The organism is Actinoplanes italicus (assembly GCF_003001815.1).
GTDB lineage: Bacteria > Actinomycetota > Actinomycetes > Mycobacteriales > Micromonosporaceae > Actinoplanes > Actinoplanes italicus.
Genome location: NZ_PVMZ01000004.1, coordinates 280904 through 335348, shown reverse-complemented (window position 1 = coordinate 335348; position 54445 = coordinate 280904). Strand labels below are relative to the sequence as shown.

General features: G+C 71.3%; 62 protein-coding genes and 1 riboswitch (2 of these 63 cut by a window edge). Of the genes, 30 read left to right on the top strand and 32 right to left on the bottom strand.

Annotated features, from left to right (window positions below; genetic code table 11):
• A protein-coding gene (locus CLV67_RS12865) for a hypothetical protein (RefSeq protein WP_106317795.1) crosses the window boundary here: on the top strand, positions 1-128 show its end. Its footprint begins 949 nt before the window's first position; only the last 128 of its 1077 coding nucleotides appear in the window; its start codon lies beyond the left edge, outside the window; its stop codon occupies positions 126-128.
• On the opposite strand, the gene CLV67_RS12860 is transcribed toward CLV67_RS12865, so the two are convergent.
• A complete protein-coding gene (locus CLV67_RS12860) occupies positions 117-896 on the bottom strand; it encodes an ABC transporter permease (protein WP_106317793.1) in 780 nt (259 codons plus the stop codon). The genes CLV67_RS12865 and CLV67_RS12860 overlap by 12 nt on opposite strands.
• A complete protein-coding gene (locus tag CLV67_RS12855) occupies positions 893-1801 on the bottom strand; it encodes an ATP-binding cassette domain-containing protein (RefSeq protein ID WP_106317791.1) in 909 nt (302 codons plus the stop codon). The genes CLV67_RS12860 and CLV67_RS12855 overlap by 4 nt, the downstream gene beginning before the upstream one ends.
• A gap of 80 nt (positions 1802-1881) precedes the next feature.
• Here CLV67_RS12855 and CLV67_RS12850 point away from each other — a divergent pair, with 80 nt between their 5' ends.
• The 6 genes from CLV67_RS12850 to CLV67_RS12825 all read left to right on the top strand — a co-directional run bounded on the left by CLV67_RS12850 (position 1882) and on the right by CLV67_RS12825 (position 5838).
• Positions 1882-2625: a TetR/AcrR family transcriptional regulator C-terminal domain-containing protein gene (locus CLV67_RS12850; RefSeq protein WP_106317789.1), complete on the top strand. Its 744-nt coding sequence runs from the start codon at positions 1882-1884 to the stop codon at positions 2623-2625.
• A gap of 36 nt (positions 2626-2661) precedes the next feature.
• On the top strand, positions 2662-2946 hold the full coding sequence (locus CLV67_RS12845) for a putative quinol monooxygenase (protein ID WP_106317787.1): 285 nt from the start codon (positions 2662-2664) through the stop codon (positions 2944-2946).
• Positions 2943-3500 carry a class I SAM-dependent methyltransferase gene (locus CLV67_RS12840; RefSeq protein ID WP_275414875.1) on the top strand — a complete coding sequence of 186 codons (558 nt, stop codon included), beginning with the start codon at positions 2943-2945 and terminating at the stop codon, positions 3498-3500. Before CLV67_RS12845 ends, CLV67_RS12840 begins: the two co-directional genes overlap by 4 nt.
• A 44-nt stretch (positions 3501-3544) precedes the next feature.
• On the top strand, positions 3545-4648 hold the full coding sequence (locus CLV67_RS12835; RefSeq protein ID WP_106317785.1) for a hypothetical protein: 1104 nt from the start codon (positions 3545-3547) through the stop codon (positions 4646-4648).
• Complete coding sequence (locus CLV67_RS12830; RefSeq protein WP_106317783.1) at positions 4645-5181, top strand: SigE family RNA polymerase sigma factor; 537 nt, start codon at positions 4645-4647, stop codon at positions 5179-5181. Before CLV67_RS12835 ends, CLV67_RS12830 begins: the two co-directional genes overlap by 4 nt.
• A 126-nt stretch (positions 5182-5307) precedes the next feature.
• Complete coding sequence (locus tag CLV67_RS12825) at positions 5308-5838, top strand: hypothetical protein (RefSeq protein ID WP_146169077.1); 531 nt, start codon at positions 5308-5310, stop codon at positions 5836-5838.
• A 2-nt stretch (positions 5839-5840) separates the two neighbouring features.
• Here CLV67_RS12825 and lexA read toward each other — a convergent pair whose 3' ends face one another.
• Entirely contained in the window at positions 5841-6482 is a 642-nt protein-coding gene (gene lexA, locus CLV67_RS12820) for a transcriptional repressor LexA (RefSeq protein WP_106317780.1), read from the bottom strand.
• Between the two features lie 148 nt (positions 6483-6630).
• Between lexA and CLV67_RS12815 the strand changes: the two genes are divergently transcribed.
• From CLV67_RS12815 to CLV67_RS12800, 4 genes are all read left to right on the top strand, one after another.
• Positions 6631-7428: a hypothetical protein gene (locus CLV67_RS12815; protein ID WP_106317778.1), complete on the top strand. Its 798-nt coding sequence runs from the start codon at positions 6631-6633 to the stop codon at positions 7426-7428.
• Positions 7429-7471: 43 nt separating this feature from the next.
• Positions 7472-8530 (top strand): DUF6461 domain-containing protein, encoded by a 1059-nt coding sequence (locus tag CLV67_RS12810; protein WP_106317776.1) that lies wholly within the window; start codon positions 7472-7474, stop codon positions 8528-8530.
• A 154-nt stretch (positions 8531-8684) separates the two neighbouring features.
• Positions 8685-9212 carry an RNA polymerase sigma factor gene (locus tag CLV67_RS12805; protein ID WP_106317774.1) on the top strand — a complete coding sequence of 176 codons (528 nt, stop codon included), beginning with the start codon at positions 8685-8687 and terminating at the stop codon, positions 9210-9212.
• The gene (locus tag CLV67_RS12800) at positions 9209-9655 is read left to right on the top strand and encodes a transmembrane transport protein (RefSeq protein ID WP_106317772.1); all 447 of its coding nucleotides are present in this window, start codon (positions 9209-9211) and stop codon (positions 9653-9655) included. Before CLV67_RS12805 ends, CLV67_RS12800 begins: the two co-directional genes overlap by 4 nt.
• Here CLV67_RS12800 and CLV67_RS12795 read toward each other — a convergent pair.
• The 11 genes from CLV67_RS12795 to CLV67_RS12745 form a co-directional block, all read right to left on the bottom strand.
• Positions 9608-10450: an ABC transporter permease gene (locus tag CLV67_RS12795; RefSeq protein ID WP_106317770.1), complete on the bottom strand. Its 843-nt coding sequence runs from the start codon at positions 10448-10450 to the stop codon at positions 9608-9610. The genes CLV67_RS12800 and CLV67_RS12795 overlap by 48 nt on opposite strands.
• Entirely contained in the window at positions 10447-11343 is an 897-nt protein-coding gene (locus CLV67_RS12790; RefSeq protein WP_106317768.1) for an ABC transporter ATP-binding protein, read from the bottom strand. Before CLV67_RS12790 ends, CLV67_RS12795 begins: the two co-directional genes overlap by 4 nt.
• Entirely contained in the window at positions 11331-12395 is a 1065-nt protein-coding gene (locus CLV67_RS12785; protein WP_106317766.1) for a hypothetical protein, read from the bottom strand. Before CLV67_RS12785 ends, CLV67_RS12790 begins: the two co-directional genes overlap by 13 nt.
• Positions 12379-12915 (bottom strand): sigma-70 family RNA polymerase sigma factor, encoded by a 537-nt coding sequence (locus CLV67_RS12780; RefSeq protein ID WP_106317764.1) that lies wholly within the window; start codon positions 12913-12915, stop codon positions 12379-12381. The genes CLV67_RS12785 and CLV67_RS12780 overlap by 17 nt, the downstream gene beginning before the upstream one ends.
• 18 nt (positions 12916-12933) lie before the next feature.
• Positions 12934-13611, bottom strand: coding sequence for an alpha/beta fold hydrolase (locus CLV67_RS12775; protein ID WP_106317761.1), 678 nt, complete (start codon positions 13609-13611; stop codon positions 12934-12936).
• Positions 13612-14129: 518 nt separating this feature from the next.
• Positions 14130-14534, bottom strand: a complete 405-nt coding sequence (locus CLV67_RS12770; protein ID WP_106317759.1) for a DUF6924 domain-containing protein — start codon at positions 14532-14534, stop codon at positions 14130-14132.
• A gap of 60 nt (positions 14535-14594) precedes the next feature.
• A complete protein-coding gene (locus tag CLV67_RS12765; protein WP_106317757.1) occupies positions 14595-17720 on the bottom strand; it encodes a DUF4132 domain-containing protein in 3126 nt (1041 codons plus the stop codon).
• Between the two features lie 295 nt (positions 17721-18015).
• A complete protein-coding gene (locus CLV67_RS12760; RefSeq protein WP_106317755.1) occupies positions 18016-18228 on the bottom strand; it encodes a helix-hairpin-helix domain-containing protein in 213 nt (70 codons plus the stop codon).
• A 61-nt stretch (positions 18229-18289) separates the two neighbouring features.
• A complete protein-coding gene (locus CLV67_RS12755) occupies positions 18290-18748 on the bottom strand; it encodes a DUF1036 domain-containing protein (protein ID WP_106317753.1) in 459 nt (152 codons plus the stop codon).
• Between the two features lie 125 nt (positions 18749-18873).
• A complete protein-coding gene (locus CLV67_RS12750) occupies positions 18874-19539 on the bottom strand; it encodes a DUF6882 domain-containing protein (RefSeq protein ID WP_239166083.1) in 666 nt (221 codons plus the stop codon).
• Positions 19540-19632: 93 nt separating this feature from the next.
• Positions 19633-21162: an alpha/beta hydrolase gene (locus CLV67_RS12745; RefSeq protein ID WP_106317749.1), complete on the bottom strand. Its 1530-nt coding sequence runs from the start codon at positions 21160-21162 to the stop codon at positions 19633-19635.
• Positions 21163-21432: 270 nt separating this feature from the next.
• Between CLV67_RS12745 and CLV67_RS12740 the strand changes: the two genes are divergently transcribed.
• The gene (locus CLV67_RS12740) at positions 21433-21984 is read left to right on the top strand and encodes a P-loop nucleotide/nucleoside kinase family protein (protein WP_106317747.1); all 552 of its coding nucleotides are present in this window, start codon (positions 21433-21435) and stop codon (positions 21982-21984) included.
• 70 nt (positions 21985-22054) lie between these two features.
• On the top strand, positions 22055-23980 hold the full coding sequence (locus tag CLV67_RS12735; protein ID WP_106317745.1) for a hypothetical protein: 1926 nt from the start codon (positions 22055-22057) through the stop codon (positions 23978-23980).
• Here the strand turns inward: CLV67_RS12735 and CLV67_RS12730 are convergent.
• The 3 genes from CLV67_RS12730 to CLV67_RS12720 are packed head-to-tail and all read right to left on the bottom strand — an operon-like array spanning position 23926 to position 26887.
• On the bottom strand, positions 23926-25122 hold the full coding sequence (locus CLV67_RS12730; protein WP_203736905.1) for an ABC transporter permease: 1197 nt from the start codon (positions 25120-25122) through the stop codon (positions 23926-23928). The genes CLV67_RS12735 and CLV67_RS12730 overlap by 55 nt on opposite strands.
• Positions 25122-25805 carry an ABC transporter ATP-binding protein gene (locus CLV67_RS12725; RefSeq protein ID WP_106317742.1) on the bottom strand — a complete coding sequence of 228 codons (684 nt, stop codon included), beginning with the start codon at positions 25803-25805 and terminating at the stop codon, positions 25122-25124. Before CLV67_RS12725 ends, CLV67_RS12730 begins: the two co-directional genes overlap by 1 nt.
• The gene (locus CLV67_RS12720; protein ID WP_106317740.1) at positions 25802-26887 is read right to left on the bottom strand and encodes a peptidoglycan-binding protein; all 1086 of its coding nucleotides are present in this window, start codon (positions 26885-26887) and stop codon (positions 25802-25804) included. The genes CLV67_RS12725 and CLV67_RS12720 overlap by 4 nt, the downstream gene beginning before the upstream one ends.
• Positions 26888-26961: 74 nt before the next feature.
• Here CLV67_RS12720 and CLV67_RS12715 point away from each other — a divergent pair, with 74 nt between their 5' ends.
• On the top strand, positions 26962-27615 hold the full coding sequence (locus tag CLV67_RS12715) for a response regulator transcription factor (RefSeq protein ID WP_106317738.1): 654 nt from the start codon (positions 26962-26964) through the stop codon (positions 27613-27615).
• Positions 27616-27635: 20 nt separating this feature from the next.
• A complete protein-coding gene (locus CLV67_RS12710) occupies positions 27636-28721 on the top strand; it encodes a sensor histidine kinase (RefSeq protein ID WP_106318194.1) in 1086 nt (361 codons plus the stop codon).
• On the opposite strand, the gene CLV67_RS12705 is transcribed toward CLV67_RS12710, so the two are convergent.
• Both CLV67_RS12705 and CLV67_RS12700 read right to left on the bottom strand, forming a co-directional pair.
• Positions 28691-29137 (bottom strand): hypothetical protein, encoded by a 447-nt coding sequence (locus tag CLV67_RS12705; protein ID WP_106317736.1) that lies wholly within the window; start codon positions 29135-29137, stop codon positions 28691-28693. The two genes, CLV67_RS12710 and CLV67_RS12705, sit on opposite strands and share 31 nt — an antisense overlap.
• Before the next feature lie 96 nt (positions 29138-29233).
• A complete protein-coding gene (locus CLV67_RS12700) occupies positions 29234-30112 on the bottom strand; it encodes a LysR family transcriptional regulator (protein ID WP_106317734.1) in 879 nt (292 codons plus the stop codon).
• Between the two features lie 69 nt (positions 30113-30181).
• Here CLV67_RS12700 and CLV67_RS12695 point away from each other — a divergent pair, with 69 nt between their 5' ends.
• Genes CLV67_RS12695 through CLV67_RS12685 form a run of 3 tightly spaced genes read left to right on the top strand, consistent with a single transcriptional unit; the run spans position 30182 to position 32808 of the window.
• Positions 30182-31060: an EamA family transporter gene (locus CLV67_RS12695; protein ID WP_106318192.1), complete on the top strand. Its 879-nt coding sequence runs from the start codon at positions 30182-30184 to the stop codon at positions 31058-31060.
• Positions 31053-32039, top strand: a complete 987-nt coding sequence (locus CLV67_RS12690; protein WP_239166082.1) for a phosphotransferase family protein — start codon at positions 31053-31055, stop codon at positions 32037-32039. Before CLV67_RS12695 ends, CLV67_RS12690 begins: the two co-directional genes overlap by 8 nt.
• Before the next feature lie 46 nt (positions 32040-32085).
• On the top strand, positions 32086-32808 hold the full coding sequence (locus tag CLV67_RS12685; RefSeq protein ID WP_106317730.1) for an HAD family hydrolase: 723 nt from the start codon (positions 32086-32088) through the stop codon (positions 32806-32808).
• Here CLV67_RS12685 and CLV67_RS12680 read toward each other — a convergent pair.
• From CLV67_RS12680 to CLV67_RS12670, 4 genes are all read right to left on the bottom strand, one after another.
• Positions 32791-33198: a hypothetical protein gene (locus CLV67_RS12680; RefSeq protein ID WP_106317728.1), complete on the bottom strand. Its 408-nt coding sequence runs from the start codon at positions 33196-33198 to the stop codon at positions 32791-32793. The genes CLV67_RS12685 and CLV67_RS12680 overlap by 18 nt on opposite strands.
• A complete protein-coding gene (locus CLV67_RS51845) occupies positions 33195-33365 on the bottom strand; it encodes a hypothetical protein (RefSeq protein ID WP_170153826.1) in 171 nt (56 codons plus the stop codon). Before CLV67_RS51845 ends, CLV67_RS12680 begins: the two co-directional genes overlap by 4 nt.
• A gap of 171 nt (positions 33366-33536) precedes the next feature.
• Positions 33537-34127 (bottom strand): TetR/AcrR family transcriptional regulator, encoded by a 591-nt coding sequence (locus CLV67_RS12675; RefSeq protein ID WP_106318190.1) that lies wholly within the window; start codon positions 34125-34127, stop codon positions 33537-33539.
• Positions 34128-34141: 14 nt separating this feature from the next.
• The gene (locus tag CLV67_RS12670; RefSeq protein ID WP_106317726.1) at positions 34142-35656 is read right to left on the bottom strand and encodes an MFS transporter; all 1515 of its coding nucleotides are present in this window, start codon (positions 35654-35656) and stop codon (positions 34142-34144) included.
• 250 nt (positions 35657-35906) lie between these two features.
• On the opposite strand from CLV67_RS12670, the gene CLV67_RS12665 reads away from it, so the two are divergent.
• The 3 genes from CLV67_RS12665 to CLV67_RS12650 all read left to right on the top strand — a co-directional run bounded on the left by CLV67_RS12665 (position 35907) and on the right by CLV67_RS12650 (position 38164).
• Positions 35907-36206, top strand: a complete 300-nt coding sequence (locus CLV67_RS12665; protein WP_106317724.1) for a hypothetical protein — start codon at positions 35907-35909, stop codon at positions 36204-36206.
• A 290-nt stretch (positions 36207-36496) separates the two neighbouring features.
• Positions 36497-37249, top strand: a complete 753-nt coding sequence (locus CLV67_RS12655) for a sensor histidine kinase (protein ID WP_203736901.1) — start codon at positions 36497-36499, stop codon at positions 37247-37249.
• Between the two features lie 144 nt (positions 37250-37393).
• Complete coding sequence (locus tag CLV67_RS12650) at positions 37394-38164, top strand: SDR family oxidoreductase (protein WP_106317720.1); 771 nt, start codon at positions 37394-37396, stop codon at positions 38162-38164.
• Between the two features lie 226 nt (positions 38165-38390).
• Here CLV67_RS12650 and CLV67_RS12645 read toward each other — a convergent pair whose 3' ends face one another.
• Complete coding sequence (locus tag CLV67_RS12645) at positions 38391-40982, bottom strand: tetratricopeptide repeat protein (RefSeq protein ID WP_106317718.1); 2592 nt, start codon at positions 40980-40982, stop codon at positions 38391-38393.
• 152 nt (positions 40983-41134) lie between these two features.
• Between CLV67_RS12645 and CLV67_RS12640 the strand changes: the two genes are divergently transcribed.
• Positions 41135-41533 carry a hypothetical protein gene (locus CLV67_RS12640; protein WP_146169076.1) on the top strand — a complete coding sequence of 133 codons (399 nt, stop codon included), beginning with the start codon at positions 41135-41137 and terminating at the stop codon, positions 41531-41533.
• A 57-nt stretch (positions 41534-41590) separates the two neighbouring features.
• Here CLV67_RS12640 and CLV67_RS12635 read toward each other — a convergent pair whose 3' ends face one another.
• Entirely contained in the window at positions 41591-42067 is a 477-nt protein-coding gene (locus CLV67_RS12635; protein ID WP_106317714.1) for a hypothetical protein, read from the bottom strand.
• 50 nt (positions 42068-42117) lie between these two features.
• On the opposite strand from CLV67_RS12635, the gene CLV67_RS12630 reads away from it, so the two are divergent.
• Positions 42118-43134 carry a helix-turn-helix transcriptional regulator gene (locus tag CLV67_RS12630; protein ID WP_239166081.1) on the top strand — a complete coding sequence of 339 codons (1017 nt, stop codon included), beginning with the start codon at positions 42118-42120 and terminating at the stop codon, positions 43132-43134.
• Here CLV67_RS12630 and CLV67_RS12625 read toward each other — a convergent pair.
• Both CLV67_RS12625 and CLV67_RS12620 read right to left on the bottom strand, forming a co-directional pair.
• On the bottom strand, positions 43102-44604 hold the full coding sequence (locus CLV67_RS12625; RefSeq protein WP_106317712.1) for an FAD-dependent monooxygenase: 1503 nt from the start codon (positions 44602-44604) through the stop codon (positions 43102-43104). The genes CLV67_RS12630 and CLV67_RS12625 overlap by 33 nt on opposite strands.
• A 67-nt stretch (positions 44605-44671) precedes the next feature.
• Positions 44672-45289: a TetR/AcrR family transcriptional regulator gene (locus CLV67_RS12620; protein WP_106317710.1), complete on the bottom strand. Its 618-nt coding sequence runs from the start codon at positions 45287-45289 to the stop codon at positions 44672-44674.
• A 672-nt stretch (positions 45290-45961) separates the two neighbouring features.
• Here CLV67_RS12620 and CLV67_RS12615 point away from each other — a divergent pair.
• The 5 genes from CLV67_RS12615 (at position 45962) to CLV67_RS12590 (ending at position 50242) form a co-directional block, all read left to right on the top strand.
• Complete coding sequence (locus CLV67_RS12615; protein ID WP_146169074.1) at positions 45962-46357, top strand: hypothetical protein; 396 nt, start codon at positions 45962-45964, stop codon at positions 46355-46357.
• Positions 46358-46740: 383 nt separating this feature from the next.
• Positions 46741-47088, top strand: coding sequence for a hypothetical protein (locus CLV67_RS12605; RefSeq protein ID WP_146169072.1), 348 nt, complete (start codon positions 46741-46743; stop codon positions 47086-47088).
• 145 nt (positions 47089-47233) lie between these two features.
• A complete protein-coding gene (locus CLV67_RS12600; RefSeq protein WP_106318184.1) occupies positions 47234-47794 on the top strand; it encodes a GNAT family N-acetyltransferase in 561 nt (186 codons plus the stop codon).
• Positions 47795-48358: 564 nt separating this feature from the next.
• Complete coding sequence (locus CLV67_RS12595) at positions 48359-49198, top strand: nitroreductase/quinone reductase family protein (protein WP_106317704.1); 840 nt, start codon at positions 48359-48361, stop codon at positions 49196-49198.
• A gap of 723 nt (positions 49199-49921) precedes the next feature.
• Entirely contained in the window at positions 49922-50242 is a 321-nt protein-coding gene (locus CLV67_RS12590) for a helix-turn-helix domain-containing protein (protein ID WP_106317702.1), read from the top strand.
• A 140-nt stretch (positions 50243-50382) separates the two neighbouring features.
• Here CLV67_RS12590 and CLV67_RS12585 read toward each other — a convergent pair whose 3' ends face one another.
• The gene (locus CLV67_RS12585; RefSeq protein ID WP_106317700.1) at positions 50383-50829 is read right to left on the bottom strand and encodes a GNAT family N-acetyltransferase; all 447 of its coding nucleotides are present in this window, start codon (positions 50827-50829) and stop codon (positions 50383-50385) included.
• A complete protein-coding gene (locus tag CLV67_RS12580) occupies positions 50826-51290 on the bottom strand; it encodes a GNAT family N-acetyltransferase (protein ID WP_203736896.1) in 465 nt (154 codons plus the stop codon). Before CLV67_RS12580 ends, CLV67_RS12585 begins: the two co-directional genes overlap by 4 nt.
• Before the next feature lie 23 nt (positions 51291-51313).
• On the opposite strand from CLV67_RS12580, the gene CLV67_RS12575 reads away from it, so the two are divergent.
• A complete protein-coding gene (locus CLV67_RS12575; protein WP_170153825.1) occupies positions 51314-51919 on the top strand; it encodes a chloramphenicol phosphotransferase CPT family protein in 606 nt (201 codons plus the stop codon).
• On the opposite strand, the gene CLV67_RS12570 is transcribed toward CLV67_RS12575, so the two are convergent.
• The 3 genes from CLV67_RS12570 to CLV67_RS12560 are packed head-to-tail and all read right to left on the bottom strand — an operon-like array spanning position 51854 to position 53342.
• The gene (locus CLV67_RS12570) at positions 51854-52405 is read right to left on the bottom strand and encodes a histidine phosphatase family protein (RefSeq protein WP_170153824.1); all 552 of its coding nucleotides are present in this window, start codon (positions 52403-52405) and stop codon (positions 51854-51856) included. The two genes, CLV67_RS12575 and CLV67_RS12570, sit on opposite strands and share 66 nt — an antisense overlap.
• On the bottom strand, positions 52402-53157 hold the full coding sequence (locus tag CLV67_RS12565) for a CbtA family protein (RefSeq protein WP_106317694.1): 756 nt from the start codon (positions 53155-53157) through the stop codon (positions 52402-52404). Before CLV67_RS12565 ends, CLV67_RS12570 begins: the two co-directional genes overlap by 4 nt.
• Positions 53148-53342 (bottom strand): CbtB domain-containing protein, encoded by a 195-nt coding sequence (locus tag CLV67_RS12560; protein WP_106317692.1) that lies wholly within the window; start codon positions 53340-53342, stop codon positions 53148-53150. Before CLV67_RS12560 ends, CLV67_RS12565 begins: the two co-directional genes overlap by 10 nt.
• Positions 53343-53350: 8 nt before the next feature.
• Positions 53351-53504: riboswitch (adenosylcobalamin (AdoCbl) riboswitch) on the bottom strand.
• A 74-nt stretch (positions 53505-53578) separates the two neighbouring features.
• Between CLV67_RS12560 and CLV67_RS54215 the strand changes: the two genes are divergently transcribed.
• Positions 53579-54445, top strand: the 5' portion of a protein-coding gene (locus tag CLV67_RS54215; protein WP_106317690.1) for a S8 family serine peptidase. 315 nt of this gene lie beyond the right edge of the window; only the first 867 of its 1182 coding nucleotides appear in the window; it begins with the start codon at positions 53579-53581; its stop codon lies off the right edge, out of view.

The window sequence follows — 54445 nt, the reverse complement described above, 5'->3', positions numbered from 1 at the left end:
CGGCGATCGAGACGATCGTCGGGATGCTCGGCCACGCTGACTCCCTGCATCAGGAGTTGAAGGCCAGGGAGCCCGCGGGGATGCTGAACCGGGTCAAGCGCGGCCTGCGGCGCCGCCTAGTCTCGTAGCCTCCGGTAGGCACGGGCCGACAGCGGCACGAACACCGCGGCGAGCACCAGCGGCCAGGCGAGCGCCAGCCACACCGCGTGGCCGGCCAGCACGCCGTCCGTGAGCCCCGTCGGGTTGCCGAACAGCTCCCGTGCCGCGGTGGCGGTCGCCGACAGCGGATTCCAGGCCGCGACCGCGCCGAGCCAGCCGGGCATGGTCTCGGCCGACACGATCGCGGTCGACAGGAAGCCGATCGGCCACACCAGCACCTGCACGGCCGAGGTCGCGCCGCCCCCGCGGAAGGCCAGGCCCACGAAGATCCCGATCCACAACATCGAGAACCTCAACCACAGCAGGAGGAGTACGGCCAGAGCAGCCGAAGCCGGATCGGAGGTGATCCGCCAGCCGATAGCCAGTCCACCCAGGATCAGCACCAGCAACTCGGCGGCCGAGTTGGTCATGTCCGCGCCGACCCGCCCGAGCGCCACCGACGCGCTGCCGATCGGCATGGAGCGGAACCGGTCGGTGATGCCCTTCCCGGCGTCGGCCGCCATCTTCGTGGCGGTCGTCTCGACGCCGAACATCATGCTCAGGGCCATCATGCCGGGCAGCAGGAAGGCGATGTAGTCGCCACCGCCCGGCACGGTGATCGCCCCGCCGAACAGGAATCCGAAGACCAGCAGCAGCATGATCGAGAACAGCAGGCCGAAGATCGGCCCCCACGGCTCGCGGACCCAGTGGGCCAGCTCCCGCTGCGTGATGATCCAGCCGGCGCGCAGGGTCGTCATCGTGCGGCCTCCTTCTCGGTGATCGCGAGGAACGCCTCGTCCAGGGTGGGATGCCGCAGCCGCAGGTCGTCGGGCACGATGCCGAGGTCGTCGAGGGTGCGCACGAGGGCGGCCAGGCCCGAGGTGACCTCGATGGTGATGGTGTGGTCGTCCTCGTCGGCGACGCCGCCGAGCCGGGCGGCCAGATCGGTGACCGGGCCGCGCAGCGTGATCGTGACCCGGTCACCGCCCACCCGCCGTTTCAGCTGCTCGGGCGTGCCCTCGGCGATGACCCTGCCGTGGTCGACGACGGTGATCGCCGAGGCCAGCTGGTCGGCCTCGTCCAGGTACTGGGTGGTGAGCAGGACCGTCGTGCCGCGCCCGGCGACCTCCCGCACGCTGGTCCACACCTCGTTGCGGCCGCGCGGGTCGAGCCCGGTGGTCGGCTCGTCGAGGAACAGCACGGCCGGGGTCAGGATCAGCCCGGCCGCGATGTCGAGCCGCCTGCGCATGCCGCCCGAGTAGGTCTTCGCCGGCCGGTGCGCGGCCTCGGCCAGGCCGAAGACCTCCAGCAGCTCGGCGGCGCGCGTCTGCGCGCCGGACTTGGCCAGTCCGTAGAGGCGTCCGAACATCACCAGGTTCTGGTGGCCGCTGAGGATCTCGTCGACGGCCGCGTTCTGGCCGACCAGGCCGATGCTGCGGCGCACCCGGGCGGCCTGGGTGCGCACGTCGAACCCGGCGACGCTCGCCGTGCCCTCGTCGACGTCGATCAGGGTGGCCAGGGCTTTGACGGCGGTGGTCTTGCCGGCTCCGTTCGGCCCGAGCAGGCCGTGGATGACGCCGGCGGGCACGTGCAGGTCGAACCCGTCCAGGGCGAACAGGTCGCCGTATCGCTTGCGCAGTCCTTCAGCGATCAGGGTGTGCACGAACGCTCCTTAAAACTCCGTATGCCTTACGGAAAATTGCGGCGGCCAACACCGTACACCCCACGGGGTAGATTTCGCACATGGAAAAACAGGACGTCGACCGCACGCTGACCCTGCTCTGGCGCCGCACCCTCGGAACACCGCAGGGACGCCGGGGCCCGAAACAGCGGGTCAGCGTCGACGAGGTCATCCAGGCGGGGATCGCCGTCGCCGACGCCGAAGGGCTCCCGGCCTTCTCGATGCGAAAGGTCGCCGACCGGCTCGAACTCAAACTGATGTCGATCTACACGTACGTCCCGGGTCGTTCGGAATTGATCGGTCTCATGGTCGACGAGGTCGCCGGGGAGGTGCCGCACCCGCCGCACGCCGGGACGTGGCGCGACCGCCTCACCGGCGTCGCGCGGCACATGTGGGACGAGTACCACCGCCACCCCTGGCTGCTGCAGGTCGAGAACAGCCGCCCCTGGATCGGACCCAACGGCAGCGAGCGGTACGAGTGGCAGCTCGCCGCCGTCGAAGGCGCCGGACTCACCGACCTGGAGATGGACCAGGTCGTCACGGTGATCAGCGCCTTCACCGCGGGCGCGGCCCGGATGTCGGTCACCTCCCGCAGCACCGCCGAGGAGAGCGGCATCACCGACCTCGAATGGTGGGAGGTCAACGCCCCCATCCTCGAGCGGGTGATGCCGCCCGGCGCGTACCCGCTGTCCGGGCGGGTCGGCACCGCCGCTGGCGAGGAGTACAACGCGGTCGCCGATCCGGCCCGCTCGTTCCTCTTCGGACTGGAACGCATGCTCGACGGCGTGCAGGTCCTGATCCGGTGAGACAGAATCGGCGGAACCACCGACGGGGGAGAAGTAATGATCATCATCGCTGGTGAACTGCGTGTGGAACCGTCCGACCGCGACCGGTACCTGACCGGCGTCGCCGACGTGACCCGCCTGGCCCGCGAGGCCGACGGCTGCCTCGACTTCGTGCAGGCACCCGACCCGCTCGACCCGGCACGCATCACCGTCTACGAACGCTGGGAGTCCGACGAGCACCTCGGCCGCTTCCGCAACACGCCCGGCCCGGACCCGGACGTGCCGCCAGTGCGCTCCGCCGACGTGCACAAATACCGGATCAGCGGGGTCGAACAGCCGTGAACGACTACGACGCGATGTACCGCGACGGCACCGCACCCTGGGAGATCGGCCGCCCGCAGTCCGCCTTCGACCTCGACGTCGACGGGCCGCGCGTCCTCGACCTCGGCTGCGGCACCGGCGAACTCGCCCTGGAACTCGCCCGCCGCGGCCACGAGGTGACCGGCGTGGACATCTCCGCCGTCGCCATCGAACGGGCCCGCGCCAAGGCCGCCACCGAGGAACTCGCCGTCGATTTCGTGACCGGCGACGCCACCCGCCTCGACCTCGGTGAGTTCGACGCCCTGTTCGACTCCGGCCTGCTGCACAACCTGCACCGCCACGGCGGCGCCGACGACTACCTCGCCCTGCTGCCACGGCTCGCCGCGCCCGGCGCGATCCTGCAGATCGTGGCCATCTCGGCGTCGTCCGGGGAGGGCTGGGGCCTCACCGAGGACTACCTGAGGGCCGCCTTCACCGAACCACTCTGGACCGATACCAGCGTCGGCGGCATCACGGTGACCGCCACCGTCGGTGACCTTCCGGGCCTGCTGATGCGGACGATCCGGAAACCGTAGGGATCGATGGAACCGATCGGCGCGCCGCTGCCTTTCGAAAGGGTATGACAGAGCGGATCAGCGAACTGCTGAACGAGGCGGTGGCCGGCGTGGAGCCGGCGCACCCCGACCCGGTGGGGGCGGTGTTACGCCGCAGGCGGGTGGCGCGACGGACGTCGGTGCTGACGGCCGCCGTGGTCTGCGCCGGACTGACGCTGGGCGGGGCGGTGGCCGCCCGGCAACTGGACGGCGACCCGGAACCGGGTGTCGTCGCGGACGCGCCGCCACCCTACATCGACGGCAACGACGTGGTGCTGGGCTCGGTGCGGCTCCCGATCCCGGACGGCTGGCGGGCCGCCACCTCGGACCAGCCCTGCGAGGACCCGGGACGGACCATCCTGATCCGGCTCCCGAGCAACGAACAGTGCCGTGACTCCGCTGTGGAGGTCTTCCACGATCGGGGAACCCAGCCCGGCGGCCGGGTCATCCACATCGAGAACGGGAGACTCGAGGACGGCGTCATCCTCCCGCCGGTCCAGATCACGCTTCCCGGTGGTGAGCCGGGCTGGCTGGACCGCTCCCGGGATTTCGATCGGGCCAACGGCATCCCGGAGAGGGCGCAGCCGGGGACGCCGGGGTACCACCGGACCACCGACCTGAAACTTCCCTGGTCGCAGGCCGGCATCATGTTCCGTCTCAACCACGCCGGTGTCGACCGGATGATCGGCTCCCTGCGCAGTGAGCCGGTCCGCGCCGGAACCCTCGCCCTTCCACGGACCGCAGTCGAAGCCGACCTCATCATCGCGGACTCCGTCCGCGGGATCCTGGACGGGGGCATCGGCCGGACACGGGACAGCACGACGATCGCCCGGGTGCTGGAGATTCTGCGCGACCAGGACACCGCGGTGCCCGGTGGGCAAGCGTGCGCCGGGAGCGGCCAGACCGTTGCACAGATCATCATGACGCCCTCCGACGGCACCCCGTGGGGCGGCATGCCGTCACCCATTCCGGCACCGTCACCGACGATCGACCCCGGTGACGTCACCGTCGTGATGATCAGCCTCGGCGGTGACTGCCAGGAGGCGGTGTCCGCCCACGGCGGGCGGGTACGCATCAGCGACGAAGCCGTCACCGAGTTGAAGAGGATCTTCGGGATCGGTGCCCGATGAACGAACAGGACAACGCCGCGCCGGACTTCGCCCAGTTCGTCGCGGCCCGCTACCCGGCGCTGGTCCGCTACGGCACGCTGCTGACCGGCGACCGCGGCCACGGCGAGGACCTCACCCAGGAGTCGTTGGTCAAGTCCCATAAGGCGTGGCGCCGCCTGCACCCGCACGGCGACCCCGAGGCGTACACCCGGCAGGTGATGGCCCGCGCTGCCTGGCGCGCGGGCCGCCGGCTGTGGCGCCGCGAGATCCCGGCGGCCGTACCTCCCGACCGGGCCGCCGCCGGGGACGCCTACGACAGCCGGGACACCGCCGCGGCGGTCCTCGAAGCCTTGCGTGCCCTGCCCGCCGGCCAGCGGGTCGTACTGGTCCTGCGCTACTGGGCCGGACTCACCGAGTCCGAGATCGCCGCCCAGCTGGGCTGCTCGACCGGCACCGTGAAGAGCCGCGCGAGCCGGGCCATCACCGCGCTGCGCCGCGCCGACGGACCGTTGGCCGAGGCGTTCGCCCACGCCGAAACAGGCGCCGCCGGCTGACTCATCCTTGTCCGGCCGCTTATCTGACGGGGGTGGGCGGCCGGACAGGGATTGCCTACAGCCGTTGCGGCCGCGCCGCGATCATCAAGGAACCTGAATGTGACATCGCGGCGGCAGGATGCGACCGTGCGCAGACTGCTGATCGTCCTGCTCCTGGTACCCGCCGGCGGACTCGCCGCCTGCAGCCCGGCGGACGAGCCGATCGCCGCGCTGGCCGTCCGCGACGGGGAACCCATCGGGCTGCTCTACGCGTGCGAGGCGGTGTTCTCCCAGTTCAGCGTCTACGAGAACAGCGACTCCAACGATCCCGGCGTGCACATCTCCTGGAGCGTCCACGGTGACGCCACGGCCGACACCGTCGTGGAGGTACCGCTGCTCGGCGACGATCTCCCGGACGGCTGGGAGGTGAGCGAACCCCGCGACCTGACCGCCGAGGAGGCAGGGCTGGCCGTCGACATCGAACCACTGACACGCCTGGAACCCGGCATGCGGTACGGCCTGGGCGGCGACAACCGCCGCGGCTCGCTGCCGATCAACTTCACGGTCGAGGACTTCCCCCGCCTGTCCGAGGACACCGTCCTGGTCTACGCCGGCCGCGACAGGACGACGACGGTCTCCCGCGACAAGTTCGTCGAACGCGCCCGCGACACCTGCTGACGTCAGACGCGGCGCAGCACGGAGACGACCTTGCCCAGGATGACGGCGTCGTCGCCGGGGATCGGCTCGTACGCCGGGTTGCGGGGCTCCAGGAAGACGTGACCGCCACGGCGGCGGAACACCTTCACGGTCGCCTCCTCGTCGATCATCGCGGCCACGATGTCACCGTTCCACGCCTCCGACTGCTGGCGCACCACGACGATGTCGCCGTCGCAGATCGCGGCGTCGATCATCGAGTCGCCCTGCACACGCAGGCTGAACAGGGTGCCGCGGCCGACCAGGTCGCGGGGCAGGTTCAGCAGCTCCTCGGCGTGCTCGTCGGCAAGGATCGGGGTGCCGGCCGCGATCGTGCCGACCAGCGGCACACCCACGGTGTCATCGGAACGCTCGGCGGCGCCGGCCGGCTCGAGGAACATCCGGATGTCGACCGGCCGGGCCACCGTACGGCCGCGACGCAGGAAACCGTGCTCCTCGAGGGTCCGCAGATGACGGCTGACAGTCGACGCCGACATGCCGAGGGCGTCGGCGATCTCACGGGTGGACGGCGCGTACCCGTACTTCACCGCCGCGTCGCGGATCACGGTGAGGATCCGGCGGAGACGCTCGGGCAGGACGGACGTGTCGAACTCTTCCTCGGGTAGCACCTACGGATCTTGCCTGATGACGAACGTGAACCCAAACCGCCGCGCCGCGCAGCCTCCAGTGTTTGACAACCGGAGGCAGGATGCCGGGACGCTCGTCCGCCGTGCGCTGGTCACGCGCGGCGCGAGAGACTTTGCGAGGGGTGAGAGTGTGTTCCGGAAGAAGGATGAGGACCACCGCGAGCGGATCCTCCGCGCACTTCAGCGACCGCCCGAGCCCGTCGAGGTCCGGGCGGCACTGAAGTGGCGGCATCTCGCCGACCCGTGGCGGCTGTGGCTGCGACGCTCGGCCGCGGGAGTGGACCTGTTCAACCGTTGGACCGAATCCAGCGAACACGTCGAGATGCTCGGCGAGGACGCCTATCGGGAGCAGCTGGTGCGGTTGCTGTCCCGAGCGGTTCCGCGTGACTGTGCGGCCTCCGGGTTCGGGTGCACCCGCCGGATCGACCGGTCCTGCCGGGAGCCGGAGATCTGCTCGCAAAATCCCCCTGCCACAGCCGGTGAGGCCGTCCATCGGGAAGGCCCGTTGCCGGGCGGGTGCGACCGCTATTTCGGCTGGTGGGGTGGCTCGTCCGTGCTGCGGGTCGCCTTCAGCGCCGGCGATCGGCATCGCGCGGTGCACTGGGACGGACGGCTGTGGATCGACGGGCTGCCCATTGCCGACGATCAAACCCTCGATGAGTACGGGCGATGGCTCGACGACCGATTCTTCGTGATCCTGGCGGAGGGGCCGCCCGATCATCCGGCCCAGACTTTCACCTGGGACACACCGGTATCGACGATCAGGTCGGTGGTCGTGCACGACGCCGACCAGGGGTCGACGACCGTTCTCACACCCACAGCCGAAGAGACATGGACGAACCCGACGGTGGTACGAAACGGCGCCGTGCTGCTGATCCACCCGGATCAGGCCGGCAGCGCACCCGACCGTACCCTGCCGGTTCCCTGACCAACGGCCGTCGCCGCCGTCCGAGGGCGCCTATGGTGAGGCGATGGGTGAGGAAGCCGTCTCCCACTACATCGCTCTCCTGAACGGGCACGCCTGGCTTCGTGAGTCGATGAGTGTGACATGGGCGCATGGCCTCGGCGAGGAGGCCGTGTTCCGAGCGTTCGGCGCTGACCCGGCAACCGCGCAGGTGATGACGGGCCTGGAAGTCGAATCGGCGTTGATGGATACGCCGCGTGACAGGGGCTGGCCCAAGTTCCTGAGAGTCGGTCGCGCGACGGAGGCATGGGCGTTCGGCGTCGAGGCCTTTGGTTTCCAGGGATCCCGTCCGGAGGTGATCCGGCCGCTCTCGCGATACGGCCGGGCTCTGTCGGTCTTCTGGAACGTCAACGCGGCGAACCAGTTCATGTACGCGGAGAATGGCCGCACCATGACGTGGTTCGAGATGTCGGACCCGGACGATCGTGGGGGTGGTGACCCCTCTGCTCTCGAGGATGAGATCGCCGGTCTGCCGTTCGGCCGGGACGGCGACTACCAAGCCGCGGGTCTGGCCTTGGCCGAGCGAATCACGGGGTGGCGGTTGAGGTTCGAGGCGCTCGCGGCTGCGCTGCCGGCAGCGCAGCTGAAGCCCGTACCCGAAGATCTCATACCCGAAGCGCTGGTTGATGATCCCGTGCTCGCCGGCCCTTTCCTCGCGGATCTGATCGCCGATCCCCGAGCCGGGGCATTGCCGGCGATCGCCTACCGCATGGCCGAGATGATCGCCGAGGACGCCGGCATCATGGGCGATCAGGCGGTCCGGGAAGCCCTGTCGTGCCTGGCCACCTCTGCTCCCGTCCCTGACACGGTCCGGGAACGGCTGCTCGCCCGCTACCGGGACCACGCCGATGTCGCGGCCAAGATCTGGGAGACCGGAGAGAGGCGCGCGGCTGCCTTCGTTGCCATGAGCGCCATCGGCGGATTCGCCGCGCAACTCGGCCGGGACCCCGATCCGGCGCGCCGCAGCCGGATGGGCAACGACACCTACGTCCCGAGACGGCCGGATTACGCGACCGAGTTCTTCATGCTCAAGCGGATACAGAGACACATCAGAAGCATCAGGTGAACTCCCTGACGCGGGTCGTCAGCATCGGAGTCCTGGATGACGGTGGATCCGGCGCGGGCGCTCGGGCAGGACGAAGGTGTCGAAGGGCTGCACCGCTGGATCTTGCCCATGACAAACGTGAACCCAGATCGCCGCGCCGCGCACTGTTGTAGGTGTGACGGATGCGGAACGGGACGCGCTGCTGGTGCTGCGGGCCCAACTCGGGGACCGGGCGGCGCTCGGTGAGCTGGTCGGGCACTGGCACCTGCCGGTGTGGCGCTACGTGCGGGCGATGCTCGGCGACCGGGCACGCGCCGACGACGTGAGCCAGGAGGTGTGGGCGCGGGCGTTACGGGCGCTGCCCCGGCTGCGGCAGCCGGACCGCTTCGCGCCATGGCTGCTCACGATCGCCCGCCGGACGGTCCAGATCAACTTCCGGCAGCCGTACGACGAAGGCCCGCTCCCCGAGCCGGTGGCCACCGACGAGACGACCGGTGTCCTCGACCGCACCCAGATCAGTGAGGGCCTGGTCGGGCTGCCGCCGCGCGAGCGCGAGGTGCTGATCCTGTTCTACCTGCACGATCTGGCCCTGGACGACTGCGCGGACATCCTCGGCATTCCGCCGGGAACCGTGAAGTCCCGCCTGAACCGGGCCCGGCGCCTGCTGCGCGACCAGCTGACCGAGAAGGGCTACACGGCATGAACGACGAACCGGGTTACACCCCCGAGCAGGTCATCCGCCGGGTGCCGCGCGCGCTGCTCGCCGCCGGGATCGCGGGACTGGCCGGCGCCACGGCGATCGCGACCCTGTGGGCGACCGAACCCGGCCGCCTGCCCACCCGTACCGCAGCGGCTTTTGCGGGTTTGATCGTCATCGGACTCTCCTGGGCCGTCCTCGCCGGCTGGACGCTGCTGAAGCGCCCGCTCTTCGCCTCCGAACGGGTGGCCGCCGGGACCCTCGCGGTCGTCTTCACCACCGCGACCACCCTGGTCACGGCCGTGATCGGCGGCCCGCTGGCGGCCGGGCCCGGACTGCTGCTGATCGCCGTCGCGGTGATCGTGCTGGTCCGGGCCCGTGCCTACCGTGATCGGCTCCGGTCACAGATCGCGGCGCTGGAAGGACAGCGCCGCGAGCCCCAGGACTAGCGCCGTCCACACCGCCGCCCACACCAGATACACCCAGGTCAGCGGCTGCATGCTCAGGAACGGTGACTCCTCGACACCCGAGCCGACCTGCGCGAGCAGCGCCGGGTCCTGGAACGAGTTCATGGCGCCGCGCCACAGGCCGTCGGTCGGCAGCAGCATCCGCGAGACGGTGCCGACCATGGCGACGCTCGGATTGCCGAGGGCGTCGCCGACCGACCCGACGACCCCGGCGATCCAGGTCGCGCCGAACAGGCCGACCGCCACGATCCCCGACGCCATCGGCGAGATCGCCGTCGAGAACAGCAGACCGAGCGTCAGCAGCGCCGCCGTCTGCCCGGCCAGCAGCAGCAGGCCGGTGACCGGGTGCGGCGGCCAGTAGTCGACGGTCACGCGCACGATCACGAACTGGGCGACCCCGGCGACCGTCACGAACCCGGCCCCGAACGCCACCAGGCCCAGCCACTTGCCGGCCAGCACCTGCACGCGCCGGATCGGACGGGTCATCATGGCCAGCGCCACGCCCGACTCCACCTCCCCGGACAGGGTCGGCCCGGCCAGGAACGCGGTGCCCAGCGCGGCGATCAGGCTGAACCCGAACATCACCAGGTTCAGCACCGTCGACCCGGCCACCTTGGCCTCGCCGCTGGTCAGGCCACCGTAGTCGGCGGCGATCTCGGAGAAGCCCCACGCGCTCAACCCCAGCAGCACCGCGGTCAGCACGGCCAGCGAACGCAGCACCCTGCGCCGCGACCCTTCCTGCAGGGTCAGCGCGGCGATCGTCAGTACGGTCCTCACGGGTGCTCCCTCAGAATGTCCAGCAGCCGTTCCTCGAGGCTGACCCGGGCCGGTTCGACGGCGTGCACCCCGACGCCGAGCTTGACGAGGCCGGCGACGAGCGCCGGCACGTCGTCGGGCAGGGCGATCGTGTACCGGTCACCCTCACGCTCGCACGGCTCCAGCAGGGCCGCGGCCTCCGGCGTGACGTGTGTCAGGTGCAGCCGCAGCGAGCGGCGCCCGAGCAGTTCGGCCAGCGTGCCGGAGGCGGCCACCCGCCCGTGGTCGAGGATCATCACCCGGTCGCAGACCCGCTCCACCTCGCCGATCAGGTGCGAGTTCAGCAGCACCGCCACGCCGCGGTCCTTCAGCGACAGCAGCAGGTCACGCACGTCGGCACGCCCGAGCGGGTCGAGAGCGCTGGTCGGCTCGTCGAGCACGACGAGATCGGGCCCGGCGACCAGGGCCACGGCCAGCCCGAGCCGCTGCTGCATGCCCTTGGAGAAGCCGCCGACCCGGTCACCGGCCCGATCGGCCAGCCCGACCAGCGCCAGGGTCTCCCGCCGATCTTCGCCGGAGACCTTCACACCCGCCAGCCGTACGTGCAGCCGCAGCACCTCGTCCGCGCTGAGCCACGGCTGATAGCGGAACAGCTCGGGAAGGTACCCGACCCGCTGCCGCGACCGCGGGTCGGTGTTCGGACGCCCGAGCAGCATCACCTCCCCGGCGTCCGGGCGGACCAGGCCGAGCATCATCTTGATGACGCTGGTCTTGCCCGCCCCGTTCGGCCCGAGCAGCCCGAGCACCTCCCCACGGCCGACGGTGAACGAGACACCGTCGACCGCGGTACGCCGCTTGTAGCGTTTGCGCAGGTTCGACGCCCACACGGCGGGGGAGTCGATCACTTGGCCCACCGGGTCTCCTTCGCGACCCGCAGAACCTCGTCGGTGCTGAGGGAGCCACCGGCCACGTTGACGAACCCGTCCTCGACCCAGAACACCACCGACAACGCCCCGCCCTCGGTCGACAGCACGGTCGCCGGCGCCTTGCCGACCTTCGTGGTGAAGCTGGACTCGCTGCCCTCCTTCACGATCAGCGGCAGCGTCCCGCCGTCCTTCGAGAACGCCCGCAGCTGACCGGCCAGCGACTCCGGCAGCCCCGGCAGCGACAGCAGGTAGTCGCGGGCCGTCTCGAACGGCACCCCGTTGGAGAACGCCCTGGGCGCCACCACCCGGCCCACCATCAGCGCCGGCATCCCGCTGTTGCCCGGCCACACCGCGGCCAGCCCCGGCCCGGCGGTCAGCCGGAACTCGGTGGTCGCCAGGCCCGCGGGCGGTTCCGGAATCGGCTGCCCGAGCGCCTTCTCGGCCTTCGCCCGGTCGAACTGGAACACCCCCAGCACCCGATCACCGACCAGGTATCGCGGCTGCCCGGTCACCCCGACCGGCAGGTTCGTGATCCGCGGACTGGCCAGGCCGGTCGCCTCCCGTGCCTCCCGGGCGTCGTCGACGTTGCGGATCTTCGGGCGGCTCTCAGCCCGCATCGTGCCGAACTCCTCCAGCTCCGGCAGCTGCACCAGGTCGGCCTGCGGCACCGTGATCGGAGCGACCTGCTCGGTCCGGAAGATCTGGAACCAGTTCCCGGCCGCGGCCGCCGACGCGCCACCGAGCAGCGCCGCCACGCCGACCACGGCGATGATCGGGGTGCGGACGGGCTTGCGTCGTGGCCGCGCGGGCCGGGGCGCCTCGGCCGTGGCGAGCGAACCGGACAGCCGCTGCCAGGCGGCATCCACGTCCACCTCCGCGTCGAAGTCGAGCGCGGAGTCGATCAGCAGGGCGTCAGCGGCGGACGACGCCATCCGGGAGCCGCATTCCGTGCAGTCCTCGACATGCAGACGGTCGACGTCGGCCACACCGTCCGGCTCGTCGAGCAGGCGGCGCAGCACGCCCTCACCGGGATGACGCATGACGGTTCAACTCCTCACGAAGAGCGGATTCGGCGCGCCGCACGGTCGTGCCCACGCTGCCGGGGGAGAGATCGAGAGCGGCGGCCACCTCGGCGTAGCTCAGGCCGCTGTGCCGCAGCACCAGCGCCACGGCCTGCTTACGTGGCAGGCGGGACAGCCCTGCGCGTACCCGCCGATGTTCTTCCTTCTGAACGACGGCGTCGGCGACGTCCGGCGCCACGGTGACCCGGTCGGACGCCGCCTCCTCCCGGGAGACCCGCCGCCGCCCGGACCGCAGATGGTTCAACGCGGTGTGCGCGGCGGCCACACAGAGCCAGCCGAGCGCCTCACCGGCCGGAACACTGGTCCGCCCGAACGCCATGAACGTCTCCTGCGCCACGTCCTCGGCCTCGTCACGTGAGCCGAGGACCCGCGCGGCCACCCCGACCACCTTCGGGTAGGCCGCCCGGAATATGTGCTCCAGGTCGGATCGCACGGAGGCCGGCACGGCGCCCTCCCGCTCCTTCAACAGTTGCTTCACACCAGGTAAGCACCGCCGCTACGCGGGATGTGACAACTTCCGGATCGCCTCGGCGACGGCGTCCGGATCGACGAGCTGATGCAGGTGGTGACCCGGGACGTGCTGCACCGGCCAGCCGCTGTCGCGCGCGATCCGTTCATAGGGCGGCGCGAACAGGACATACCCGCACGGCCGCTCGTCCCACCCGGCGGGCGCCGGGATCCGCTGCTCGTAGTACGACAGCGGCAGGCGCGGCTGTTCGGCCTCGAGGATCCGCCGGGTCTGCGGGTCGGGGAACATCGGCGACACGTCCGCCTCGTCGAACCAGCGCGTCCACTGCGGCAACCGGCCGTCGGCCTCGACCAGGCCTTCGAGAAACGCGAGGTTGTCCGGGGAGACCACTGCGGTCGACCCACGGCGAGCCGGGACGGCGGCGTCGACGAAAACCAACGCCCTTATCGTACGTTCTACGTGTTCCGCCACGGTCGGTGTGAAAAGCCCCGCATTGCTGTGCGCGACCAGAACCACCTCGTCACCGTCCGGCAGCCCGTCGATCACCCCGGCGACGGTCTCGGCCACCGCCGGCCAGAACGGCGGCCCCGCGTCGGCCACGTGCAGCAGCGACGGCACGACCGAGCCGGGCAGCCGCCGCGCCACCGGCGCCCAGGTCGCGGGCCCGACCGACGGGCTGTGCATCAGAACGTGGGTGATCGCCATCGCCCCACCCTGGCCCACGCCCCCGGACCGCGGCGAGCCCGTTCTGCCGAGGGCCTACCGTCGGAAGTTCATCGTGTGCGCCGTCGACAGGTCCGCTCGGCGGAAACCTCGGTGCCGGTGACCGCGGAGGGGAGCTGAAGCGTGCCGTCGACCTGCGGATCGAGCATGGCGGCCGGCTACGACCGCGGGCGCGGTCTCCGATCTCGGGACGTCGAGAGGTGGATGGCCGGATTCTCGACCTAGGTGCCGGAACCGGAAGGTTCAGCGACGCCCTCGCCAGAGCCGGCGGAGCGGGCGTTGTCGCTGGTGAACCGTCGGCAGCGATGCGGGCGGCGCTTCACTCCAACTGCTGATCCGTGGCGGTTTCAGCTCAGGGGGCCGATCATCGACCGGCTGGATCTCGTGGTGTTCCGTAGCCACGGTGGTGCCTCAGCGGGCGAGTAGGCCCGTTTCACGCCGCCCGGCGAAGCGGCTCGATGCCGGGCTCGGGTGAGGGGCGGCGTCCAGGAGAGACCGGTTCACTTCATGCCGCGGTAGGTGCCGTCCGCGTCGGTGACCTCGGCGAACTCCTCGAAGTCGAGGTTGCCGAGCGCCAGGTTGGCGGAGATGTCCTCGAACCAGGGCGGCGGCACCCGGAAGGTACGCCCCGGCTCGTCGCACAGATCGACCACGAGCAGCGGACGTTCGGGGTCGGTCATCGTGGTGGCGTCGGCGACGAAGACGTACGTCAGCTTGTCGTCGTCCTCCGCCGCCGCGTCCGCCTCGACCAGGGCCTGCACGGTCGTCCCCGCCCACTGCGGATCGTCGACCCAGGTCGCGTCGTCGCCGATCGCCTCCTCGAGCCCGGCCCACGCGGCGTCGTCGCTGAAGTCGACCCGCAGCACGAGCGAGGTCAGGTCGTCGGGTTGCGGTAGCGAGAGCACACCGGATCCTAAGTCGCGGCCGTCCGGCCAGGAACCCCGGTGCTCCGGTGACGGCGTTGATCACGCTGTCAGCGTCGTCAGGTCTCGCAGGATCTCCGAGGCGGTCACCGGGTCGAGCCGTCCCAGCACGACGCCTCCCAAGCCTGCCGAGCCGAGCGTCTGCTCGGGGAAGAGGTCCACCGCACCCACCGCGATTCCCGGCGACAGAGCCAGCGAGAAGACCCTGCCATCGCCCACCGGGACCTGGATCTCGCCCTGCACCCCGCCGTCCATCGCCGACGCCCGCCGCCAGCCACGCCGTTCCAGCCCCAGCACCCTGCCGGTGGGCACCGTGCGGCCCCGGAAGCGCACCAGCTCCGCGCCTGCCGCCTCGTCCGCGCCGAGCTCGAAGACCTCCCGCGCCAGCTGCGCAAACGGCTGCACGATCCGGTAGTCGGCGAACACCTCGGCCCAGCCCGGCACCGCCGCACCGAGATGCAGCGGATGCGCCACGCCCATCGTCGTCCCGGCCGCCGGCTCGGCCTCCTCGTCGTGCACATCGGCGAGGGTGCGATCCTCGGCGACCCGAACCGCGCCGGCCAGGGCCCCGTCACCGTCGTAGACGCCCCACACCAGACGTTTCGCCACGTGCCCGAGCAACGGGTGACACACGAGGAACCGCTGGAAGTCGGCAACGCTCCAGCGCCGTCCGGCCACCATCGCCCGCTCCAGCCGGCTCACCTGATCGGCGGCGACGGTGCGTACGTCCTTCTTCAGCGCGGCATACCGCTGGAACGTCCCCGGGGCCAGCGAGGGATCGTCACGCACTCCCGGCTTGGGCAACGCCCTGAGCCGCTTGCCGGCGGCATCCCGCACGTACGGCGTCAGGTGCTCGTCGAAGCCTACGGTGAACCGGCGGGGACCGTAGTCGAGGACCATGCTCCCGTCAGCGGCCAGGCCGAAGTCCGGGATCACCCGGTCGGCAAGTTCCTCCGAGCTCAGGCCCAGCCGGGCGGCAACCCGGGTCATCGTCTGCTCGGCGGCGGCCTTGAGCCCCTTGTAGCGGCTGCGCTGAGCGATGGCGGACAGATGCAGCAACGCCACCTCGGTGCCGAGCTGGGCCAGGATCTCCAGCCCCGTGACGGCACGAGCGTGCCCGCTCTCGCCGGGCCAGCTCAGGATGCGCGGGGTCAGCCGGCGAACCGTCTCGTCGTCACCGATCAGGCCGAGCGCCTCCAGCACCCACACCTGCTTGGCGTCGGCCCCGTTCGCCTGCCACAACGTGAACAACGCCCAGCCGAACTCGGCGAGGTCGGCCGGCTCCAGCATCTCGGCGGTCGGCGCCAGCCCCGGATAGTGATCGGTGACGCCGAGGGCGAGAACCATCGCCAGGTCGGTGAGCACTCCGGCCGGCAGCACGCCCGAACCGTCGCGCAGCCGGACCGGCGGGAGCAGCGCCGGTTCCACCCACGCGGGTACGGACGGCAGCTTCGCCGGTAGCCACTGCAGCGGGTCGGTGGCCAGCATGGTCTCCAGCGCGGCGGCCGCCTCCGGGCCGTGCGAGCGGGCGACGCCGCGTACCGTGTCGCCGTGCCCGCCGGCCACCAGCGCGCGCACCCCCAGTTCGGCGCGGCGCCGGTCGGCGTGACTCGACCCGAGTGAACGCGGCACGAGATCACCGGCGGCCGCATGTGGGTGCCGGTCGAGCCAGGCCCAGGCCCCCGCCCGATGCTCCGGCCGGTGGACGAACCAGTAGTTCATCAGCCACGGCAACACCGGCGCCTCGAACGGCTGCAACAACCCGATCACCGCGGCGGGCGCCTGTTTGGCCCGCTCCAGCAGCGCGGGCAGCGCCGCCACCCCGGCACCGAGCCGGTGGAACGGCGACGCGAGGAAGTTCTCCCGCTCACCCGGCCGCCACTCGACGGACTCCGCCGGCCGGGCGATCTCGACGCTCAGCCGGACCGGTTTCACCCGGCCGCGATCCCGCCACGGCGGGGCGGTCAGCAACGGAGGCAACGCCTCGGCGGGAGCCGCAGCGGCGGCGACTCCGGCGGCCACCGCATCCCGGATCCGGCCGGCCGGTGCCTCCGCGAGCCCGGCCGCGACGGTTGCGGCCAGGCCGGGATCCGCCAGCACGAGGGCGCGCAGCAGGTCGCCGACGCCGGCCCGGACCGGCGTGAGGGCGAGCAGCCGGAGAGCACGTTCCGGGAACAGGCGCGCCATGTCCAGCAGTGCGGGGCGCACATGCGGCTGGTTGACCCGGTCTATCAGGCCCTGCATCGCCTCCTCGGCCGGTAGGTGCGAGAGCAGCGACAGCAGGCCGCGGCCACCGGCCGAGTCCTTGGCCGGGATCCCGTCCAGCCAGCGCAGCAGCGGCCCGGCGGCGCCGTCCGGCCCTACGCCGTCGACCAGGGTGGCGCCCAGGTCGCGGCGCTGGTAGAAGATCCGGCTGGTGCCGGCCGCCAGCCGGTCGGCCTGTTCGGCGGTGCCGGCCGCAAAGAGAAGCGCGGTCATCCGGACGCCGTCACCATCGGCGAGCGCCTCCGCGCAGTCCTGTGCCACCCAACCGGTCTCGGTGGGCGCCAGCACCGACGTGGCACATCGCTGATAGGCGCCGAGCCCGCGGCGGGCCGCCAGCGCCGCAACCGTCTCCGCATGGATCTGGTCGGGCGCCGCGGCCAGGGCAGCGCGCACCCGCAGCAGGATCTCGATCTGCGGACCGGCGACGTAGGCGGACATGATCTGCTCGCCGGGCGCCAGCCGACGTACGCCGGCGGTCTCCGTACCATCGCGTCGCATCGACCGGAACGTGCGGCGGTCCGGCTCCAGGGCCAGCTCCATGCCGAACAGCTCGGTGGCAGCCTCGGCCGCGAACCGTACCCCCCTCTCGGCCAGCCAGAGGTCGGCGAACCACGGGTGCTTCAGGTTCGCCGGGAACCGCACGGCGATGCCCGTGGTGGCGATCACCGCCGCGCCGACCGGGTCCGTCGGCGCCGGGGTGTCCCCGCCGGCCCGTGCCGCGGCGGACAGGGCCGGCTCGGTCAAGGAGCTGAGGATCACGCCGGCCACGAATCCCGGAATCTCCCGCAGCATGTCGTCGACCGTCGCGCGCGCCTGCGGGTCCGGCCGCACAGTGCGGGTCAGGACACCGCCCCGGCGGGGATGAATCTCGGAACGCCAGGGCTCGGGCAGTGCGAACGACATCCCGGCAACCTACTCCGCCCACCCGCACGGAGATCAACCAGAAGGGCCCCTGGTACGGCAGCTGCCGTTCGTGATCACGGTTGAGGCCGGAGGCCAAGCCCTTCGGTGGGCGCGTGACGTCGTGGGCGGCGACCGCAGGAGCACACGCTGCGGATTCATGGACGCGCATTGTCGTCCTGGCGACGGTCGAAGCACTCGGTGCCGCTGCAGGCGCGCCGATCGCTGCTCAATCCCAGCACCCGCACCAGCCCGGGGTGATCGGACCAGGAACCGAGCTCAGATCACGAACTGCGGCCTAGGGTGCGAAGGAGAGCCCGCGTTCGGCGAGAGCGGCCTCGAGAAGCCGCACGGCCTTCGGGCCGACCCCGTGCATGGCGAGCAGCTCCTGCCGGCGAAGGGCCGCCACCTGCTGCAGGGTGCTGATGCCGACGTGCAGCAGGGCGCTGTTCGCGGGCCGGCCGATCGGTGGCAGATCCCCGATCTGGGCGGGAACGTCGCGGGTGCTCATCCCGCCACCCTAAGGTGCCCGACGGCAGGTTCTCCCGGTGGAACAAGATCGCCGCCGGGTCTCAGCTGCGCCCCAGTGGAAGCACGATTTCGCTCCGGAGCGCGCTGTAGTTGTACCGGCGCATCGTGATCGGGTTCAGCGTGGACCCGGGGCGGCGCAGGGACTTCTCGCAACTGGAGAACTTGTTGTCCGGAACGTTGACGCTGAGGGCCCGTCCGCCCCATGTCGCATCGTCGCCAAGGGATTCCGCGTAATACAGGAATGAGCCGCCTTGCGCGATCGCTACGAGTTGCTTCTCGCCGGATTCGATTGTCCACCACCCCTCCACCAGCCAGCCGCCGCACGCGCTGTCGTAGGTCGCGGTAGCGACATTGACCTCATGAGGATAAAGATTCCTGATGTAGACGTCGGTGCTCGAGAGGGCATTCTCGGCAGGCTCGGCAGCCTGCACGGGAACGGCAGGAATCGCTCCGAGAAAAAGACCGGCGACAGCGGCCGCGGTCCAGCGTCGACTTATCATTGCGACTCCCTGAAGACGCGATATCGATCGGGAACAAATGGATACGTGGCGAGCGTACCCGCACCCCGATCAGCCAGAACCGGTTTCTTTAACAGACCGATGATTCCCATCATCGGACGATTACGTCAGCGGGGCTGGACGCCGCCGGTCAGTTCGCTGATGCGGCCCAGCTGGTCGAACGACACCCGCATGTGGGAGCCGTCCGGATGCCTGCCCACCACGCCGGCCTTGCCGTCGTCGACCCGCCAGCCCTGCTGCCGCAGGAAGTTGACCACGACCGTGCGGTGGTCGACGGCGAACGCCTGAATGACCTGGCCCAGCACCGTGAACGCCCGCTCCGGCGTGACCGCGCCCTGCACCCGTGACGGCAGGTTCTCCAGGTGGAAGAAGATCGCCCCGCCGTTGTAGGTGCCCCGGTAGTAGGGGCGCCCGGTCAGCCCCGACGCGACCAGCGACAGACGGTGACCGTCGATGCGGTCCAGGCGCAGCGACGGCTCGTACAGCTCGCGGACGCCCTCACCCCGTCCGTGTTCGCGCAGCCAGCCGGCCAGTTGCAGCAGGGACGGGTCGAGGTTGCTGGCGCTGTTGGCCCACGCCCACAGCCACGTCCGGTCCGCGTGACTCTCCGTGCCCAGCAACTGGACGGGGTAGCGCAGATCGTTGCCGAACGTGACCGTTCCGGCGTTCAGATCGAGCTGCCAGCCACGGTCACCGAGCAGGTCGGCGAGCGCCAGCTGGCGAGCCATGCCGGTGGCGACGTGCTGGGCGAACAGTTCTTCGAACGAGGACACGGACCGGGCCTTTCGATCAAGGGAGCCGGTGCAGTGTGACATGCCTTTACCGCCGGTGCCGACCCCGTGGGCCGGCACCGGCGGCGCCGGACCCTAGACAGCGGGGAACGGAGCGCGGTCCTGCGTGCAGCGGGTGCCCTTCGGCGGGACCTCGCCGTTGAGCAGATAACGCGTATACCAGCTGGTAACACACGCGCTGTAGTTGCTGGTGTGACCGAAACCGTCCAACGTCAGCAACCGAGCGTTACCGAGTTGCCGGGTCATCCGGACGCCGAAGTCGTACCGGGTCGCCGGGTCGTACGTCGGGTTGACGACGAGCACGGTCTGGGCGGTGCGGCGGTTCCACGGCCCGTCGTAGGCCTCCCTGATGATCGGCCAGTTGGCGCAGCCGACCTCACTGAACGCCTCCGAACGCCCGAACGTGGGATGCGCCTTCTCGAACACGGTCGCGAAGGCCGGGTAGAGCTTCGGATTGCGGGGCAGAGGAGCGTCCGCGCAGTTCACGGCGAAGAAGGAGTCATTACCGGTGTACGAGTACGCGTCCGTCAGCCAGCCGCGTGCCGGCGGCGCCTTCGGCAGCTCCACGGCGGCCGTCCGCAGCGCCGACGGGTCACCGAAGATGCCCTCGTGCAGCACTTCCAGGGTCTCCGCCGCGGCCGGGAAGTTCGCCACGTTGTAGAGGATCTGCCCGATGTAGCCGGTCAGGTCGTCGATGGTGACCGTGCCCAGTCCGGGGACTTCGGCCGGTCCCTGCCGCAGCCGGTCGCGGAGCCGGTCGAACTTGCCGCGGGCGCCACCTGAGAACGCGCACGCCGGACCGGCCTTGTCACATTCGGCCAGGAAGCCCGACAGGGCGATCTCGAACCCGCCGGCCCGGTCGAACTTGTTCGCGAGCCGGTGGTTGGTCCGCTGATCCGGGTCGACGTTGCCGTCGATGATCACGGCCCGCACCTTGTCCGGGAACAGGTTGGCGTACGTGGCGCCGATCAGCGTCCCGTACGAGTAGCCGATGAAGTTGAGCCGGGAGTCGCCGGCGCCCTGCCGCAGCAGGTCGAGGTCCTTGACCACGTTGAGCGTGCTCATGTGGGTCAGCAGCGGACCCATGTTCTTCTTGCAGGCCTCGGTGTACTCCCAGTTCGCCTTCAGCGTCTCGCTGATCTCCGCCTTGGTGAGTGGCACGCCCTTCATGCGGGCGAACAGCGCCTCGGCCTCCTCATCGGTGGCGAAGCATTGCACGGGGTCACTGGCCCCGATGCCGCGCGGGTCGAAGCCGACCAGGTCGAACCGGGCCAGCACCTCGGGTGAGGCGATCCGGGCCGCCGAGCGGACCATCCCGCGACCGGCACCGCCGGGGCCGCCGGGATTCACGAAGATCGTCCCGATCTTCGCGGCCGGGTTGTCGGCCGGCCGGCGCGACAGGGCGATGGTGGTGGTCGCGCCGCGTGGCTTGTCGTGGTCGAGCGGCACTTCGTAGGTCGCGCACTGGAAGCCCGCCAGGGTGGGCTCGGTGCAGGCGGACCAGGCGATCGCCGGCGCCGCCGTGGCGGCGGCGGCGCCGGGCACGGCGATCGCGGCGGTGACGAGGGTGAGAGCGGCGGCCGCCTGTACGGCGAGTCGGCGCATGAGCACTCCTTCCGGGTGGGAAGCAGGAACCCGCGCATGCTCTCACGTATTCGAATGTATCGCTGTCATCTCCGGTCATCCCCGCGTCCATCAACTGCTGACCCCTCGGATAGGGTCGGGTGCATGGGTTGCAACGCCAGCATGCAGATCCGGACCGCTGACCAGCGGCGGTAACGCGATCGGCGTACCGCCGGATCAGTGTCCGCCGGCAGCCGGGACCCCTTCGCGTCGCTGTGCTGCCGGATCGTCGCGTGTTCCGGAGCAGATCTCATGTCCCAGCATCCCGACCATCCCGTACCCGCCAGGCTCTTCCTGATGGTGGGCCTTCCCGGCGCCGGGAAGACCCACCGGGCCGGGCAGCTCGCCGCGGCGCACGGCGCACTGCGGCTCACCCCCGACGAGTGGATGATCTCCCTGTTCGACGGCACGCAGCCCGGCGGCAAGCGTGACCTGCTGGAGGGGCGGCTCATCACGCTGGCCCTGCAGGCGCTGCGGCTGGGCGTCGGCGTCGTGCTCGACTTCGGGCTCTGGTCCCGTGACGAACGCTCGGCACTGCGCTGGCTCGCGGCTGCGGCCGGGGCGGTCGCCGAGGTCGTCTACCTGCCCGTGGAGGAACAGGTCCAGCGTGCCCGGATCGCGCACCGGCAGGCCACCGCGCCGCACACCACGTTCCCGATGAGCCCGGCGGACATCGCGGCGTGGCGGCGGCAGTTCCAGGCGCCGGACGCCACCGAGCTGCGCGGCGGCATCCCCGCACCACCGCCGGGGTGGCCGGGCTGGCCGGAGTGGGCCGCGGACCGGTGGCCGTCCCTGGCCGGGTAGCGGGCGGCCGGACGGCCTGACACCCTGTTGCGGGGCCGCCGGGCGACGCGGCCCGGGAACGGGGAGAGAGTTGCCGCAACGTACGACCGGACCGTTCGTCAAGGACGTCGACCTCGGCGGGCTGGCTCCCGGCGGGGACGGGCAGAGCGTGGTCCGCGCGCTGGGCGGGTTGCTGTGGCTCGGCCCGCGGACCGTGCCGGACGGGCCGCGGGTGGTGGCCGGGCTGATCGAGCTGGCGGCCCTGCCGGGTAACACCAACCGGGTACGCATCCTGCGGCTGCTCGGCCAGGCGGCCCGGAACAACCGGTACGAGTGGCGATCGGACGGGCTGCCCGTGAAGCGGGCCCTGCGCGCGGGCCTGCCGGTGCTGCTCGGGTTCCTCGAGGATCCCGACCCGGAGGTCCGGCGTGTGGTCCCGTACCTCATGTGTGAATTCCTCGACGAGGATGCGGGCGTGACCGCCCTGCTGCACGCCCGCACCGCCGTCGAGACCGACGACTTCGCACTCGTCTCCCAGCTGCGGGCGCTCGACGAACTGACCGAGGCCTACGGTGACCCGGGCCGGGTGGCACCGGCCGCGTGGTTCCGGTCGTGGCTGGACCATCGCAGCCCCGCGGTGCGGATGGCCGCCGCCGGTGCCGTCGCCCGCCGTGACACCGACGGCGCCGGGCTCGCCGCAGTGGCGTTGGGCTGCCTCGACGCCGAACCGGAGAGCCTGTGGCGGGACTCGCCGTGGCGCCACGGCATGGCCTGGCTCGCCGGGCGGCTCAGCGAGCATCCTGACGTGGGCGAGCGGGTCGCGCTCGCCATGTTCGGGAGGAACATGCACGGGTCGGCTCCGAAGGTCCTGGACCGGTGGCGCCGGCCGATGCCGGAGCTGTGGGAGGCGGCCGCCGCCGGGCTCACCGATGACGACGACCGGGTGCGCAAGGAGTGCGCGCTGCTGTTCGCGGCCGCAGACCCGACCGTGACCAGCGCATACGCTGACGCGCTGTGGGAAGCCGCGGCCGGCGGTGTCGAGTCCGCGATCGTGCCGCTGACCCTGATCGGCGACGAACGAGCGTTGCCGGCGCTGCAGCAGCGGCTCGTCGCCCGGCGAATCGCGTCGTACACCATCGTGACCGCGTTCCGGCAGATCCTGATCAGCGACCTGCTCGCACCGATGGCCGGGCACGCCGAGCGGCTGCTGCCCGCGATCCGGGCCCTGCTCGCGGGTGAGCCGGTCACGGACCTGGCCGACCTGCTCGGCGGCCTGGCACTCTGGGGCCCGGCGAGCGCCGCCGCGGTGCCGGAGCTCGGCCGGCTGCTGACGACCGGGCACGCCGAGCAGGCCTGTCGGGTTCTCGGCGCGATCGGCCCGCCGGCCGCGTCGCTCGCCGGCGAACTGCGGGAACTGGCTCTCGGACGGCGGCGGCCGGAGCCGGTCCGCGCGCCGGTGTGGCACGGCACGCAGCGGGCCGCCTGGGCACACTGGCGGGTCACCGGGGATCCCTCGGTCGCGCTGCCGGTGATCGGTGGCGCCACGCGTCGCGGGCCGGGGCATGCGCTGCTGCGATGCCTGGCGGAGCTCGGGCCTGTCGCGGCCGGACACGCCGGGGATGTCCGCGTGCTCCTGAGCCTGCCCGGCGACTGGAACCGCGTCGAGGCGGCACACGCGTACTGGCGGATCACCGGCGACGCCGGACCCGTGGTCCCGGTGCTGCTCGACCTGATGGCGCCGCTGCGCACCGGCCGCAACAGCCCCGTGCTGCGGCGGGCGGTCCACTGCGCCGGCGCGGTCGGCTCCGCCGGTGCGCCGGTCCTGCCGCTGCTCGACGAGGTGCTCGCGGCGCCGCGCCGGTCCACCGATCCGCTGAGCCGCCGCCCGATCCTCGACGACTTGGCGCTGCTCGAGCAGGCCCGCACCGCCAGCGGGCTGATCCGGTCGCTCCACCCTGACGATCATGCGGCCAGGGCCTCGGTGGGGCTGAGACGAGCGGCCCGGCGAGCCGGATAGAGGCCGGCCACGGCGCCGATCAGAACCGCGGCGCCGGTCCCCGAGACGACCGGTCCGACGGGCAGGATCAAAGGCCAACCCATCACCACGGCGTACGCCGACGCGGCCGCCAGCCCGAGCGCCGCGCCGGCCGCCGCGCCCAGCGTGGTCAGGGCCACCGCCTCGGTCAGGAACTGGAGCCGGATCTGGCAGCGGGTGGCACCCAGAGCGCGGCGCAGCCCGATCTCCCGGCGGCGTTCCAGCACCGAGATCACCATGACGTTGGCGACGCCGACACCGCCGGCGAGCAGCGCGACCGCGCCCACCCCGGCGAGCAGGGCGTCGAACGCGTCGCCGGCCGCGATCTCGGCCTCCAGTTCCCGGGCGGGGGAGCTGACCTCGACCCGGCCGGGATGCTCCGGGTCGATCGTCCGGGCGAGAACCTCGTGCACGGATGTCACGGTGTCCGCGGTGGAACGCTCGTACAGCAGGCTCGCGTGGCCGCGGAAGCCCAGGGCGGCGGCGTGGTCCCAGCCGACCAGCGCGGACCGGTCGATCTCCGGTGCCAGGACGAGCCGGTCGAGGACGCCGACGACGAGATGCCACCGCCCGGCGATGTACACGTGTGCCCCGGCCCGGTCGATGCCGAGCCGGTCGGCGGCCAGGGCGCCGAGCACCACGACCGGGTAGCGGCCGGTGGCGTCGTTGAGGAACGTCCCGGACCTCACGGTGCCCCGCAGGGTGCCCAGGAGGTCGGCGCGGACCGCCCGTACCGCCAGGCCATTGGTCTCCGCGGGGTTGATCTTGTCGGTGCGTCGCACCGTCGCGTCCTCGACGAGGCCGATCGCGGACACGTCGGTGACGCCGGGGATCCGGGCGACCATCCGCTGCGCGCTCTCGGGAAAGGTCGCCTCCTGCCCGGTCACGGTCCGGCCGGGGGAGGCGGTGAGCAGGGTGGAGCCGAGCGCACGGATGTCCGCGATCAGCCCGGCCCGGCTGATCGTGCTGATCCCGGCGAGTCCCACCATGGCGGCGACCCCGATGGCGATGCCGAGCGCGGACAGCACGGCGCGCAACGGCCGGCCGCGCAGCCCGTCGAGTCCGGTCCGGATCAGATCGGTGGCGCGCGGGCGTGCGGGTTCGGGCAGTGGGGGAGCGGAGATCATGGGCGGGCTCCGGTGTCGAGGTGGATACGGCCGTCGCGAAGTTCCACGCGGCGGGGCAGGGCTGCGGCGATCTCCTGGTCGTGGGTGACCACCACGACGGCGGTGCCGTCCCGGTGCAGGTCGCGCAGCAGCCTCAGTACCTCGCCGCCGGAGACTGAGTCGAGGTTGCCGGTCGGTTCGTCGGCCAGCAACAGCGGCGGCCGGCCGACGACGGCGCGGGCGATGGCGACGCGCTGCTTCTCGCCGCCGGACAGCTGGTGCGGGCGGTGGTCGAGGCGGTGGCCGAGGCCGACGCGGTCCAGTGCCTCCCGCGCGAGCCGCCGCCGGCCCGGGCGGGGAACACCGTGGTAGAGCAGGCCGGTGGCCACGTCGTCGACGGCGGACAGGTGCGGGGTGAGGAAGAACTGCTGGAACACGAATCCGATCCAGCGGGCCCGGATCGCCGCCAGCCGCCGGTCGGGCAGCCGGGCCACGTCGTGTCCGTGGAGGTCCACGCGTCCGCTGGTCGGCCGGTCGAGGGTGCCCATCAGCTGCAGGAGCGTGGACTTGCCGGACCCGGACGGGCCGATGATCGCGACGGACTCGCCGGGGTGTACGGCCAGCGTCGCCCGGTGCAGTGCCGTCACCCCGCCCGGGTACGCCCTGGTGACGTCGTGGACCGCGACGACCGGCCCGTTCACGAGATCGGCACCTGCACCCTCGTGCCCTCGGTGAGGTCGCCCCGGACCTCGACCCGGTCACCGTCGAAGATGCCGAGCTCGACCCGCACCGCGGTGACCGTCCCGTCGTCGCCGACCACGCTGACCGCATACGATCCGTCGGCCGCGGCCAGCAGGGCGTGCACCGGCACAGCCAGGACGCCCGGGTGCGCGGCGCTGGTGAACGCGACGGTGACCGGGGCGCTGTCGAGGGTTCCGGCGTCGGCGGCCCGGTCCAGGGTGATCGTGACGGTGATGGTGGCGGACTCGGTGCCGAGCCCCGTCTGTGACCGTGCGTCGGCCGGGTCGGCGACCGCGACCGTGCCCACCGAGGCGATCCGGCCGGTTACGGTCCGCCCGGCGGGCAGTTCGATGCGGACCGCGGCTCCGGGCGCGGCGATGTGCTGGGAGGCGACCGGCAGACCGGCCGTCACCTGGCGGGTCGTGCCGGAGGCGGTGAGCACCGTGCCGGAGGCGGGGCCGCCGGGCAGCGAGGTCGATCCGGTGACGCGGATCGGTCCCGGCATCGTGACGACGTCGCCCGGCGCGACGGTGCCCGTGCGAGGCAGGCCGGTGGCCTTCTGCCAGCGGCGGATCGCCGACCGGGTGGCCGCGGTGAACGTGCGGTCGACCGTGAGACCCGCGCCGTGGCCGAGCGCGACCAGATTGCGTTCCAGCTGCAGCACGTCGGCGCCGCCGGTCATCCCGGGTTCGAGGGTCCGCCAGAACGGCGTGCCGTAGAACAGCGGCACCGGGCGGCCGTCGGCCCGATACACCGGCCTGCCGCGGGTCACGACCGTTCCGGCCGCGGGCAGCCAGGTGACGGTTCCCGAGCCCCGGCCCAGCACGGTGTACGCGCCCGCGTACCCCAGAGTGCCGTCGACCTCGACGGCGGTGGACAGATCCGCCCGCCGGACCAGCGCTGTCGGCAGGGTCGCGGCGGCCGCCGCGGGCGCGGGCCCCTCGTCGTGAGTCAGGTGAACCGCGGCCGCGGTGCCGGCGGCGAGGACCACCACCCCGCCCGCGACCAGCCATCGCCGGTGTCTCGTGTGTTCGGTTGCCATGCGGGCAGCGTGGCCCGGACCGGGTTTCGCGGAGGTGAGCGTCGATGAGCCGTCATCGATTAGCCTCCGCTGGCATGCGGATACTCGTGGCCGAGGACGAGCGTTTCCTGGCCGCCCTGGTGGCCGAGGGACTACGTGAGCAGGCGATGGCGGTCGACGTCGCCCATGACGGTGCGGCCGCGCTGGAGCGGCTCGCGGTCAACGACTACGACGTGCTCGTCCTGGATCGCGACCTGCCCGTCGTGCACGGCGACGACGTGTGCGAGCAGCTGTCACGCGGTGGGGCGCCGGTGCGGATCCTGATGCTGACCGCGTCCGGGGAGCTGACCGACCGGATCGACGGGCTGAACCTGGGCGCCGACGACTACCTGGCCAAGCCTTTCGCGTTCGAGGAGCTGGTGGCGCGGATCCGGGCGCTGGCCCGCCGCACCGGGCGGCCGCTGCCGCCGGTGCTGGAGCGGGCCGGGATCACCCTGGACGCCTCCTACCGGCAGGCGTTCCGGGACGGTCGCGCCCTGGCGCTGTCGCGCAAGGAGTACGCGGTCCTGGAGGTCCTGATGCGGGCGCAGGGTGCCGTGGTCAGCACCGAGGAACTACTGGAACGGGCCTGGGACGAGCACATCGACCCGTTCACCACCGCCGTCAAGGTCACCATGAGCAAGCTGCGGGCCAAACTCGGCGATCCGCCGGTCATCGTCACCGTCCCGGGCAGCGGGTACCGGCTGTGAACCGGTCGGTGCGTGCCCGGATGACCCTGCTGTACGGCGGACTGTTCACCACCGTCACGGTGGCGGTGCTGCTCGCCGCCCTGATCCTGCAGAGCTGGGCGGTCTCCGCCGCTCTCGGCGGCCGGGGTGGACGGACCTGTGCCGGGCCGGAATGCGACGCCCCACCACCACAACCCCCTGATGACGTACGCGAAAGCGTGCTCACCAGCCAGCGGCTCATCCTGGTGGCCGCCGTCGCGGTGATCGCGGTCCTCGCGTTCGCGGTCTGCTGGTGGATGACCGGCCGCCTGCTGCGCCCGCTGCATCGGATCACCGCCGCCGCGCAACGGCTGTCGCTGTCCACCCTGCACGAACGGCTCGCGCTGACCGGCCCGGACGACGAGTTGCGGCGCCTGGCCGACACCTTCGACGCCATGCTCGACCGGCTGGAACGGGCTGTCGACAGTCAGCGCCGGTTCATCGCGAACGCCTCGCACGAGCTGCGCACCCCGCTGGCCGTGCAGCGGACCGCTCTCGAGGTGGGCCTGGCCGATCCGTCGCCGGAACGGGTCCGGCTGATCCGCGCCGAGCTGCTGCGCAACACCCTGCGTTCGGAACGGCTCATCGACGGCCTGCTGCAGCTGGCCAAGGGCGAGCGGGGCCCGGACGCCGCCGTTCCGGTCGATTTCGGGCGGGTGGTGGGAGAGGTGGTGGGCAGGCAGCGGGATGCGGGGGTCACCGTTTCGTCTGCGGTACGTACGGCGACCGTTGTCGGTGACGAGGTGATGCTGTCCCAGCTGGTCGCGAATCTGGTGCAGAACGCGATCCGTTACAACGTGCCGGAGGGGATCGTCCGGGTGGAGCTGACCGGCGACGGCACGCTGACGGTCGTCAATACCGGTCCGAGGGTGCCGCCGGAGCGGGCCGTTGAGCTGCTGGAACCGTTCCGCCGCCTGGACGCCGACCGCACCGGGGCGGGTGACGGCGCCGGTCTGGGGCTGTCCATCGTCGCGGCGATCGCCCGCGCGCACGGTGGCGGCGTCAGGGTGCGGGCCAACCCGGACGGTGGCCTGACCGTCCGGGTCGACCTGCCGGTTCAGCCCGTGCTCTCCTCGCAGGCCTCCTGAAGCTCGCGCAGGTTCTGCGGCGGGTGCTCGATGCGTAGCTGCGGATCCTCCAGAGTGGGGTCGGCAACCTGAATACCCTGGCCACGTAGGCAGCGGGCCACCTTGACGTAGCGGTCGAGCTCCTCGGCGGAGGGTCTGGCGTACATGCCGGGCGGTGCCACGCCGCGGCAGGCGGCCTCGGCGGCCTCGATCGCGGCGGGGTCGGTGTCCTTCGGCATGGTGTATCCGTCACCGGGGTTGAGCTTGACCGGCAGGCCCTGTTCCTGGAGGCATTCCACGTAGGTGACGACCTTGGTGAACGGGTCGGCCTCGCCGGAGGGTGGCGTGTCGCCGGGCTCGCCGGCCGGGTCGGCGGTGCATCCGGGCAGGATCAGGACGGTGGCCAGCAGCAGGGCCTTCAGCAGCGTCGTCTTCATGCCGGCCAGTGTCGGAGCCGGCCGGTTTCGCGCCGGTGACCGTCAGGGGCCGCCCCGGATGACCGGCCCGGCGCTCGGGCCTCACAACCTATCTTCCTAGGATGCACTAGGGGGTGTGCTGCCGTACGCGCTGCGGCTCAACCCGACCAGGTCGTCGAGGTTCGCCGGGGGATCGTCACGCCACCACGCCAGCCACACGTCGATCGGCGGAGCCTGCCGCAGCATCCGGTACGCCACACCGGGCCGCGGATTCTGATTCGCCGTCGCCTCCGACGTGATGCCCACGGCCTGCCCCGCGGCGATCAGGGTGAGCCACTCGTCGACGCTGTGGGTGGTGCGCACGTTCTCCGGGCCCGGCTCCGGATGCCACAGCCCGAGCGTGGTCGTCCCGGTCCGGGCGTCGATCGCCACCGGGTACCGGAGCAGGTCTCGAAGATGCAGAGTCCGTCGCCGGGCCAGCGCGTTGTCCGTGGCCACCGCGGCGCAGCGGGCCTCATGGCCGATCAGCGCGGACTCGAACCGCGGATCGTCGAGCGCCCGCCGGACCACGGCCACGTCGGTGGTGCCGTCGCTGAGGCCCGCGGTCGGGGTGTTGATGTGCACGAACACCAGAGGAGTGCCGGGATGCCCGGTCGCCCAGGCCCGCTGCACCCGCCGGGTGTGCTTGCCGAGGGCCGCCCACGCGTACCCGACCCGCAGCTCACTGCGCTGCCGCTCGGCCTCGGCCAGTCGCTGCAGGTGGGCGACCTCCTCCAGAACCCTGCGGGCGCCGGCCAGCACCTGCGTCCCGGTCGCGGTCAGCGTCACGTGGCGGGTGGTCCGCTGCAGTACGCGTACGCCCAGCGCCTCCTCCAGCGCGGCCACGGCCCGCGACACCGCCGCCTGGGAGATGCCGAGCTCACCGGCGGCGTCGGTGAATGTGCCGGTGTCGACGACGGCGACCAGGCACCGCAGATGACGCAACTGCAGATCCATGCGCTCAGCGTATAAGTGGCGCGCCGCGCGTATTTCTCCCCGGCCGCCGAGACGTCGAGACTCGTCACCATGACAGTGGAGGTCGAACAGCGCCCGGCGACGGCACGACGCGGATCACGGATGGCCGGGCTCGCGGTCCTGATGGCCGGGGCGGCCAGCAACCAGACCGGCGCGGCGATCGGCGCGCACGCGTTCGACCTGATCGGCCCGCCCGGTGTGGTCGCGGTGCGCCAGTTCGTGGCCGCCTCGGTGCTGCTGCCCGCGGTCCGGCCCAACCTGCGCCGGTTCACCCGGGCACAGTGGTGGCCGACGATCCTGCTCGGCGTCGTGTTCGTCAGCATGAACCTCGGCCTCTACACCGCCATCGACCGGATCGGCCTGGGACTGGCGGTCACCCTGGAGTTCCTCGGCCCGCTCGCCGTGGCGCTGGCCGGTTCCCGCAGCCGCCTCGACCTGGTCTGCGCGGCCGCCGCCGGCGCCGGGGTGTACGTGCTGGTCCTGCCGTCGGGCAGCAGCGACTGGATCGGCATCGGCTGCGGGCTGCTGGCCGCCGGGTGCTGGGCGTCGTACATCCTGCTCAACCGGCTGCTCGGGCAACGGCTGCCCGGCCTGCAGGCCACCGCCGCCGCGACCACGGTCGCCGCCGTGCTGACCCTGCCGCTGCTGATCGTGCTCGTCGCGCAGGGCCGGATGACGCCGCTCGCGCTCCTCTACGGCGTCGCCGCCGGAGTGCTCGCGTCGGTCATCCCGTACGCGAGCGACCTGATCGCGCTACGGCGAGTGCCGGCCCACTTCTTCGGCGTGCTGATGAGCGTCCACCCCGTCTTCGCGGCCCTCGCCGGGCTGGTCCTTCTCGGACAGGTGCTGGACGTGCACGAGTGGATCGGCATCGCCGTGGTGGTCGGCGCGAACATCCTGGCCGTCCGGCACAATGCGGGACGTGGCTGAGCAACTGGTTCATTCGACGGCCAACGAGGTCACCGGCGGGGTGTGGCGCATCCCGTGGGACGACGGGACCGCGATCCGCAAGCTGGTCGTCCCGCGCCGCGACGGCGCCGCCGCGCATCTGGCGGCCAGCGACGATCCGGGGCACTTCAACTACTGGCGGCGCGAGCCGCTCGCCTACGAGACCGGGTTCGCGGCGTCGGCGTTCGCGGCCGGTGGCATCGCGGTTCCCGAGCTGCTGTCGATCGGTGCGCTCGACGACGGCGGGATCGAGATGGTCCTCGAGGACGTCGGTGGGACGGCGGGGATGTCCTTCGGCACTGACGAGCTGGGCGAATGCGCGTACCAGATCGGGGTCGGGCAGAGCGGACGGACCGGGAACCCGCCGCCGCTCGCCTGGCTGGCCCGGGATTTCCTTCGCGACTACACCCTCGCCCAGCCGGTTCCCGACGATCTGCGCTGGGATCATCCGGCGGCCCGGGCCGCGTGGTCGCCGTCGCTGCGCGCCGGCCTGCGACGGCTGTGGGAACGGCGCCACGAGCTGCTCGAGGCGTCGGCAGCGCTGCCGCGCACCCTCTGCCACCACGACGTCTGGCCGATGAATCTGATCCGTTCCGGTCGCGGGGTGGTTCTTCTCGATTGGGCGTACGCGGGCGCGGGCGCCGTGGGTGAGGACGCGGCGAACCTGGCGCTGGACACCTTCTGGGACGGTTACGTCGACGTGACCCGCCTGCCTGCCGTCGTCGAGGCGGTGACCAGCGGGTACGCGCGCGGGATGGCGCCCGTGCTGTCCCCGGACGAGGCCCGGCGCGCGATCATGGTCACCGGCGCGGCCAAGTACTTCTGGCTGGCCCCGCGCATGCTGTCGATGGCGTGGGACGCCCCGCGCGGCCGTGGCTACGACACCCGCGACTGGCAGTCGATGTTCGCCGGCCGCGCTCCGATGTTCCAGCTCGTCGTCGACTGGTCCGAGGCGATCTGACCCCCTGAGTGCCGGCGGGGTGGCGGGCCTCTGGGAGGCTGGCACGATGGTCATCGACGATGTGCTCGCGCCGATCAACGGAGTCGTCTTCGACTTCCACAGCACCCTCGTCGACGGTGGTGACCCGGCGCGATGGATCCGGGACGCCCTGCGCCGGCTGGACGACGCCGGTGTCACGGTGCCGGGGCTCAGCGACGCGACGTTCACGAGTCTGCGTGAGCACCTGAACCACATCTGGACCCACGCCCACGGCATCGATCCGGCCAGTGAGCGTGACCTCGACCCCGCCCGCCACCGTGACGTCTTCGCCCGGTCGGTCGCTCTGCTTCCCGGCATCGACCCCGCCCTCACCGACGCGCTGTACGCCGTCATGCGCGACCAATGGGAGGCCTACGACGACACGCTTCCGGTCCTCAGGGAGCTCAAGTCACGGGGCGTCAAGATCGTCGTGCTGTCCAACATCGGGATGGACATCCGGGACTGCCTGGACCGCGCCGGTGTCGGTGACCTGCTCGACGGCGTGGTGCTGTCCTACGAGGTCGGCCTCACGAAACCCGACCCGGCGATCTTCCAGCACGTGATCAAGCTGCTGGATCTGCCCGGCAGTCAGGTCCTGATGGTGGGGGACAGCCCGCGAGACGACGTCGGCGGAGCGGCGCTCGGCATCCGGACCCTCATCCTGCCCCGCACGCAAGGGCCGGTGCACGGCCTGAGCGCGGTGCTGCGCCTCGTCGGGGACCGGCCCGCGACGTCAGTCGTCGAAGGGTAGGACCATGTTGCCGCCGTCGAGCCCGGCGTAGAGGCCGGGGTGGCGGGTCATCACGTCGACGCCGTACTCCAGGGCCAGCCACGCGGCCAGGGCGTGCGGGTAGCTGCCGGTGATCCGCCGCAGTCCGGCGACCATGCGCCAGTCGGCGGGATCGTCGACGATCACCTGCGCGGCGGCGTGGCCGAGCAGGATGTCGAGCCAGGGCAGCTCCTCCTCGGCGACCAGGGCGGCGGCCTCCACCAGGCAGGGCAGCGGGACGAGCGCGCAGCCGCCCTCGAGGTCGATCTCGGCCAGCAGCTCACCCGGGGCGACGCTGCCACGGGCGAACCCGGCGATGGCGGAGGTGTCGAGAACCAGAGCGGCGGGACGGGGTTTGGGCTCGTCGGTCACGCGGCGCGCAGGCGGTCGAGCAGGGCGGCGCGGGCGGCCGGGTCACGGCGGTCCCGGGCGTCTTCCAGCGACCGGCGGGCCCGGCCGAGGCCTTCGGCACTGACCGGCCGGCCGTGCTCGGCGAGGACGTCGGCGAACGCCTTGTCGTCGGTGTCGGGGCTGCTCATGGCCCCAGGGTACGACGCCGCGAGCCGGCCGGGCCAGCACGGACGCCCGGCGGGTGCTCAGACCGGCTGTACCGGCGGGCGTTCACCCTCTTCACCATCAGGCCGAGGATGAACAGGCCGAGCAGCAGCGGGCGGTGCTGAGATCGGCCGTGGCGACGGTGAGTGAGCAGCTCAGGCGGACGGGGGCCAGGGCAGGGACTCCCACAGTTCCGGGTGGCGGGTGAGGTGCTGCAGGCGTTCGGCGAGCCGGCGGTGGGCCGGGGTGTGTGCCGAGCCGCCCCAGAGGGGGGCGCTGCTCATGCCGTCGGCGGCGGCGACGACCAGGGCCAGCACGTCGGCGGGCAGGCCGTCGGCGGCCAGGGCGGCTTCGAGGCGTTCGGCGTCGGCGCGGGCCACCTCGGCGACGGCGGGCACGGTCATCAGCTGGGTGATCAGGGCCAGGGACTCGCGGGCCTCGTCGTCGCTGGTCGGTGCCAGAACGGCGCGGATGTAGGCCCGGGTGAGGCGGCCCGGCGCGGTGTCGTCCGGGTCGAGTTCGACGTCGATGCTGGCCTGGAACGCGGCGAGTTCGGCGCGCACGAGTTCCAGGATCAGCTCGTCCTTGCTGGCGAAGTGGTAGAGCAGTCCGCCCTTGGAGACGGAGGCGTTGCGGGCTGTCTCGTCGAGCGAGGCGTGGATGCCGCGCACCCGGATCGTCTCGGCGGCCGCCTTCAGCAGCGCTCGTCGTGTCTCCTCCGGTGACCGGCCCGCTGTGCGTCCCACGACCGACACCGTACCTACGGCCGGGCCGCGCGCGGCGACGGGATGGCGCGCCACGCCAGCAGCGCGGCGGCCGCGGTGAAGGCCGCCGCGACCAGGGAGGTGACCTGCATGGCGGCGATGAACGCGTCGCGTGCTCCGGCCGCGGCCGGCGATCCCGGGTCGAGCACCTGCACGGCTTGGCCCAGCGAGTCGCGTACCCGCGCGGTGTCCTCGGCCGAAAGGCCGGAAGGGATCACCACGGTGCCCCGGTAGACCGCTGACACGAGCGACCCGAGGACCGCGATGCCGAGAACGACGCCCAGCTCGTTGGCGGCCTCGGTGATCGCCGACACCGATCCGGCTTTGCGCGGCGGTGCGGCCGACACGATCGCGTCGCCGGTCAGCGTCATGGCGAGCCCGATGCCGAGACCGATGGGGATCAGACCAAGACCCAGCCAGATGTACGGCCCATGCGCGGCCGCCGCCACGATGGCGAGCCCGGCCGCGGCCGTGGCGAGCCCCAGCGCGATGGCCCGTCCCCGTCCGAGCCGGGTCACGCTGACACCGATGAGCGCCACGACGGCGATCGACGCGAGGGTCGCCGGCAGCTCGGCGAGGCCGGCCCGCAGCGGGCTGTGCCCGCGGGCGAGCTGAAGGTACTGGGAGAAGAAGAACAGCAGCCCGGTCAGCGCGAAGATGGCGATGACGTTCGCGGCGACGGCGCCGGAGAAGGCGGGGCTGCGGAACAGTTCGACGTCGAGCATCGGCTGGTCCAGCCGCCGCTGCCGCCGCACGAACAGCATCCCGGCGGTGATCGCGGCCAGCAGGCAGGCGAGTGTGACGAGGTCGATGCCGTGCCCGGCGACGTGCTTGATCGCATACACGAGCGGGACGATCGCGGCCATCGACAGCGCGGCCGACAGCACGTCGAAGCGGCCCGGCTCGGGGTCGCGGGACTCGGGCAGCAGCAGCTTCCCGGAGATCAGGACGAGGATCATCACCGGCACGTTGATCAGGAAGACCGAGCCCCACCAGAAGTGTTCGAGCAGGAACCCGCCGGTGAGCGGGCCGATCGCCGAGCCTGCGCCGAACGCGGTGGACCAGATCGCGATGGCGCGGGCCCGTTCGGTGTCGTCGGGGAACAGGTTGCGGATCAGCGACAGCGTCGACGGCATCAGGGTCGCCCCGGCGACGCCGAGCAGCAGCCGGGCCGCGATCAGTGCCTCGGCGCTGGTGACGAACGCGGCCGCCAGCGACACGGCGCCGAAACCGGCCGCCCCGATCAGCAGGACCCGTTTGCGGCCGAACCGGTCCGCCAGGTTGCCCATCAGCACGAGCAGCCCGGCCAGCGCGAGGGAGTAGACGTCGCCGATCCACAGAACCTGCTCGGCGGTGGGCGCCAGGTCGGCGGTCAGGGCCGGCACGGCCAGCGCGAGCACGGTGTTGTCGATGGCGAGCAGCAGCACCGCCGCGGCCAGCACGGCGAGGGCCGCCCAGCGCCGCCGGCCGGGCAGCCCGGTCGCGGCGGGCAGCGTCGAGGAGGAGCTCATGCGGCAAAACTATACCGGCCGGTCGGTACAGTACCAGCGGGCCGTGATTTGATGTCCGTCACGCGGATTCTTTCGCTGTCTGGCTCCGTGGCGCACAGATCCCGGGTTGTTGCACGGTGGTTCAGGACAGGTGGGGCGGCGTGCGAGCGACGTGCCGATTCCCTGCAAGGACTGAGCGTCGACGACGCCAGGCTCGGCCTGCCGGGGTGTGCAATGCCCTGGCCGGCCATCTCGTGAAGGAGGCGCGGCAGTGGGGCTCGGGGTGTATGTCGAGAACCAGGTGCACGAGCGACGCTATGCCGGCGCGGACGCGGGCTCCGCGCTGCAACGCCTGGTGGCGGCGAGTAACCGGGAGCGGCACCACCTGGTGTCGAGGATCGATTCCTACGGCGACACCATGATCAACCTGATCCAGCTGCCGCAGCTGACCGCGGAGCTGGACGAGATCGCGAGCCGCAAACCGGAGCTCCGGGCCGACGTGCAGGCGCTGGGAGCGCTCATCGAGGAGGCGACCCGGGCGCGCGGATATCTTTGGATCTCCGGTGACTGAGGGGGCCTGCTGCTGATGGCGCAACTGCCGATCATGGTCAGCTGCCCCGGACACGGACCGCTCCCGCTGCCCGCCGGCATCGCCGTGCGGCACTACCGGGGCACCCCGTGCCATTTCCATCAGCGCGGCAGTCCAGTGTCGGCGGATGCGGCGTTCAGCCTGTTCACCAGCGCCGACCCGCATGGGAGCCATCCGCGCGGCACCGCCGGAAAGTGTTCACCGCGACGCGGTGAACACCCCCGGCACGGCGTCTTCTGAGGTCACCGCCACGAACCTCACAGGAGCCCGTCATGCGTACCAAGCTCACGTCATGCCCCACCGCAGCCGCCACCGCGGCGCAGGCCGACGACCGCGAATCGGAATTGCGCGCCCTGATGATGATGGCCTCGCACGACCTGAGGAACCCGCTCGCCGGCATCACCGCACACGTCGCCATGCTCCGGGAGGACTACGGCGAACTCGGCGAGGACTTCGACCGCGACCTGGCCGTCATCGAACGCAACCTGCGCCGTCTCAACCGGCTGACCCAGGAGCTGCTGGACTGCGCCCGGACGGACAGCGAGCTCGCACTCCGGCCGGTGCCGCTGGACGATCTGGTCGGCGAGATCGTCACCGACCACCCGGGTGTCACCGTCTCCGGGCCGCTGCCGACCGTGCTCGCCGACGTCACGCTGCTCCGGCATGTCCTCGACAACCTGGTCGGCAACGCCGTCAAGTACACCCCGGCCGGCACCGCACCGCAGATCGGCATCCGGGCCTGGACCCGGGCCGACGGCACCGTCCGCGTCGAGGTGTCAGACCGTGGCATCGGCATCCCCGCCGACGACCGGCCGAAGATGTTCGACGCGTTCCACCGCTGCGCCAACAGCACCGGGTACCCGGGCACCGGCCTCGGCCTCGACATCTGCCGGCGGATCGTCGAACGCCACGGCGGCCGCATCGGCGCCGGACCCCGCCCCGGCGGAGGCAGCCGCTTCTGGTTCACCCTGCCCGCGGCGCCCGCCGCGACGGCTCGTACCGCAGAAGGCCATGGGCAGCTGTAGGAGCTGCCGGAGCCGAGAACGACACCGGCGGTGCTGAAGTCGCCGGGGCTCGCGTTCACCCTGTCACGATCTTCACTGCGGCATCATGTCCGCGCTTCGCAAACCGGATGCGCCAGCGGATCCTCCGGACCATGATTGCGGTCGATGAAGAACCGTGTGGTGATCGTGACCGGCGCCAGCCGCCGGATCGCGATCGGAGCTGCCATCGCCCGCCGCCTCGTCGCCGGCGGGGCCTCGATCCTGCTGCATTCGTGGTCACCGGCCGACGCCGAACAGCCGTGGGGCGCCGACCCGGACGGCCCCCAGGCGCTGGCCGACGAACTTCGCGCCGCCGGCGGCCGGGTCGAGCACGTCTCGGCCGACCTCGCAGACCCCGCCGCTCCGGCGGCGCTGCTCGACGCGGCGGTAGGCGCGTTCGGGCACGTCGACGGGCTCGTGGCCAATCACGCGCGCAGCAGCTCCTACAGCCTGGAGGAACTGACCGCGGCCGAGCTGGACCTGACCTGGGCGGTCAACGCGCGGGCCACGCTGCTGCTGGCCAAGGAGTTCGCCGCCCGGCACGACGACACCAGAACTGGTGGACGGATCGTTCTGTTCACCTCCGGCCAGTACCACGACGCGATGCCGGCCGAGCTGCCCTACATCGCGTCCAAGGCGGCGCTGCACGAGCTGACCCGGTCCCTGGCCGTCCATCTGATCCGCCGCGGCATCACCGTCAACTGCGTCAATCCAGGACCCAACGACACCGGGTACGCCGACGCGGCCGCCCGCGAAGCGGTGGCGCGCCTGAACCCGGGCGGCCGGTGGGGAACTCCCGCCGACACGGCGAAGCTGGTGGCGTGGCTGCTCAGCGACGAGGCCGACTGGGTCACCGGTCAGACGATCGCCTCCGACGGCGGCTGGTCGTCCCGCTGACCGCTGACCGCTGGCTGCCACCTGTCAACCTATCTTCCTAGGATGCCTTAGAGGGTGTGCGGCACGCCGCACCAAAGAGCAATCAGGACGGCTTCGCCGACGAGCACACCCCGGGGTTCGGAAGCATCTCCGGCAGCGGACCACAACGTGAAAGGTCGACCCCCGGGTTCACCGGCTGACGGGCCGGGGCCGGAGGCCGATCAGCCTATGGGCATGGCGCACCTGGTCAGGTGACGTCGGCACGCCCGGTGCCGGGGGTGAGGGTGTCGAGGGTGGCGCGGAGGTGGCCGGCCTCGGGCAGTTCGAGTTTCGTGTAGAGCCGCTCGGCGTGTTCGTAGTGGTGCCGGGCCTGCCGGAGGTCGTCGAGGGCGCGGTGGGCGTGGCCGATGCCGGTGTGTGCGCGGGCCTGCTGGCGGCAGGCGCCGAGTTCGACGGCGATGGTGAGGGCGTCGGTGTGGTGGGTGAGTGCGCTGGTGGGGTGTCCTGCGGTGTGGTCGGCTTCGCCCAGTCCGTTGAGGGCCCAGGCCTGGCCGGTGCGGTCGCCGCAGTCGCGGTAGATGGTCAGGGCCTGCTGGAAGTACGTGGTGGCCTCGCGTGGCTGTCCGAGACGGACGTGGAGCTGGCCGAGTCCGTCGAGGACGTCGGCCTCGCGGCCGTGGTTGCCGATCTGCGCGTGCAGGGCCAGGGAGCGCCGGAGATGGTCGTCGGCGTCGGTGAGGCGGCCGGCGCGTACTTCGATCTCGCCGAGGGTGTTGAGGACGATGGCCTCGCCGGAGGTGTCGCCGTCGGCCTGGTAGATGGTGAGGGCCTGGCGGTTGCAGTCGATGGCCTCGTCGAGGCGGGCGGTTCGTTCCATGACGATGCCGAGGCCGCTGAGGACGTTGGCTTCGCCGGCGCGGTCGCCGGCGTGCCGGTAGAGGTCGAGGGCGCGGCGGAAGTGGTCTTCGGCGGCCTGGTAGCGGCCGCTGCCTTCTTCGACGAAGGCGAGGCTGTTGAGGACGCGTGCCTCGCCGGCCGGTTCGGCGGCCTGCCGGAACAGGTCGAGGGCGGTGCGGAACCGGTCGACGGCCTCTTCGATGCGGGCGAGTCGCAGGTAGGCGATGCCGAGGTCGGTGAGGGCGTGGGCGTGTCCGGCGGGGTCGCCGAGGTCGCGGGCGGCGCGGCAGGCGTGGGTGTGGACGGTGACGGCGTCGTTGAGGTGGCCGCCGTTGAGGTAGCGGAACAGTGAGCGGGCGAGTCCGGTGGTGTGGGTGGGCCAGCCGTGGGTGGCGGTGTGGGCGGTGACCGAGACCAGGGCGGGGCGTTCGGTGTCCAGCCATCGGCGGGCGCTGCCGAGGTCGGGCAGGTCGGGTGTGGGCAGGGCGGACGGTGTGATGGTGGGGCGCAGGCGGGCGTCGGCGGGGTCGAGGAGGTTGGTGGCGCGGACGGTGGTGGCGAGGTAGTGGTCGAACAGGCGGGTCAGGGCGGCGTGGCGGTCGGTGGGGCGGTCCTCGTCGTGGGCGCGGCCGGCGGCGTAGGCGCGGACGAGGTCGTGGAAGGTGTGTCGGCCGTCGGTGGTGTGCTGGAGGAGGTGGTCGCGGCACAGGTGGGTGAGGTGGTCGCGGGTGGTGGTGAGGTCGGTGGCGGTGAGGGCCGCGGCGGCGTAGGCGTCGAATTCCTGGCGGGGGTGCAGGGCGAGTAGTCGTAGCAGTCGGCGCTGGTCGGTGGGCAGGTGCTGGTAGGAGAGGTGGAGGGCGAGTTCGACGCCGGTGTCGAGGCGGCGTTGGTGGTGGCGTTCGTCGAGGCGGTCGGCGTGGTCGGTGAGGGTCCAGCCGGGTGTGGCGCGGATGTGTCCGGCGATCAGGCTGAGGGCCAGGGGGAGGTGGCCGCAGCGGTGGGCGATGCGTGCCGTGGCGCCGGGGTCGGTGCCGGTGGGGGTGCCGGCGGTGGCGTGGGTGAGGAAGTCGCGGGCCTCGTCGGGGTGGAACACGTCGACGGGTAGGTGGGTGGCGCGGTGCAGGCCGGTGAGGCGGCGCCGGCTGGTGACGAGGGTCAGGCAGCCGGGTGTGGTGGGGAGCAGGGGGCGGACCTGTTTCTCGGTGGCGGCGTTGTCGAGGACGACGAGGGTGCGGGCGCCGTTGAGGTGCCGGCGGTAGGCGGTGGCGCGGGCGTCGAGGTCGTGGGGTATCTGCTGGCCGGGCATGCCGAGCAGGCGCAGGAAGCCGTCGAGGACGGCGGCCGGGTCGGCGGGTGGCCGGGTGGGGTCGGCGTCGAAGCCGCGGAGGTTGACGAACAGGATCCGGTCGAAGGGGTGTTCGCGGTGCAGCTGGTGTCCGGCGTGGATGGCGAGTTGGGTCTTGCCGACGCCGGCCATGCCTTCGATGGCGGAGATGAGGACGGTGCGTCCGGAGCGGGTGGCCTGGTCGAGGGTGTGGCGGAGGCGGTCGAGTTCGTGGGTGCGGCCGGTGAATCCGGCGAGGTCGCGGGGGAGGCGGTCCTGGACCCGTACCTGTGATTCGGCTTCGGTCTCGCCGTTGATGACGCGCAGGGTCTGGCGCCATTGGTTGAGGTAGCCGGGGTCGGGGTGCAGGGCGCGGACGACGGTGATCAGCAGGTCGGTGTCGACGCGGCGGCGGCCGGGGCGGAAGCAGTAGGCGACGGTGGATTTGGAGACGAGTTCGCCGGGTGGGCGGCCGGCTTCGGTCCAGGTGGTGTTGACCCGGTCTTTGATGGTCTCGTACGAGGGGTTGCCGGCCCAGGCTTTGAGGGAGCGCAGGCGTTCGAGCAGTTCGTCGAGGGTGCCGGCCCGGGTCGGGTCGGGTGGCGTCGCGTATGGCATCACCGGTCTCCATCAACTGGTTTCGATGTCCCAGTTGCCGAGATTAACGGGGCCGGTCCACGGCGTACGAAATCGTCCGAAGTTCGTCGCCCTTGGATATCGACGTCTGACACTTCTTGGCACAGTCGGTAACGCGAAACGGGAGAACTGCCATGCGCATTCGATCTCTGCTCCGCCCGATGGCGGCCGTGAGCCTCGCCTCGGTCACGATGCTCGCCCTGATGCCGCAGCCGGCGTCGGCTGATCCTGCCACGCGGCAGCCGGGCTGTCGTAGTACCGCCAAGCCGATCGACCGTCTCGACGACAACTACCACTGGCCGCCGAACGGTACGGCGGTCACGACGACGTCCTGCGCCGACATCAACATCTACGCGTACGTGGACCTGTCCGTGTCGACCTGCTTCTACCCGTCCAGTGGCGGGATGCAGTGCAACGCCCGGCGCGACATCGCCGCCGGCACGTGGGGTCTGGCGGCCACCGACGTGCGCGACTACACGCGGTTCCATCTGAGCCTGGGCCCGGGGACCGCGAGGGGCCTGGTCGCCTACTGACCTGATCGGTACGGGGGCGGTGGGTCCGGTGCGATGCCGGACCCACCGATTGTCGTGTCAGTCCGGGCGGCGTTCGAAGGTCATGATCCAGTTGGGCCGGTCCCAGGTGGTGCCGTCGTCGAAGGAGAAGTCCTGTTCCCAGCGGGCCGACGCCGGGGTGATCCGGGACCAGAGGTAGCGCACGAGCGCGGGCCGTCCGCCGATGGTGTCGGGGCCGACGAAAACGCCGGTGCCGTTGCGGAAGCGGCCCTCCACGGGCGGGTCGAGCCTGCCGGGGCGGGTGGTCGAGGACCACCAGATGCGCCAGAGATCGGCGTCGGGCTCGTACAGGCGCAGGCTCATGCCGTCGAAGGCGCGGCCGTCGGGCAGGGTCGCCGACACGGTGTCGATGTTGCCGGCGCCACCGAGGACGGGCCGGGCCTCGCAGTCGCCGTCGAACTCGATCCAGTCGTCACAGGCGGGGTCGAGCACGTTGACGATCTTGCGGTGGTGGACCGTCCAGCGGCCGAGGATGAAGTCGAAGTCGGCTGTCATGCGGCGAACCTACGGCCGGGCTGTGTCAGGACCTGTCAGGGTTGGCGGGCATGATCGACGACATGCCCGCCGGTCGTCTGTTGTCGATGCTGCTGCTGTTGCAGGCCCGTGGCCGCCTGTCCGCCCGGCAGCTGGCCGAGGAGCTGGGCGTGTCGGTGCGGACCGCCTACCGTGATCTGGCCCGGCTGCAGGAGTCGGGCGTGCCGCTGTATGCCGAGGCGGGCCAGCACGGCGGATATCAGCTGGTCGAGGGCTATCAGACGCGGCTGACCGGGATGACCGGCGGTGAGGCGCGGGCGTTGTTGCTGGCCGGTCTGCCGGCTCCGGCAGCCGATCTGGGGCTGGCCGAGGAGGTCGCGGCGGCGCGTCTGAAACTGCTGGCGACTCTGCCGGCAGGGTTGCGGGAGCAGGCGTCGCGTACCGCCGAGGTGTTTCATCTCGACGCGCCGGCCTGGTACCGGGAGCCGGAGGCGCAGCCGTTGCTGACGCTGCTGATGGACGCGATTCTGTCGTCGCGGGTGATCGAGGTGCGCTATGTGCGCTGGCGGGCGCCTCAGGAGATTCAACGGCGGCTCCGGCCGTACGGCCTGGTGCTCAAATCCGGGTCCTGGTATCTGGTGGCCGCCGCCGGGAGCGGGCGGGTGGCCACCTACCGGGTGGCGCAGGTGCGTGAGGTGGAGGTGACGGGGGAGCCGTTCGAGCGTCCGGCCGGGTTCGACCTGGCGGCGCACTGGTCGGCGTATCTGGCGGAGTTCGAGGCGCGCCGGTTCACCGGTGAGGCGACGATCCGGATCTCACCGGCGGGCCGCGGCCGGCTGCCGGATCTGGCGGACCCGGCGGTGGTGCGTGCCGTGGACGGGAGCGCCGGTCCGGCGGGCGCCGACGGCTGGGTCGAGGCGACGATCCCGATCGAGAACGTCCGGCATGCCTGCCAGGAACTGCTGCGTTTCGGTGACGACATCGAGGTGCTGGCGCCCGCGTCGTTGCGGGAGGCGATGGCCGGGACGGTCCGGGCGCTGGCGGCGCGGTACGCCTCAGCGGGGGGACCCGAAGTGGTGGGTGAGTGAGGCGCGCAGGGTGCCGGTGTCGCCGGCGGACCAGGCGACGAAGCAGTCGGGGCGGACGAGCAGCGCGGTCGCGGTGGTGCCCTGGATGGGGCCGGTGACGATGTCGACGCGGTCGCGCCAGGGTGCGGCGGTGCCGGTGTAGGCGCCGGTGGAGTCCAGCAGCAGTGGCCGGGCGGTGCGGGTGAGTTCGGCCAGTCGTGTCGGGCCGTGGCCGGCGTCCACGAGCAGGTCGGGGGCGTAGTGGCCGGCCAGCGGGTCGGCGGGGTCGGCCGGGTAGCGGGTGTCGGCGCCGGACATCAGGGCCGCGATGTGGCCGGTCACCTCCGGTTTGCCGAGCAGTTCGGCGAACAGTTCCCGCAGGCCGGTGATGTCGTCGCCGGGGCCGATGAGCGCGGACTGTGCCTTGGTGGACATGACGACGCGTTCGGCGACCGGGCGGCGTTCGGTCTCGTAGGTGTCGAGCAGGCCGGGCGGTGCCCAGCCCTGGACCGTGGCGGCGAGTTTCCAGCCGAGGTTGACGGCGTCCTGCAGGCCGAGGTTGAGGCCGGGGCCGCCGATGGCGGGGTGGACGTGGGCGGCGTCGCCGAGCAGCAGGACGCGGCCGTCGCGGTAGCGGGCGGCGATGCGGGTGTTGCCGCCGGTCAGGCGGCGTAGCAGGCCGGGGCCGTCGGGCGCGGTGACGGGGATGTCGGTGCCGAGGACACGGGCGACGCTGGCGCGTAGTTCGGCCAGGCTCATCGGCGTGTCGTCGCCGGTGGCCGGTGTGGCGGGCCATTCGGTGGTGCTCAGGATCGCGGGCCGGCCGGGGAAGGGCGCCCAGGCGATGAGGCCGTGGGCGGTGCGGGTGTGCCGGAACGGCGCGACGACGTCATGGCCGGGGGCGAGCAGGCCGCCGGTGTCGGGGTCGAGGTGGGTGGCGGGGACGGTGACGGTGGCGGTACGGGAGACCGACAGGTCGTTGGTGACGCCGGGGAAGCCGATGCCGGCGAGCCGGCGTACGGTGCTGTGGCCGCCGTCGGCGCCGACGAGGAAACGGCACGCGAGTGTCGTACCGCCGGAGGTCTTGATCTCGACGAAGTCGGGGTGTCGGTGCAGTTCGGCGACCTCGTGGCCGCGTCGCACGTCGACGCCCAGTTCGGCGGCGCGGGCGGCGAGTGCGGCTTCGAGCTGGGCTTGCGGTACGCCGAGGACGTAGTGCGGGTTGTCGTCGAGCATGGTCAGGTCCAGCGGGAACGCACCGAAGGCGAAGGACGGTTGGGGGTGTGGTGGGTTGTCGTCGCCGCTGAGGCGGGTGTAGAGGCCGCGCCGGTCGAGCAAGCGCACGACCTGGCCGACGAGGCCGTTGGCGCGCGGTTCGCCGGTGGGCGTGGCGTGGCGTTCGAGGACGACGGGGTGGACGCCGGCGAGGGCGAGTTCGCAGGCGAGCATGAGGCCGTTGGGGCCGGCCCCGGCGATGAGGACATCGATCATGATCGTGATCCTTTCGGGGTGTGCGTCATCGCCGCGTGGCGGGCGCGGCCGGTGGTGCGGGCCGGGTTCAGCGGGGCGGAACCGGCAGGCCCGCGGCGACCTGGGCGAACGCGTCGGTGATGAGCTGGTCGATCGGGGCGGGGTCGGCATGGGCGAGGAAGTGCCCCATGGCGACCGCGACGGCGGCGCTGGCGGCGGCCGCGACGAGCTGCGGATACATGTCGGTGGTGAGGTCGGTGCCGGTGCGGTCGGCGACGGCGGCGGCGAGTTCGGCCTCGGCGATCGCGGTGGCCCGCAGGCGTTCGCCCTGCAGTGCGGGTTCGGCGAGCATGGCGCGGACACCGGCCGCCCACTGGGCGTGGGCGGGCGACGGCATCGCGTCGACCTCGGGGCCGCGGGTGAACTGTTCCAGCGCGGCGTGGGTGAGCGCGGTCCAGAGTGGCTCGCCGGCGGGGCGTTCGCGAAGTGCGGCGGCGGTGCGCAGGCTGCGGTCGAGGTGGCGCGAGGCGATCGCCTCGGCCTTGCTGGAGAAGTAGTTGTTGAAGGTGCGCGGGGAGACTCCGGCCGCCTCGGCGATGTCCTCGACGCGGACGTTGTCGTAGCCGCGTTCGGCGGTGAGGTGGATCGCGGCCCAGCCGAGCGCGGCGCGTGTCTCGGCCTTCTTGCGCTCCCGTAGCCCCGTCATGCCACCACGCTAACAGAACTTGCGGGTCACGCAAAGATGCGTAGCACGCAAGAATTAAAGATCAGTTTTCCAGTACGGCTCGCAGCTGCTCGAGCTGGGCGGGTCGGTGACCTCCAGGTCGCGGAAGATCCGCAATGCGCGGGCACAGTGTTCCCGGGCCGCGGCCGCGTCGCCGAGGACATGCTGCGCGCGGCCCGCGCCGCTGTGCGCCCGGGCCACGACCAGCCGTGAGGTCGTCTCGTCGGACAGCTCGAGGACCTCGGCGCCGGATCGGGCAGCGTCGCGAACACCTCACCCGGCGCGGTCCCCGGATCCTCCGGCCGCGGCATCGCCCCCCCCCCCCCCCCCCCCCCCCCCCCCCCCCCCCCCCCCCCCCCCCGGCGCGCAGTCGGGCGGCCGCCACCTGAAAGACAGTCAACATCATCAATTCCATGCGGCGTACGATCATCGGCCGCGGCCGGGCGGTCCCGGCGGCCGCCCCGGGCCACATTTCCGTCTCGCGCAGACGCCGGCCGAAAACGTTTCGGAATCGCGGGAAAGGTCCGATCGAATGACCGCGAACAAAGTTCCCGAAAATGGGTAAACGCATTTTCTCAACCGGCCCCGGCTCACCGTGAGTAGGCTGAATGCCAACCCATTTCCATCGAAAACAATCTTGCTCAGGAGGACTCCATGAACGCTCGAAGCCGGATGGCGGCCATCGCCGGAACACTCGTGTTCGCGCTGGTGCCCAGCGTTCCGGCCGGTGCCGCCGCAGGTCCCGGGCCCTGGGACTACGTCGGGGCCTCGTACCGCAAATGCGACACGCACGCGGCCTCTCCGCAGATCGAGCAGGGCAGCACAAAGGAGATATTCGTCACCAACAACACCTCGGCTCGGATATTCGCGTACTGGCGCAATTGGAAAGGTGAGCAAGAGATACCGAGGTACATAGATCCGGGCGAGACCACACTCGTGTTCTACAGCGACAACGGCGACATCGTGGAGATCGGCGACAACTACATGAATTGCCTCGCGATGTTCGTGATCAACACATCGACCGGCGAGGCCGAGATCACCTACAACTGAGCCCCGCCGGGTTCCGCCCAGCCCACCGCGGTGGGGCCGTGACAGCCGGCGTTCCCCTTGCCGTCGCACCACCTCCGGCCTGATCCGGCGCCCGATAGGGCGTTGTCGTTGTCGTTGTCGTTGTCGTTGTCGTTGTCGTTGTCGTTGTCGTTGTCGGCGTCGCACGGAGCGGCTGCGCGCGATCCTGCCGTCGTGATGGCGACGGTGGGCGTCCACGGATCCGGGGTGTGTGACCTGATCGTTGTTGCCGACGACGACGGGAGCACACGCGAAGTCCGGGTGTGTGTTCCGCGGACGGCGGCAGCGCCCGGTGGCCGGAAGACCTTGACCTGAACATTTACGAGACCCAGGAGGTCACTGAAATGCGCCGAATCAGCGTTTGGATGATCGCAATACCGCTCGTGTTCGCGGGCGCGCCCGCCCAGGCGGCAACGAGCACTGCGGGACAGGACGCCGCGGCCGGCATGGCGTGTCAACGTCCTTCGTGGAAGGTGACGATGCAGTCCGGCGGATTCACCAGCGACAGCGTCGGCATCTACACCGGCCCCAGCACCGACTGTCACACGGTCGCCTGGGGGGAGCTCACCGACTCGGTGACCTACCACTGCTACGTCATAGCTGCCGATGGCACAAGCTGGACGCATCTGGAGGCCTCCGACGACACCCAAGTCGTGCGCGGCTGGGCCTCGGACTCCGAGCTGGAAGACGGGGGCAGCACCCATCAGTGCTGACAGCCCGCATGCCCGGATTGCGCGGCGCCCTACGTGACCGTCCGGCGCCGCGCAGTCGCCCGCGAAGTGAAGGCAGGACCGGAACCGCACCGTTCGGCGACGGTGTGCCTTGATCCTCGGCGGTGCGGCTGGTTGGCTGGCCGCCATGATGGAGCTCGCTGACGTCGCCTGGCCGCCGGAACCGATCCGCACCGCGCGACTGGTGCTGCGCGAGCCCGAGACGCGCGACCGGGCGGTGTTCGTCGAGCTGCTGGCGTCGCCGCGGGTGCACACCTACCTGGGCGGCCCGGGGGACCGCGGCGAACTCGAGCAGCGGCTGCCGGAGGTGCCGGAGCGGTGGCGGGGGAGTTTCGTCGCCGAACTCGACGGGACGATGATCGGCCACATCCTGCTGCGCCGGGTGCCGGAGCACGGGCGTCCGGCCGCCGCCGGCAAGGCCGACCTGGGCTATCTGTTCCTGCCGCGGGTGTGGGGCTCCGGGTACGCCGCCGAGGCCTGCGCGGCGGCACTGGACTGGTTCGAGAGCGTTCGGCCGGGCGAGCCGGTGGTACTCACCACGCAGAGCGCCAACACCGCCTCGATGCGGCTGGCCGCGAAGCTGGGCTTCACCGAGGTGGAACGGTTCGTGGCCTGGGACGCCGAACAGTGGCTCGGCATGCGGGCCCCGGCGGCTGGCCGAGGTCACGTCCGTACCGTGTCGGCGTGAGCGTGCAGAGGCTCTGGAGGCTGGTCCACGCCGCACGGAGCTCGGTGGTGGATCCGGCGGGTACAGGAGCTGTTCGACGAGCTGCGCTCGGGGGGAGTTGGCCGGACCGGCGAGCGACTGGCGCATGAGGGCATATCCGCGGCTGGGAGCGTTCTGGGGCTTCGGTGACGAGGAAGAGGGACGCCGGCGGCTGCCGCGCTTGAACGGCCTACTGGAGTAGTATCCTAGGATGGCTTAGAAGTAGTGCGGCAAGCCGCACCCGCAGATCAAATACAGAAGGACGGCTTCGCCGACAACCCCACACGTTGCGCGGGCAGGTATGGTGGGCGTCGTGACTGCCGGGTCGGCCTTGTGCCATTACCGAGTGGGGCACCCGGCTAGCGCGTGATCGCCGGGCGACCGCCACGGTCGCCTGCTGCCGCCCGCGCCCCGCCAGTGTGCTGATCGCGCCACCTCTTCATTCGCACGCCGACCGCCCCTGACGACGGGCGGGGCCGGCGTATCCGGGCGCGCCTCGACGTGTGCGCCCGTGGAGATCAGTCACTGGACTACCGAAAGTCGAGAATGCCGAACGATTTCAATGCTTCTGTCATCGCCGAGTTCCGGGCCAGCAATGGCCGGGTCGGCGGGATGTTCGAAGGGGCCCGGTTGTTGCTGCTGACCACGACCGGGGCCCGTAGCGGTAACCGGCACACCGTTCCGCTGGGTTATCTGCCCGATGGTGAGCGGGTGCTGGTGATCGGTTCCAACGGTGGGTCGCGGCGGCACCCGGCCTGGTATCACAATCTGCTGGCCAAGCCGGTCGCCACGGTCGAGGACGGGGTGTTCGTCTACGAGGCCGCCGCGGTGATGCTGGCCGGCAGGGAGCGCGACGACGCGTTCGCGCGGGCGGTCGAGCAGGACGCCGGGTGGGCCGGCTACGAACGGCAGTCGGGGCGGGTGTTGCCGGTGGTGGCGTTGGAGGCGCTGCCGATGTCGGGGCCGCCGCGGTCGGGTGCCGGGTCGCCGGGGGAGATGCTGCGGCTGGTGCATGACGCGTTCCGGCGGGAGTTGTCGTTGATCCGGGCTGAGGTGGCCGGGTCGGGGGCGGTGCTGGGGGCGCAGTTGCGGGTGAACTGCCTGAGCCTGTGTGCGGGGTTGCACGGTCATCATGTGCGTGAGGATCAGGGCATGTTTCCGGGGCTGGAGTATGCCTATCCGCAGCTGGCGCCGGTGATCGAGCGGTTGCGTGCCGAGCATGTGGCGGTGGCGGCGCTGGTGGAGCGGTTGCGGTCGGTGGTGTCGGATCCGGCGGTGGAGCGTGGCGCGTTGATCGCGGAGGTCGGCGTGTTGGCCGGTGAGCTGGAGAAGCATCTGGAGTACGAGGAGCGGGAGCTGATTCCGGCGTTGGACGGGATGTTGTAGGCGGAGTGTGTGACGCTCCTGCCATCGGGGATGTCGTCGGTGGCGGGAGCGTCGCCCGGGTAGTCGCTGAGTTTGGGTGGCAATGCTCGGCGGCTGGAAGCTGGGAGGAGTCGCCGAGAAAATCTGGTCTCTGCGGACTAGACATTCTGGGTGGGGCTGGTTAGTGTTGTCTCCGTTGACAACGAGGATCGGTTGAAGACGCCGACGTAACAGGCCGAGCGTCGAAGCAGGGCCCGGAATTGCTCGTGGCTCGCTCGGTAATCGCGGTGGAACGGCATCACCGCAGGCAAGACGGCAGGTGCACGACAAGACCTTGACGTAATTCCAGGTCAGGGCAGGCGCAGGCAGGCCGGTGCAAGGTTCGTGGCTCCGCCTGATGCAGCAAGGATCCGTCGCACATGTGTGGGGCCATGAAGTCGCGTGGGGCTCCGACATCGACGGTCAGTACGCAGGTTGTTGGAAGTAGAGGAAAGGGAGGGTTTGACGCCGTTGGATCGCCCGCCGTCAGGACGCAGTTCCAGTTCTGAGGTGGACACCGCAGTCACATCGAACGTGAGGTGGTCTCCGGTCACGCTTATGCGATCCTCGCACCCGCTGTCTCTGACAGAGGAATGGTGCGGAAAAGAGAACCCGACGAACCTGTCGGTAGATGGTGTGTTCAACCCGTAACCCTGGGCCCCGGCGCATGTCGCGCCGGGGCCCTCGTTCGTGACGAGGACGTGTATGGCCCAACCCGACGACATGCTCAACGACGACGACTACCCCGCCTACACGATGGGCCGCGCCGCCGAGATCGTCGGCGCCTCGCAGGACTTCCTGCGCCGCCTCGACGAGGCGAAACTGATCATCCCGTTCCGCTCCGCCGGCGGGCATCGCCGTTACTCCCGCTATCAGCTGCGGCTGGCCGCCCGGGCGCGGGAGATGGTCGACCAGGGCACGGCTCTGGAGGCGGCCTGCCGGATCATCATTCTCGAGGACCAGCTCGAGGAAGCCCTTCAGCACAACCGTGACCACGAGTGCCGTCAGCAGGTCGGCGCCGTCTGATCACGCTGATTCCTGTTCTGCGGACGGCGGCCCGGGTGAACCAGCCAGGCCGCCGTCCGGCATTCCCGCCGCCGGATGTGCCGTGCCTCGGAGTGGCTGCGCGGCACGGCTGTCGGGGGGGGCAGGCGCAGCGGCGCTGTTCAGTTGATCGCGCAGTCGGTGATGCGGCCGTAGACGGTGCTGCGTGCGGCGGGGTGGAAGCCGTGTGCGGTGTAGAAGTGGGCGGCGGGGCTGTCGCGGGCGGTGAGCAGGTACCAGTGGCGGATGTGGGGTAGTTGCTGGGCGAGGGCGTCGAGCAGGTGGGTGCCGATGCGTTGCCGCTGGTGGGTGGGGTCGACGCACATCTCCTGGAGGAAGAAGTGGTCGTCGGGGCCGTACCGCTGCAGGTGTCCGATGGCGAAGCCGGTGAGGGTGCCGTCGGGAGTGGTGGCGCGGGCGCCGTGGCTGCGTGGGGTGTGGTGCATGTCGGTGAGGCGCTGGTGGGCGTCGGTGTGGTGCCAGGTTTCGTTCCAGGGTGGTTCGCTGAAGGTGCGGGCGAACAGGGTGGCGCAGGCGTCGAGGTCGTCGAGGGTGAGCGGGGTGATCACGTGAGGAGTTTAGTGAGGTGGACGCTGTTGGGGTCGGGTCGGTAGTCGGCGAACGGTTCGCAGGGTTGGAAGCCGAATCGCTGGTAGAGGGTGCGGGCGGGGGCGAAGAAGTCTGCTGCGCCGGTTTCGAGGTAGAGGCGCTGGTAGCCGCGGTGGCGGGCCTGTTCGATGAGGTGGGTGAGCAGGGTGGCGGCGACGCCGCGGCGTTGGGCGCGGGTGGCCGTACGCATGGATTTGATTTCTGCGTTGTGGGGGTCGAGGTGTTTGAGGGCGGCGCAGCCGAGGAGTTGGTCGCCGTCGTGGGCGGTCCAGAGGGTGATGTCGGGGTGGCGTAGGGCGTCGAGGTCGAGGGCGTGTTTGCTTTCGGGTGGGGTGATGGCGCGCATCTGGTCGACGTGTTCTTGGAGCAGGGCTGTGATGTCGGGTCCGGTGAGGTCGTCGATGGTGATGCGCAGGGGCATGGTGATCACTGTACGGTCGGGGCGTGACTGGCCGGGTGGTGCTGCTCAATGGGGCGTCGAGTTCGGGTAAGACCAGTGTGGGCCGGGCGTTGCTGGGGCTGCTGGCGGATCCGTGGTTCTTCTTCCCGGTGGACGGGTTGGGGGAGATGCGGTCGACGGTGCATACGCGGGTGCTCGGCGACGCGGAGATCGCGGCGATGCTGGTGCGGACGCGGCGGGGTTATCACCGGGCGGTGGCGGGTCTGGCGTCGGCCGGTAACGACGTGGTGATGGATTATCCGTTGAGTGAGCGGTGGCGGCTGGCGGATCTGCTGGTGGTGCTGGCCGGGTTCGAGGTGACGCTGGTCGAGGTGCGGTGTTCGCCGGCGGAGCTGGATCGGCGGGAGCGGGCGCGTGGGGATCGGCCGGTGGGTTTGGCGCGGTCGCAGACGCTGGTTTATGAGATCGGTGACCGGGATGTGGTCGTCGACACCACGATGTCGAGTCCGCAGCAGTGTGCGCGGGTGATCGCCGGCGTGCTGGAGCGGCTGGCGGGGGCGAGGGCGTTCGACCGGTTGCGTGCCTCAGGCGGTTGGCAGGTGCAGGACCCAGCGGTGGTGGTGGGTGAGGTGGGCGACGGCCAGCGGTGACACGGCCAGCTGGTGGTGGTGGCCGGCGGGCAGGTCGAGGGCGGTGGCGAGCAGGGCCCGGATGACGGCGGGGTGGGCGACGACGGTCTGGCTGCGGCTGGTCTGTGTGTGCAGCCATTGTGCGGCGCGGGCGGTGATCTCGGTGTGGGTCTCGCCGTGGTGGGGTCGGGCGCCGGGGTCGGTGAGCCAGGCGGTGAGGTCGACCTGGTCGAGGGTGAGGCCGGTCCAGGTGCCGTAGCCGGGGTCGCGTAGTTGGCTGTCCTCGTGGGCGGTGGCCGTGGTGAGGATGGCTGCGGTCTGCCGGGCGGCGCGTGTGGGTGCGACGGTCCAGGGGGTGCCGGGGTACAGGCGTGGTTGCAGCAGGGGTGAGTCGCGCAGGTGTGCGGTGGCGTTGCGGGCGCCTTCGTCGAGGTCGTCGTCGCCGCCGAACACGCCGTGCCGTAGGGCTGGGGTGTGTCCGGCGGCGATGAGCCGCAGTCTTGTCACGCGGTGGTGACGGTTGCCGTCTGTGGGGTGCCGGTGCGGGTGGCGAGCCGGTTCAGCAGGGCGGCGAAGGTGATGCCGAGGATCGTCCAGAGGACGGTCTGGGCGCCGAGGGATGCGATGCGGAAGTCCCAGAGCAGGGTGGCCGGGAAGTCGTCGGGGACTTCGTGGAAGGCCGGTAGGAGGGTGTAGGCGATGGTGACGACGATCAGGAAGCCGGCGGTGCCGGCGGCGGCGCGGCGCCACTGGTGGGTCTGGGTGCGGGTGGCGAGGGTGGCGGCCCAGACGGCTACCAGGCCGAGGACGAGTACGGCGAGGTAGGCGGCGGTGCGCTGATTGATGGTGTCGGGGTCGCCGACGGCGGGTGGGTTGGGTGGGTATTTGAGGAAGGGGATGAGCACGATGCCGAGGTAGCCGGCGGCGGCGAGGCCGAGGGCGGCGTGGGTGTCGCTGCCGGTGCGCAGGTGGCGTCGCAGGAGGGTGTAGGCGGTGGCGAGGATGCCGCCGAGGGCGAGGCCGATGAGGCCGGTGGCCAGGGGCAGGCCGACGGCGCGCTGGATGTCGCGGTCGACGAGGGGTTCTTCGGCGGTCTCGCCTGCGGGTGCGGCGGCTTCTTCGATGGCGATGGCCGCCTCGACGTGGGGTTCGCCGGCGAGGTAGGCGAAGCCGCCGGCGAGCAGGCCGGCGAAGAGGCCGGCGAGCAGGCCGCGGAGCAGGAGCTGGATGTATCCGGGTGTGGCCTGGCTCAGTGGCACGGGACACCGAGCAGGTGGCGGCCGTCGTGCATGAGTTCGTGCAGGTACATGCCGGTCTGGGAGAGGGCGCCCTGGTCGAAGGCGACGAGGTAGGCCAGCAGGAGCATCATGGCGGTGAAGCCGGCGGCGGTGGCGAGGAGTCTCGCGGAGACCGCGGGGGTGGTGATGGTCTGTGCCTTGGACATGGCGGAGTCAACCTCCTACGGGATGACGCGTCCCGATCGATGGGGCCTGCGGCGCGTGAGCGTCCTGACTCACCGGCTCCCTGGCTGGGGGCCCGTTTACAGTGGCGCGACCGCACCGGACTCTCACCGGTTTCCCTCACACACCGCAGATTGGCTGGTCTCAACCTAACGGCCGGGGTGGGCGTGACACAACCGGGCGGCGGTAGCATCCACGCCGGTCGTTGTGCTGCGGGGGTGTGGTTCTGGTGCGGTTCGTGGCGGTGGTGGTGGCCGGGGTGCTCGGTGGTGTGGTGGTGCCGGCGGGCCCGGTGCGGGCGGCGCAGTGTCTGGGGCCGGGGCAGGTGGTGGCGGGTGTGCCGGCGGAGTTGAAGGCGTATGCGCCGTCGCGGCTGGCGGGTCTGGCGACCGGTGCGGGGGTGCGGGTCGCGGTGATCGATTCCGGGGTGGACGCTCGGAATCCGCAGCTGAAGGGTCAGGTGCTGGCGGGCCGGGATCTATTGCACAATGCGGCGGACGGGCGGCGTGACTGTGTGGGTCACGGTACGGCGGTGGCGGGGATCATCGCGGGGCTGCCGGATGCGCGTAGTGGTGTGCAGGGTCTGGCGCCGGGGGCGACGATCATTCCGGTACGGGTGAGTGAGGACACCGATCTGGACGGGCGCAGTCCGGGTGGTGGGCGGCAGTCGAGTGCGGCGGCGTTCGCGCAGGCGATCACGTGGGCGGCGGGTACGGCCCGCGCTGACGTGATCAACATCTCGCTGGTGATGCCGTCGGAGGACACGCAGGTGCGGGCGGCGATCGCTGAGGCCGTGGAGGGCGGGGTGGTCGTGGTGGCGGCCGCCGGGAACGGCGGTGCGACGGGCGGGGTGGCGTTTCCGGCCGGGTATCCGGGGGTGATCGGGGTGGGTGCGGTGACCGGGGACGGGACGATCGCGGATTATTCGCAGCCGGGCCCGCATGTGGACATCGCGGCGTTCGGTGACGGGGTGACGGTGCTGGCGCCGTTGCGGGGGCATCGGCCGGTGCAGGGGACGAGTTTCGCGGCGCCGTTCGTGTCGGCGACGGTGGCGTTGCTGCGGGAGCGGTTTCCGCGTGAGAGTGCG

What these genes read in the sequence shown, in the direction of transcription:
- CLV67_RS12860 (WP_106317793.1), bottom strand. Translation starts at nt 896, where the DNA reads ATGACGACCCTGCGCGCCGGCTGGATCATCACGCAGCGGGAGCTGGCC.
- CLV67_RS12850 (WP_106317789.1), top strand. Translation starts at nt 1,882, where the DNA reads ATGGAAAAACAGGACGTCGACCGCACGCTGACCCTGCTCTGGCGCCGC.
- CLV67_RS12845 (WP_106317787.1), top strand. Translation starts at nt 2,662, where the DNA reads ATGATCATCATCGCTGGTGAACTGCGTGTGGAACCGTCCGACCGCGAC.
- CLV67_RS12835 (WP_106317785.1), top strand. Translation starts at nt 3,545, where the DNA reads ATGACAGAGCGGATCAGCGAACTGCTGAACGAGGCGGTGGCCGGCGTG.
- CLV67_RS12830 (WP_106317783.1), top strand. Translation starts at nt 4,645, where the DNA reads ATGAACGAACAGGACAACGCCGCGCCGGACTTCGCCCAGTTCGTCGCG.
- CLV67_RS12810 (WP_106317776.1), top strand. Translation starts at nt 7,472, where the DNA reads ATGGGTGAGGAAGCCGTCTCCCACTACATCGCTCTCCTGAACGGGCAC.
- CLV67_RS12800 (WP_106317772.1), top strand. Translation starts at nt 9,209, where the DNA reads ATGAACGACGAACCGGGTTACACCCCCGAGCAGGTCATCCGCCGGGTG.
- CLV67_RS12785 (WP_106317766.1), bottom strand. Translation starts at nt 12,395, where the DNA reads ATGCGTCATCCCGGTGAGGGCGTGCTGCGCCGCCTGCTCGACGAGCCG.
- CLV67_RS12775 (WP_106317761.1), bottom strand. Translation starts at nt 13,611, where the DNA reads ATGGCGATCACCCACGTTCTGATGCACAGCCCGTCGGTCGGGCCCGCG.
- CLV67_RS12765 (WP_106317757.1), bottom strand. Translation starts at nt 17,720, where the DNA reads ATGTCGTTCGCACTGCCCGAGCCCTGGCGTTCCGAGATTCATCCCCGC.
- CLV67_RS12760 (WP_106317755.1), bottom strand. Translation starts at nt 18,228, where the DNA reads ATGAGCACCCGCGACGTTCCCGCCCAGATCGGGGATCTGCCACCGATC.
- CLV67_RS12755 (WP_106317753.1), bottom strand. Translation starts at nt 18,748, where the DNA reads ATGATAAGTCGACGCTGGACCGCGGCCGCTGTCGCCGGTCTTTTTCTC.
- CLV67_RS12745 (WP_106317749.1), bottom strand. Translation starts at nt 21,162, where the DNA reads ATGCGCCGACTCGCCGTACAGGCGGCCGCCGCTCTCACCCTCGTCACC.
- CLV67_RS12740 (WP_106317747.1), top strand. Translation starts at nt 21,433, where the DNA reads ATGTCCCAGCATCCCGACCATCCCGTACCCGCCAGGCTCTTCCTGATG.
- CLV67_RS12720 (WP_106317740.1), bottom strand. Translation starts at nt 26,887, where the DNA reads ATGGCAACCGAACACACGAGACACCGGCGATGGCTGGTCGCGGGCGGG.
- CLV67_RS12715 (WP_106317738.1), top strand. Translation starts at nt 26,962, where the DNA reads ATGCGGATACTCGTGGCCGAGGACGAGCGTTTCCTGGCCGCCCTGGTG.
- CLV67_RS12710 (WP_106318194.1), top strand. Translation starts at nt 27,636, where the DNA reads ATGACCCTGCTGTACGGCGGACTGTTCACCACCGTCACGGTGGCGGTG.
- CLV67_RS12705 (WP_106317736.1), bottom strand. Translation starts at nt 29,137, where the DNA reads ATGAAGACGACGCTGCTGAAGGCCCTGCTGCTGGCCACCGTCCTGATC.
- CLV67_RS12700 (WP_106317734.1), bottom strand. Translation starts at nt 30,112, where the DNA reads ATGGATCTGCAGTTGCGTCATCTGCGGTGCCTGGTCGCCGTCGTCGAC.
- CLV67_RS12695 (WP_106318192.1), top strand. Translation starts at nt 30,182, where the DNA reads ATGACAGTGGAGGTCGAACAGCGCCCGGCGACGGCACGACGCGGATCA.
- CLV67_RS12685 (WP_106317730.1), top strand. Translation starts at nt 32,086, where the DNA reads ATGGTCATCGACGATGTGCTCGCGCCGATCAACGGAGTCGTCTTCGAC.
- CLV67_RS51845 (WP_170153826.1), bottom strand. Translation starts at nt 33,365, where the DNA reads ATGAGCAGCCCCGACACCGACGACAAGGCGTTCGCCGACGTCCTCGCC.
- CLV67_RS12670 (WP_106317726.1), bottom strand. Translation starts at nt 35,656, where the DNA reads ATGAGCTCCTCCTCGACGCTGCCCGCCGCGACCGGGCTGCCCGGCCGG.
- CLV67_RS12655 (WP_203736901.1), top strand. Translation starts at nt 36,497, where the DNA reads ATGCGTACCAAGCTCACGTCATGCCCCACCGCAGCCGCCACCGCGGCG.
- CLV67_RS12650 (WP_106317720.1), top strand. Translation starts at nt 37,394, where the DNA reads ATGAAGAACCGTGTGGTGATCGTGACCGGCGCCAGCCGCCGGATCGCG.
- CLV67_RS12645 (WP_106317718.1), bottom strand. Translation starts at nt 40,982, where the DNA reads ATGCCATACGCGACGCCACCCGACCCGACCCGGGCCGGCACCCTCGAC.
- CLV67_RS12640 (WP_146169076.1), top strand. Translation starts at nt 41,135, where the DNA reads ATGCGCATTCGATCTCTGCTCCGCCCGATGGCGGCCGTGAGCCTCGCC.
- CLV67_RS12635 (WP_106317714.1), bottom strand. Translation starts at nt 42,067, where the DNA reads ATGACAGCCGACTTCGACTTCATCCTCGGCCGCTGGACGGTCCACCAC.
- CLV67_RS12630 (WP_239166081.1), top strand. Translation starts at nt 42,118, where the DNA reads ATGATCGACGACATGCCCGCCGGTCGTCTGTTGTCGATGCTGCTGCTG.
- CLV67_RS12625 (WP_106317712.1), bottom strand. Translation starts at nt 44,604, where the DNA reads ATGATCGATGTCCTCATCGCCGGGGCCGGCCCCAACGGCCTCATGCTC.
- CLV67_RS12620 (WP_106317710.1), bottom strand. Translation starts at nt 45,289, where the DNA reads ATGACGGGGCTACGGGAGCGCAAGAAGGCCGAGACACGCGCCGCGCTC.
- CLV67_RS12615 (WP_146169074.1), top strand. Translation starts at nt 45,962, where the DNA reads ATGAACGCTCGAAGCCGGATGGCGGCCATCGCCGGAACACTCGTGTTC.
- CLV67_RS12605 (WP_146169072.1), top strand. Translation starts at nt 46,741, where the DNA reads ATGATCGCAATACCGCTCGTGTTCGCGGGCGCGCCCGCCCAGGCGGCA.
- CLV67_RS12600 (WP_106318184.1), top strand. Translation starts at nt 47,234, where the DNA reads ATGATGGAGCTCGCTGACGTCGCCTGGCCGCCGGAACCGATCCGCACC.
- CLV67_RS12595 (WP_106317704.1), top strand. Translation starts at nt 48,359, where the DNA reads ATGCCGAACGATTTCAATGCTTCTGTCATCGCCGAGTTCCGGGCCAGC.
- CLV67_RS12590 (WP_106317702.1), top strand. Translation starts at nt 49,922, where the DNA reads ATGGCCCAACCCGACGACATGCTCAACGACGACGACTACCCCGCCTAC.
- CLV67_RS12580 (WP_203736896.1), bottom strand. Translation starts at nt 51,290, where the DNA reads ATGCCCCTGCGCATCACCATCGACGACCTCACCGGACCCGACATCACA.
- CLV67_RS12560 (WP_106317692.1), bottom strand. Translation starts at nt 53,342, where the DNA reads ATGTCCAAGGCACAGACCATCACCACCCCCGCGGTCTCCGCGAGACTC.